The sequence below is a fragment of the Paenibacillus sp. GCM10012306 genome (assembly GCF_042649265.1).
GTDB lineage: Bacteria > Bacillota > Bacilli > Paenibacillales > Paenibacillaceae > Paenibacillus_AQ.
Map to the genome: position 1 here is coordinate 316239 of NZ_JBHRYW010000005.1, position 57671 is coordinate 373909.

The window sequence follows — 57671 nt, forward strand, 5'->3', positions numbered from 1 at the left end:
TGGCCCGGCCGAGGTAAAGGTCGATATCGACCGACTGGTGGAGCGTTATCCTTTCATCGTACAGGAAACGATCGGTAACAGTGTGCTGGGCAAGCCGTTACAGCTGCTCCGGTTGGGAGAAGGGCCGCGCCAGTTGCATGTTAATGCGGCACTGCATGCCAATGAATGGCTGACCACACCCTGCCTGATGGCGTTTCTGGAGGAATATGCGGCCGCTTATGCGGAAGGTAGGCAGTGGAATGGCCACTCTCCCGCCCAGTGGTTCAAAGATTGGACGATATGGGTGGTTCCTCTGGCAAATCCGGATGGGGTAGAATTGGTTCAAGAGGGAGTCATGCCAGGTCATCCCTATTATGATCAGCTGATGGAATGGAATGGCGGACGGCGCAGCTTCCGCCACTGGAAGGCCAACATCCGGGGAGTGGACCTGGGCGACCAGTTCCCGGCTCACTGGGAAGAGGAGGCGCAGCGTCGGGGCACCGTGGGCCCGGCGCCACGTGACTATGGTGGGAGCGCCCCGCTCAGTGAGCCTGAAGCTGCGGCGCTGGCAGCAGTGGCAGAGGAGGTGCCGGGACATGCGGCGGTATCACTGCACAGCCAGGGGGCGGAGATCTACTGGAACTACCGGGGCTATGAGCCACCGGAAAGTAAGGCCCTGGCAGCTAAGCTGGCTGCAGCCAGCGGCTATCGGGCCGTGCATCTGACAGGCAGCGATGCTGGCTACAAGGACTGGTTCATCCAGCGATTCCGCCGGCCGGGCTTTACGGTGGAACTGGGCATCGGCAAGAATCCGCTGCCGCTCGGCGATTTTGAGGATATGGCCCTGGAGACCGGGCTGATTCTGGGCAGCATTTTATCAGATGTGAAGTCATTCTGAAACATTTTCAGCAATATTGAGTAATATATGCTATAGGGTATGGCCGCTGTTCAAACTACCTGCGGCTGTATCCTTTTTATATGGGATTTGGATAACGGGAGGGCATCTGATGAAATGGAGAAGATGGTTTTCGCTTAAGATATGGTACCAGATTTTCCGTGCTTCCTGGCGATACATTGTATCATCTCAGGTCACCTTGGGGGACAAGCTGTTATTTACGATTCCGGTCCTGTTGTATTGGGTGCTACCAGATGTTATGCCATTTGTGCCTATCGATGATATCGGGGTAACGATGTTGCTGGCAGGCTGGTTCGTATCTAGAATGGATCGCAAATATCCTGAGCTACGCAACAGAAGATGAGTGTTCAGATGATTTCAGCATCCGGAAGACGTGTCTATTTTGTCAATATGGTTGCTTTTAGCAGCTTAGTTCCTTTAAAATAGATTATTGAGTATTTAAACTATAGATGCTGGGAGATGGATTGCAGATGAACGTCAAAATTACCCGCAATGCGGCTAAAGTCATAAAGAAGCAGATGGAACTTGAAGGCAACAGCGAACTGAAGCTGCGCGTTGCGATTACGCATGCCCATGGCGACCATGCACACTACGGTCTGGATTTGGACACGCCTAAAGAGAATGATGTTGTAGTTTCTACAGACAAGGAAATCGACGTAGTTCTGGAAGCGGGCCAGCCGCTGCTTGACGGCGTTAAGATTGACTATCTGTACTTCCCGGAAGAAGGCTTTGTCATCACTAATCCGTCTAAAGGAAATCATGGCGATCACTAAGAATTCGCCCCGGATTTTCGGACATAAAGAAGGGTTGCTCCATGGCTAACGATATACGAGTATGCGATAAATGCAATTTCACCAGTCTCAAGAGCATTGTGCCGAAGCTGCAGAAAATGGCACCAGACGCCGAGATAAAGATTGGCTGCAAGTCCTACTGTGGACCTTGTGGCAAACGGGCATTTGTCTTTATTAACGGACGCTATATTAGCGCTCCCACAGAGGATGAAGTGCTGAAGAAAGTAGAATCTTTCGTCAAGCGGCCCGTTGCCCAGCAATAATAATATGCCGCACATCTGGCCGCCGCTGCATTTTGCAGGGGCGGTTTTTGTGAAAATATAACAGTGAGGTGAAGATCGGCATGAAGCATATTACCGATACAACGATATTGAACAATGGGATAGCGATGCCCTGGTTTGGACTGGGCACTTACAAAGCTGAGGGAGATGCGGTTGCCAAGTCGGTGGCGGCAGCGCTGGAGCTAGGCTATCGAAGCATTGATACTGCAGCGATCTATGGGAATGAGGAAGAAGTCGGAGGAGCCATTGCGTCAAGCGGCGTATCGCGCGACAGCCTATTCGTTACGACAAAGGTATGGAACACCGATCAGGGATATGATACTACACTGAAAGCTTTTGATTTGAGCAGTCGTAAGCTGGGACTGGAAGTCATTGATCTCTATCTCGTCCACTGGCCTGGTCAGGATAAATACAAGGATACATGGCGGGCGCTGGAACGGCTCTACGAGGAAGGCCGGGTACGGGCTATCGGAGTGAGCAATTTTCAGATTCACCATCTGCAGGAATTGATGAAAGAGAGCTCTATTGTGCCTGCTGTTAACCAGGTGGAACTGCATCCTCGTTTCTTACAAAAGGAACTGCATGATTTCTGCAAGCTACATGGGATACAGATCGAAGCCTGGGCGCCACTCATGAAAGGCAGACTTCAGGACAATGAGCTGCTTGCAGAGATTGCAGCAAGACATGGGAAAACAGTGCCACAGGTAATTTTGCGCTGGGGCCTACAGAATGAAATCATCATTATTCCCAAGTCGGTCACGGTTTCCAGAATAAAGGAAAATAGTGAGATCTTCGATTTTGAATTATCTCGGGAAGATTTGAACGCGATTAGCGGGTTGGATGCCGGCGAGCGGATCGGTACGAACCCAGATAAGCTTTTTTTCTAGATTCAAGATAAACCAGCATAAACAAACAGCCTTAATACGTGTGATGCACACGCCTTTAAGGCTGTTTTGTTGCAGTGCGGAGAATGCAAAGCAATGAGCAGTACAATTAAAAAGGACACCCTCCCTGGCGGGAGAATGTCCGTAGCTGCTTAATTACTGCGGCTTGCGCGGCGGCAGTGGACCTAGATATTGATAATATTGACACTCGATGCGGCCGTTATAGAGCTTGCGGCGTTTATCGGCTTTGCGGCCGTAATACTGCTCGAATTCTTTGTAAGGGCTGATGGCGAAGAAGGACCAGGTTGGCAGATAGATCATCATCTCGCCGAATTGGCGGGTCAGCTTCTCTACTTCCTTGTCGCTGCTGATACGTTCCCCGTACGGCGGATTGGTGATAATACAGCCGTATTCACCCTCTGGTCTGACCTTGGCGGCAGCCTGAACGGTAAAGGTAATCTCACCGGACAGTCCGGCGCTCTTGGCAGCAGCTTCGGCAATTTCAATGGCTTCAGGATCAATATCGCTGCCGAATAGCTGTAGTGGGTAGTCATCACGCACAGCGTCGAAGGCTTCCTCGCGTGCTTCCTCCCAGAGTGCCTTCGGAATGACTGGCCAATGCTCGGAAGGGAAGGAGCGGCGTAGACCAGGGGCGATGTTCCAGGCGATCATCGCGGCTTCAATCAGAATGGTACCGGAACCGCAGCATGGATCGTATAGCGGACGGCTGCCGTTCCAGCGACTGAGCTGTAGCAGAGCCGCCGCCATCGTTTCCTTGATCGGGGCTTCGGTAGAATGTTTACGATAGCCGCGCTTATGTAGCGCCGGTCCTGTCGTATCCAGCGTGATTAAGGCGATATCATTCAACAGAATCACTTCAATGACATAACGAGGTCCGTTCTCCGGGAACCAGTCAGTCTCGTAAGACAGCTTCATCTTCTCGACAATCGCCTTCTTGACGATACCTTGGCAAGCAGGGACACTCGTCAGCTGTGATTTATGGGAACGGCCTTCCACAGGGAATTCACCGTGCTCGGGAATCCAGTCGGCCCAAGGCAGTGCCTTGACGCCTTCGAATAGCTCATCGAAGGTGGACGCCGGGAACTGACCCATTTTGACCAGAACACGGTCGGAGGTACGAAGCCACAAATTGCAGCGGCAGATGTCGATGTAATCCCCGCTGAACAGAACTCGTCCATTCTCGATGGTGGTCTCATAGCCCAGTTGGTTCAGTTCGCGCGCCACAACGGCCTCCAGGCCCATTGGTGCCGTAGCGATTAATTGTAATTTACTCAAAAAGGTCTCAACTCCATTTAACTTGTAGATAAATACATAAAGCCAGTACAATCAAGTATAGGGGAATGCGCGGCAGTTCACAATGACCGTCATTCCGTAAAAAATAATTAATGCACCTACCGCGCTCTTTTATGGAGATCGGCAGGTCGATCAAAGGAGATTATACATGCTTAATCAGGAAGAATACAGTGAACAGCTATATACAGAAGATCAATTGCTGCTAGATGTCAAAACAGCTATCGTTGCCGCCGGAATGCCGGAGGTTTCCATTGCTCCGGGTTATGGACGGCTGCTCGGCATGCTCGTCAGCCTCTCCCGGTCGTCGCGGATTCTCGAGATCGGCGCACTTGGCGGTTACAGCGGCATTTGCCTGTCCCGCGGGCTGGCGCCCGGCGGCAAGCTGACCTCGCTAGAATTGAAGCCCGAATACGCGGAACTGGCGCGTGGTCATCTGGAGCAGGCCGGCTTTGGGGCCGAGACTGTAGAGTACAGAGTAGGCCCGGCACTTGACAGCCTTAAGCAGTTGGAAGCAGAGGGCGCCAGCTTCGATTTCTTTTTCATTGATGCCGACAAGGAGAACTATCCGAACTATCTGGAATACGCCATCCGGCTGGCGAAGCCGGGAGCGATTATTGCCGGAGATAATATTTTTCTGCGCGGACGCACTTTGAATACGGAGAAGAATGGACCGGCTGTGCTAGCCATGCGTCGCTTCAATGAAATGATCGCCAGCGATGAGCGTCTGACCAGCACCTTGCTGCCAGCATACGACGGGCTGGCCTTGGCAGTCGTCAAGTAGTTAAGCAACCCAACGAGGTGCTAGCGGAACAGCCGAGGTGGAGTAGTCTTGAACAGTCTTAGACGTACCCACAACATATTAACCAGCAGCAGGCTGCCGGAAATAATGAATAGCCCTTCGATGCCGATATAACCAGCGAGGAAGCCGCCAATCATGGCGCCGAGCATATTGCCGAGAGCCAGGGTACTGCTGTTGAAGCCAAACGCCCGGCTTTCCTTGCCGTCCGGTGTATAGGCACGGATCAGAGCATTGACGCTGGGCAGCAAGCCACCCATGAACACACCCATCAGGAAGCGGACGATGATCAGCTGCCAGACAGAGGTTACAAAAGCTTGCGGAATCAGGAATACAGCTGCTCCGATTAGTGCGTAGGTCAGGATGCGGTGCGCCCCGACTTTGTCGCTTAGCTTGCCGAGAACGGGTGATGCCAGCATATTGGATACACCTGTGACGGCACTGACCATCCCGGCCCAGAAGGCGATATTCACAGCAGAGCCATGGAGCTTCTCTACATACAACGGCAACAGTGTCATGGGACTGATCATGGCAAATTGCAGCAGGAAGGTAATACCGAACAAAGCTGGTAATTGTGGGACCTTTGTAAGCTCCTTCAAGCCGGCCAGCACCGAAATCTGCGGTACATGCGCAGCTTCCTGTCGGTCGAACTTTTCTTTAACAAGAAAGAGCGCGAGCAAGGAAGCAATAAAGAGCAATGCGCCTACGACATAGAAAATCGGGCGGAATCCAATCCAGTCGGCGAGCAATCCGCCGATCAGCGGCCCCAGAATAGTACCTGCCACCGAACCAGACTGCATGAGGCCCATAGCAAAGCCCATGCGGTTCTTTGGCGTTGTGCCAGAGACGAGCGCGATGGAGGCGGGATTGAAGCCGGAAATCGTACCGTTCAACAGTCGCAGCAACAGAAGCTGCATTGGGGTCTGGGCAAAACCCATCAGCACGATGACAATCGCCATCCCGAAGCTGGAGCGCAGCAGCATGATTTTGCGCCCGTATTTGTCGGCCAGCTTACCCCACAGGGGCTGGAACAGAAACGAGGTCAGGAAATTGGCCGCAAAGATAAGGCCGGCCCAGATTCCGATATCATGCTCGCCCCGCACGCCAAGATCCTTGGCAAGGTACAGTGTAAGAAATGGAGTAATCATTGTCATCCCGGCGTTAACCAGGAATTGTCCAAACCAAAGCACCATGAGATTGACTTTCCAAGTCTCCCAATTCTTCAAAGTGCTTCACTTCCTTTCAGGGAAATCATAGATATAAAGTTCACGAAAAATTGACATTCTATCAGTATATCACATAATTCGACATCTTCGGTGCAACACTTGTCATAGTAATGTCATAGGATTGTCATTCTGCAGCGGGTGCGGCGGTTGTTACAACTCTGCAAAAAGGGCATAATAGTTAATATGTGAATTTTAGATTTTATTAAATCTTATGGAGATCTTATCATGACCTACAATGATACTTTTATCCGTGCCTGCAGGAAGCAGGAGACGGAACACGTTCCCGTTTGGTACATGCGGCAGGCCGGTCGGTATGATCCTGACTACCGTAAAATCAAGGAGAAATACTCCCTCTTGGAAATCTGCAGACAGCCGGAGCTGGCGGCAGAAGTGACTATGATGCCTGTGCAGAAGCTGGGCGTAGACGCGGCGATTTTATATTCGGATATTATGAATCCTGTGGCTTCTATCGGGGTGAACTTCGACATTGTCAAAAACATCGGGCCAGTGATCGAGAATCCGATCCGCAGCGCAGCGGATGTGGACAAGCTTAAGCCGATTGACATTGAGGGCGACTTGAGCCACATTTTGGAAACGATCTCTATTTTGGAGAAGGAACTGGATGTGCCGCTGATCACGTTTGCTGGTGCTCCCTTCACAATTGCTAGTTATCTAATTGAAGGCAGACCGTCCAAGAATTACATCCGTACAAAAGAACTGATGTACAGTGAGCCACTAGTATGGGAAAAGCTGATGAACAAGCTGGGCGATATGGTGATCGCTTATTTGCGCAGTCATGTCCGCAGCGGGGGCAAGGCGTTCCAATTGTTTGACAGTTGGGTGGGCTCCTTGGCGCCTCGGGATTTCGAGATCTATGTACTGCCGACGATCCAGCGCATTTTTGCCGAGCTGTCCGATCTGGATGTACCGAAAATTTATTTTCCAGGCGTGAGCTCAGGCGAATTGCTGCCGAGCCTTCAGGGACTTCAAGCCGATGTCATCGGCCTGGATTGGCGCGTAAGTCTGACCGAAGGACGACGCCGACTAGGCGGGAAGTTCGCGGTACAGGGTAACCTTGACCCTTACCTACTAACGGCGCCAATGGAACTGCTGAAGGAGCGGGCTAAAAACCTAATTGATGAAGGCGTGCTGGAGCCAGGATATGTATTCAACCTGGGCCACGGCTTATTCCCTGAGGCTTCACTGGACAAGCTAAGGGAATTAACGGAATACATTCACGAGTATTCGGCGGGTGTATTGGCGGAAGCTGGGAAGTAGCATTCCTGAGCAACTGGACCTAAAATTTACTAAAGGGGATGGAATCCGTGACAACAAAAATTGGTGTTCTGGTCATGTCGTACGGCACTCCTGAAAGCCTAGATAATGTTGAAGCCTACTATACGCATATTCGGCGCGGCAATGTGCCGTCAGCAGAGCAGCTCAAGGAGCTGAAGGATCGCTACGAAGCGATTGTAGGGGGTGTTTTTCCGCTGCGGGAGAACACAGATCGTCAGGTTGAGGCGCTTCAAGCGAAGTTGAATGCGGACAAGGGTGAACAGGACTATGAATTCGTCTGCTATCAAGGATTGAAGCATGCCCGCCCGTATATTGAAGATGGTGTGGAAGCAATGACGAAGGATGGGATTACACAAGCTGTGGGCATTGTGCTGGCACCCCATTACTCGGTGATGAGTGTAGGCACGTATATCAAACGGGCAGAGGCCAAAGCGAAGGAAAGTGGTATCAACATGTCCTTCGTGGAGAGCTACCATATGCATCCCGAACTGATTGATGTATTGAGCCGGAGAGTAACAGCCAAGCTGGATCAGTACGTGGAAGCAGGTGCGGCACGTGACGAAATTCGTGTCCTGTTCAGCGCTCATAGCTTGCCGGAACGCATACTGTCCATGGGGGATCCGTACCGTGACCAGTTGATGGAGACATCGAAGGCTATCGCGGACAAAGCAGGTGTAACTTCATGGCAATTCACATGGCAGAGTGCAGGGCGCACGGCCGAGCCTTGGCTGGGGCCGGATATCCTTGACACATTGCGTGATCTCAGCAAGGAACAGGTGGAATATGTGCTGTCCGCACCGATCGGCTTCGTCTCCGATCATCTGGAGGTGCTGTACGATCTTGATATCGAAGCCACGGCAATTGCCGCTGAGCTGGATATGCGCCTGATGCGTATTGAATCTCTGAACAGCGATCCGGCTTATATGTCTGTGCTAAGCGATGTTGTGCGAAGCCAGGTGGATCAAATGAAGGTGAGTCAGCCATGACCGGCTCCCCCAGGAAGATCGTAATTGTCGGCGGAGGCCTGAGCGGCCTCAGCGCCGCTTTTTACGTGCGGAAATACTATAAAGAAGCTGGTATTACCCCGGACATTACTGTGATAGAGAAAGACAAGACACTTGGTGGCAAGATCGAAACGCTGCACCGCGACGGCTTCGTAATTGAGAAAGGCCCGGATTCCTTCCTGGCCCGCAAGACGGCGATGAGCGACCTGGCGAAGGAGCTGGAGCTTGACCATGAACTGGTCACCACCAATCCCAATGCCAAGAAGACCTACATCTTGCAACGTGGTAAGCTTCATCCAATGCCGGCGGGTCTGGTGCTCGGTATTCCTACAGAGATTGGACCGTTTCTGAAAAGCGGGCTCGTATCTTTCGGCGGCAAGGCTCGGGCGATGCTGGACTTTATGCTCCCGCCGCGGCGTAGCAAGGAAGATGAATCGCTTGGTTCACTGATTGAGCGCCGTCTTGGCACAGAGGTGCTGGAGAATATGACCGAGCCTTTGCTGGCAGGAATCTATGCCGGAGATATGCGGAAAATCAGTCTCCAGGCGACGTTCCCGCAGTTCGGTGAGGTGGAACGTCAGTACGGCAGTCTGATCCGTGGGATGATTACCGGGCGCAAACCAGCCGAGACACATACAGGAACCAAGAAGAGTGCGTTCCTGACCTTCACCAAAGGGCTGCAAAGCCTGGTACATGGCCTGATTCATGAGTTGCATGATGTGGAGCAGCGCACGGAAGTTTCAGCGGCCTCCATTAAAGTTCATAAGGGGTCTGATCGGGCTCACCGTTATGAAATCGTACTGGATAACGGTGAGAGCCTGCAGGCGGATGATATATATGTGACGACACAAAATTTCGCTGCGGCAGAATTACTGCGTCCGCATGTCGATGTATCAGCACTGGATGCCGTAAACTATGTATCTGTTGCAAATGTGGTCATGGCATTCAATAAGGAAGATACCGTCGGCGAGTATGATGGCTCAGGCTTTCTTGTCCCTCGCAAGGAAGGTCGTAACATTACGGCTTGCACCTGGACCTCTTCAAAATGGCTGCATACCAGCCCTGATGACAAGGTTCTGCTGCGGTGCTACGTAGGACGTTCCGGAGATGAACAGAATGTGGAGCTTCCCGATGATGCTTTGGAAGGACTGGTGCGCAAGGATCTGCGCGAGATCATGGGCATTACCGCGAAACCTCTGTTTACGGAAATCACCCGTCTACGGCATTCCATGCCACAGTACCCGGTAGGCCATCCGGCTGCGATCGCCCGGCTCCGCAGTGATATGGCCGAGACGTTACCCGGGATTTACGCGTTCGGCGCAGGATATGATGGTATTGGCATGCCGGACTGTATCAAGCAGGCTAAGCTTATAGCCGAAGCCGCTGCGGGTGCTTTGAAGAAATGATTGGTTTGCCTGCCCAAGTAACAGCATTTTTGTATCTTATTTTCAAAAAAACGCTTAGTGGGTTATTGTGGAATATTCAAGGTACATTATTGTTCTAAATTTCCATCAACCCCTAGTAGCAGGGTGTTTAAGGTACAAAAATGTCGTTAATCAAACTTCGTAAATTGTTGGTATAACCTATATAGAATTTGGGAACGGTGAGGCGTACTTCTAACGCCTCACCGTTTTTTTGAACATTAATTAAGGCCCTATCTAAAAATCAGAGGTGAACATTAACGGGCGTTTAATTGGAGGAGCAATTCTACCATTTGCGGGGACAAGCCCGTGATATGATATAATAGAAACAATTTTAATCACAAAGGAGAACCATTGTACCCATGTATTCGCCGCGATCAAGCGCCAGACGCAAGGATAAACCGAACAGACGTCGTCGCAGAACCGTTTGGGCTTGGATTAATGTAAGTTTACTATTGATGATCACCGCCGCATTGACTTATGGTTTTACCAGCGAAAATGGTTATAGATCTTCCTATCCGCCTCCAGTGGCGCAGGCTACCGACTTGCCCTCCCCGGACCAGGCGGAGCAGGAGAGTGACCCACCCACCTCGGCGACCAACGAAGACGAAGTGGCAGTCACACCTGAAATAACGCCAACCCCCGAAGTAACGCCGACACCTGAAGCGACGGCAACACCTAAGGTAACGGCAACAGTGGCACCAACGGAGACCCCGATACCAAGCAACATCCCGGGAGACGGTGGAGGTGCTAAGAATAACCCAGGTACGAATGGAGAGCAGAATTCCGCAGGGAACAGTTCGGATAATACCTCTCCCACTGACACCGGAGGAAAGAACGGGACGGGTAGTAAGAGCCCCTCTGACAGCAAGACTGGAGATGTGCAGGGTAAAGACGGTAATTTTATCGCAGGACTGCCTGAAGGTCTGGCAGGGGAACGCACGGTTAAGCTGAGCTTTGCCGGAGATGTTATCTTCTCTGGAAAAGCGGGTGAACTGCTCAAGCAGAAAGGCTATGATTATTCGTATTCCGCGCTTGGCGGCATGTTCAAAAAAGATGATCTAACTGTGGTGAACCTTGAGACGCCGATCACGACCCGGGGAGTTGGCGCGCAGAATAAACAATTTGTGTTCAAGGGTGCGCCCGAGGCACTGGATGCTTTGAAGGCAGCTGGCATTGATGCTGTGAATCTGGCTAATAACCATACCTTGGATCAGGGACAGGAGGGCCTTAAAGACACACTGGCTCACCTGGATAAGAGAGGTATTCCACATGTCGGTGCAGGCCTCAATAGTAACGAAGCTTATAGCGCGCAATATTTTGAACGAAATGGAATCAAGATCGCGCTGCTCGGATTCACCCGAGTGATGCCAGTCATGAATTGGAAGGCGGGGCCGAGCACTCCGGGTGTCGCCTCCGTTTATGATAGTGCTGAGGGACTTCAAGCGATTGCCGCAGCCAAGAAGAAGGCAGATCTGGTGATTGTAGTTGTGCACTGGGGCAAGGAACGGGTGGATCAATACGACAGTGTTCAGCAGACGCTGGGCCGGAGCTTTATAGATGCAGGGGCGGATCTCGTCATTGGCGGGCATCCCCATGTGCTGCAGGGTATAGAGCCCTACAAAGGCAAATGGATCGCCTATAGTACGGGGAATTTCATTTTTACCAAAGGCTCCATTCCCACGACGTGGGAGACAGCGGTTTTTCAAGCCGAGTGTAATATCAAAGGGCAATGCTCGATGAAACTCAAACCGATGGACGCCGAGCTGGCCCGCCCTGTTCCAATGAATGATGTGGCTGGGGGAATTCTCTTGAAGCGGGTCGAGTCTTTGTCTTCCGGTCTTGTGCGGATTGATGCTAACGGTAATGTGACTCAGAAGAGAAAATAAATATTAAGCGTATAACTGAATAGATGCATAGAGAGCAGCCATGGGCAGGCTGTGAGCGGGCTAGGAGGGACCTTATACCTTATGATGAAGAACCCTTGTGTGGCGCACCGGGGATTTTCCGGCAAGGCACCGGAGAATACGCTGGCCGCCGTTCGTATGGCGCTTGAGCTTCCCTTTGTGCGCTGGATGGAGATCGATGTCCAGCTTTCACGGGACGGCGTGCCAGTGGTCATTCATGATTATACCCTGGACCGGACCACCAACGGTCACGGCAAGGTGAGGGAGATGACCTGGGAGAGTATTCGGCGGCTGGATGCTGGCGGCTGGAAAGGAAGGGCTTTTCGTGGTGAGAAGGTCCCTTCGCTCGATGAAGTGCTGACGCTGGTATCAGGCAAGATACACCTCAATATTGAGCTTAAAACCGTCAACGATTTGTACCCCGGTCTTGAGCAGGCGGTCATCGATCTGGTCAACGCCCGCAATATGCGGGATAAAGTTGTCCTGACTTCATTTGATCATGGGTCACTGCAGAGGATCAAGGCGCTGGACCCCCGTTTCAGCACAGGGCTGATCTATGATTCCAGGTCGGGTGACCCGGCTGCAAGGACGCAGGAGCTGCAATGTTCTTTCCTTTCGATCCGCTTTTCACGACTGAATCCACATATGGCCGGTCTGCTGGCAGAGCAAGGCATCAAGGTGATGGCCTGGACAGTGAATAAAGCACGGGACATGCGTCGCTTGGCGGCCATGCATTCTGATATAATGATTTGTACGAACCGTCCTGATCTATGGGGCGATACGTTTCTTGAAAGACAATAACTTTTATAATCGACGAGAAAGAGAGCTGACTATCTATGTGCGCGGCTATAAATAATCTGTATTGTGTTGGACGTAATTACCTGCTGCATGCAGAGGAACTGGGCAACAAGGTCCCGGCTGAGCCGCTGATCTTCCTGAAGCCCTCTCATGCGGCAGTTCCTCTTGATAGAGCTGTCATCGAACTTCCGAAGGATGCCGGACAGGTACATTTTGAAGGTGAGCTTGTCCTGCGCATCGCGCGTGACTATGTACCGGGAATGAGTGTGGAGGAACTGGTGGATGTGATGGCATTGGGACTGGACTTCACGCTACGTGATGTGCAGAGTGACCTGAAGCAGAAAGGTCTGCCTTGGACCGCAGCCAAGGGGTTCAAGAATTCGGCTCCGTTGACCCCGTATATTGCTTTTCCCGAGAAGGAGGAGCTGGAGAACACGGATTTTGTGATTTTGAAAAATAGTGTGGAAGTACAGCGCGGCAACGTGAAGGACATGATCTTCTCCCTTCAGAGAATCGTTGACTTTATTGCCGCCCGTTATGGGTTAGGTAAAAATGATCTTATCTTCACCGGAACTCCTGCGGGTGTAGGACCCGCGGTTACTGGTGATTCCTTCGAATTATACTGGGGGGAAAGGCTGCTCGGTACTTGCCTGATCGGCTAGTACGAGAAGCAACCCTATCGTGGCAGGAGTTGAAATCATGCAGCTTATAATCGGTGCCTGTGGCGCTCTGCTTGTCGCCGGAGCCGCTTATTGGAGACAGTCGCTGAGCCTCTCGGGTATGCTGGCGGCAGTGCTGATGGGTACGATTTATTTTGGAGCGGGCAACGCCTTCTGGTTTGGTATTCTGCTGTTGTTTTTCATTACCTCAAGCCTGCTGTCCAAGCTTAAGCATGACAACAAGGCCGAACTGGAAGAGACCTACGCCAAGACGGGACGCCGCGATGCCGGGCAGGTATTCGCCAATGGCGGGATCGGCATGCTGGTTGTGCTGCTAAACGCCTTGTACCCGCTGGAGCTGTGGAGCTTCCTGTTCATCGGCGTCATGGCTACCGTGACATCGGATACTTGGGCTACAGAGATCGGTACACTCAGCAAAAAGCAGCCACGTTCCGTGCTTACGGGCAAAGTGCTGCCTGCGGGTGCCTCTGGCGGAGTGTCGCTTCTGGGAACACTGGCGGCTGCTGCCGGGGGTGTCCTGATCGGCGTCGGCTCATGGCTGCTTCAGAAGAGTGCCGGAATGGCGGATCAAGCCTTCTGGACGCTGGTGCTAGCCGGGCTGCTGGGTGGACTCGCAGGTGCTTTTGCCGACTCGTTGCTCGGTGCAACCGTACAGCAGATGAATCGCTGCACAGTCTGTGGTCGTGAGGTAGAGAGTCCGCAGCACTGCGGTACTCCTGCTGTGCACGCTCGTGGCTGGCGCTGGATGACCAATGACGCTGTCAATGCCATCAGCTCGGCGGTCGGCGGGCTCGTGGCACTGCTGGTTGGACTAGCCTGGTGAAATACACAGTAGGGGGTGGACTGCATGGGCAGCGCATCCAATGATAAACATACGTCCATTCTCGATGCTGCTTACGAACTTTTCGGCTCAGCCGGTTTCTACGAAACGAAGATGTCGCAGATAGCGGAGCAGGCGGGGATTGCCAAAGGGACGATATATCTGTATTTCAAGAACAAGGAAGAGCTCTTCATGGCCGTTACGCAGCGTGACTGCGCAGGCTTTCTGGAGCAACTGGAAGAGAAGCTGGACGCCGAGAACAGCCTGACCGGCAAGCTGGCGGTTATAGCGGATCATCACTTGTTCTATTATTACGATCGCAAGCAGCACACGAAGTTATTCTTTTTGGCGCCTAATAATAACCCGGAGCTCGTAACGTACATGGCTCAATTTATGGAGCAGTACATGCAGGCAGTAATGAAGGTGCTGCTAGAAGGCGGGGCCATAGAGCCGGAGTTAATGGCGCAGTCCTATATCGGCATGCTGGACAGGCTGAAGATGGACATCCTGTTTCAACCGGATTTCACAGCTGACGATGCCCGCAAGCGGGCGCATTTTGCCGCGGGTTTGTTCATTAACGGGGCGATGGACACCCTACATATGCCGGAAGCGGAACGGCCGCCAGGCTGAGATACGTTAAGGACTGTAACGGCTGGAAAACATCGAGGTATCAGAAGATAAGGCCGTCCGGTCACCGGGCGGTTTTCTCCAGATTTCAATCAGCTTCAAATATAAACTAAGGCAAGCGAGGATAAAGCATGAATATTATGACCGTGGAGCATCTCTCCAAAAGCTATGGCGAAAAAACTCTGTTCAAAGACGCCTCATTCGGGATGGATGACAGAGATAAGATCGGTATTGTCGGCGTGAACGGTACGGGAAAATCGACCTTTCTGCGTATCATCGCCGGTCTGGATACACCGGATGAAGGACAAATTGCTATCGGTAACGATGTGCGGGTACAGTATTTGGCTCAAAATCCCCCTTATGAGCCAGGCAATACAGTTCTCCAGCAGGTCTTTGCCGGAGAGGACCCGGCGCTCCTTGCGACCCGCGAGTATATGGATGTAGTGGCGCAATTGGAGGTCAATCCTGGCAATACCGCGCTAGAGAGCAAGTTAGCCAAATTGGGCCAAGCTATTGACGCTGCGGATGCTTGGCATCTTGAAAGTGAAGCTAAGAGTGTCCTGACAAAACTTGGCATCACCCGCTTCGATGCGCTTATGGAGAATCTGTCCGGCGGACAGCGCAAGCGTGTGGCCCTTGCTGCGGCGCTAATCACGCCGTCAGAGCTGCTCATTCTGGATGAGCCGACCAACCATATCGATACGGACTCTGTGGCCTGGCTGGAGCAGTATCTGCAGAAACGGCGCGGAGCACTGCTCATGATTACGCATGACCGGTACTTCCTGGACCGGGTAGCCAGCGTCATGCTGGAGCTGGATGGTGGACGACTATTCCGCTATGAAGCGAATTACTCCCGCTTCCTGGAGCTGAAGGCTGATCGTGAAGAGCGTGAGGCGTCGGAGGAGCAGAAACGTAAAAATCTACTGCGTACAGAGCTGGCCTGGATTCGCCGCGGAGCGAAGGCGCGTACTACGAAGCAGAAGGCCAGAATTGACCGCTTCGAGAAGCTCAAGGAAGCTACTGGAAATGCATCAAGTAGTACACTTGACCTGTCCGTAGCTTCGACCCGACTGGGGCGTAAAATCATTGAAATTCAAGAGCTGTCCAAATCACTGGACGGACGGCAGCTGATTAGCGATTTGACTTATATCGCTGTACCACAGGATCGGGTGGGGATTGTCGGGCCGAACGGCAGCGGCAAGTCCACGCTGCTGAACCTGATCGCCGGGAAATTACAGCCGGACAGCGGTGAAGTTCAATTGGGCGCTACAGTGAAGCTCGGCTATTTCACCCAAGAGCATCAGGATATGGATCCCAGCCTACGAGCTATCGAGTATGTGAAGGAAGAGGCCGAAGTGGTCCGCACAGCAGACGGCAGCGTCATTACAGCCTCGCAGATGATGGAACGCTTCCTGTTCCCTCCGGCAGCGCAGTGGACGCCGATCTCCAAGCTGTCCGGTGGAGAGAAGAGACGCCTATATCTTCTCCGCGTCTTGATGGGAGCTCCGAATGTGCTGCTGCTAGACGAGCCGACCAATGATCTCGATATTGGTACACTGGCGGTTCTGGAAGATTATCTGGATGAATTCCCAGGTGTTGTCTTCACAGTATCCCATGACCGTTACTTCCTGGACCGGACTATCGACAAACTGATCGCTTTTGAGAATGGCAAGATCCGAATTCATGTCGGTGACTATAGTGAGTATGAAGAGTGGCTGGCCAAGAATATTGCTCCGGGCAGTGGGACAGGGAGCAAAGGCGATACTGCTGCCGGTGGTGCCAAACGCAGTGCACCGCAAGCATCCGCAGCAGATACCCCAGCACCGCCTCAAGCCAAGGAGAAACTTAAATTCACCTTCAAGGAGCAACGTGAGTTTGAAGGTATTGACGAGCAGATTGAGCTGGCAGAGCAGCACTTGGCTGACATCAGTGTGAAGATGGAAGCGGCGTTTGCTGACTCCGTGCTTCTGCAAGAGTTGGTGGAAAAGCAACGCCAGGGTGAAGCCGAATTGGAGCGTCTAATGGAACGCTGGACTTACCTCAACGAGCTGGCAGAGAAGATTGCCGGCAAAGCTTAACGTTGCAAGCAAAGCTTAATATGTAAGCTTCATCCTATAACAGGCCATGTAATTTGAAAGGATGAGGGCTAGTGGTAGAGGGGATCATAGAAGCCGCTGTGGCCCTCAGGGGTTCCGGGCAGGCAGAGCAGGCTAGGACGCTGCTGTTAGAGCAGCTTGAAGGCCACCCGCAGCATGCCAGGCTGCATTATCAGCTGGCCTGGACACACGATGTGCTGGGCCTGGAACGGGCGGCAGTGCCTTATTACGAGACAAGCCTGGCGCTTGGCCTCCCGCCAGAGGATCAGGCGGGTGCGCTGCTTGGGCTGGGAAGCACCTACAGAACGCTCGGCGAATACGAGCGTGCCAAGGCCATTTTGGCCCAAGGTATGGCCGAATTCCCGGATCGTCGGGAGTTCCCGGTATTCTACGCGATGGCGCTGCATAATCTGGGGGCACATAGCGATGCGATGCGTATTCTGCTGGAACAGCTCGCGGCCACCTCGGTTGACGAAGGAATCCGCAGCTACAGTAAGGCTATTGCCTTTTATGCCGATAAGCTGGAACAAACCTGGGATTGAGAATTCGAAGACTAGTGAATTTGAATACAAGTGAATTCGAGACTCTAGTTTCCGTAGACTAGAGAATCCGAGGATAAAATTAGTACACAGCATAAAGAAGCTGACGCCGGTGACGGACGTCAGCTTCTTTGGTTTACTTGAAGGTTCTCATTCAGTGAGGAGGCTCCGCGGTGCTTTTTTTAACTTTTTAATCGAATGATGTGAAAGGTGGATTCACACAGAAAAGCAGGCGTTATTCTTCGAAGTCAGGGTTTTAGGACGCAAACCTCCCATTCCCTTCACCAGTCGTTTTAACAGTGAAAAAGAGGGTCGGTCTCCCCAAGTAACGGCATTTTTGCACCTTATTTTTATAAAAAAGAGGAAAATTAGGAAAATAAGAGCATTATCGTAGCTTATTTTCCGAAAAAGCACGCTGAACGGGGTGTTCTGGAAGATTTAAGGTACCATATTGCACTTAATTCTCGCTAACCCCTAGTTGCAGAGTATTTAGGGTACAAAAATGCTGTTAATTTCACTTCGGGAATCCTTATGACGTGTGTGTATCCATATGGAGAGTGGCGTTGTCTTGTTGAATCCTTATTAGAGACTCTTCTTTTCTCGGCCATGTTTGTTCTTTAAATGTGTTCTTTAAAATGTGCTCTTTAAAATGTGCTCTTTAGATACGTTCTTCAGATACGCTCATAAAATCTACTCTTGAAATACACCCGTTAAACCTATTCTACATAGATTCCCTATTCTCGTGATACGGCGATCATTTGCACGACCTGACGTTGATCACCAGTCAAGACGGCCTCGTCGGCATTCATCTGTGATGAGCCGTCCCCGTCGAGAAAGATGCCTTCCCGGCCTTCGCCCGGTACGCTCTCCAGGATAGCTACCCGGAACTCCTCGGCCGTACAGAGAGTCGGGGTAACGATCAGCCACAACCCTCCGGCTTTGTTATAGACCATGCCCGAGCGCATCCGCTGTTCATCGGCATACGGCAAATGTTCGTTTTCCGCCGTCACCGCCCAAAGGTCGTCATGCTCCAGATTCATACTGATGCCGCCCTGGGCAAAATAATGATTGCGGTCGCTGACCACCAGTTCATCGCCAGTGGATACCACCTGGACTGAGAACTGGCGCTTCGCGCCGTCCCAGACCAAGGTACCACGGGCATACTTGGCATTGAACCAGCCCGAGCCGTAAGCATGTCTGGCACCGCTGACTGGATTATCATTCATAATGGCAATCGATAACAGATCTTTGCCATAGAAGAACCCGCCGTTGATTCCATAGGCGGCAATCTGCCGCAGTGGCACGCCAGCGGTACGGAGAATTACACGATCAGGGGAGAGGGACATCATGTGCAAAGCTACCTTGCCTGAACTTTCGGTCTCCCGGTACGAGTAGGAGTGCGGGAGGCCGTTAAAGACCTCTCGTTTCTCCTCTTTGACTAGGAAGATCCAGGTGATAGCTATCAGAGCAAGCGTTAATGTAAGGACGGTAATAAACAGCCGGGGTCGACGTTTCCATAACCGTTCCTCACGGACGACAAGGTTCTCAGTTGGCTCCGACATAAGCAGCAAGAAGCTTCGTCGTATTCAAGACAGCCTGCTTATGTGTACGTTCCATGGAGTGAGAAGCATGTACGCCCGGACCGATCAGGGCTGCACGGATATTGTTGCCGCCTCTCAATGCGGCGGAGGCGTCAGAGCCATACATCGGGTAGATGTCTACGGCATAAGGGATCTCCAGCGCTTGTGACAGCTCGATCAAGCGCCCGGTCATAGCATAATCGTAAGGGCCGGACGAATCCTTGGCACAGATGGAGACATCCGTCTCCTTGCAGCTCAGGTCATCGCCCATGGCGCCCATATCTACAGCGATCATCTCGTTGATCTCGCCAGGGATCCATGAGGCACCGTGACCGACCTCTTCATAATTGGAGATCAAGAGGGAGAGATTATGCAGGGGCTTCCAGCCCTCGCGTTTGATGCTTTCCAGCAGGCCAAACAGCGCGGCTACGCTGGCTTTGTCATCGAGGTGACGGGACTTGATATAACCGCTAGGCGTAATCACCGCACGGGCATCAAAGGAAATAAAATCCCCCACGGAGATGCCGAGCTTAAGCACATCGTCCTTGGAAGAGACCAGTTCGTCAATCCGGACCTCCATGTTCTCTTCCTGGCGTTTGAAGTCGCGCGCATCGGCATAGACGTGGACGGAAGGGTGGCTCGTCAAGATCGTGCCCGTATAGGTCTTGCCGCTGCGGGTGTGAATAATACAGTATTCATTCTCGATACTACTCATGGTAAAGCCGCCTACGGAAGTCAGGCGCAGGGTACCGTTGGCTTTAATGGAACGGACCATCGCGCCAAGGGTGTCCACATGGGCGCTGATGCCTACCGTACGGGAAGGATCGAGGCCCGGGACGGTCAACACCACGCCGCCTTTCTCGTTCCAGGACAACGGGATATCCAGCGCAGCTGCCTCTTCGGCTACAAGGTTCATAACCTCAGCGGTGAAACCGCTAGGGCTGGGAGTGTCGAGTAATTTTTTCAGAAAGGATAGAATGTATTCTTCATTAGGTTGAATTGTAAGCATGGATTAAAGCCTCCTGTTCATGGAAAATAGGGCCCCGGCTGAAGCCGATACCCCTATGTATGTATTACAACTTAGTAGCACTGTCTGTTGACAGGCTCTCATCGTTTAGCGAAAAGCCGTCCAGTGATGTGCTACTCTCACGCAGCTTGGCCAATTCGGCGGTCAACTGTTTGATCTGCTTCTGCAGTTTGTACTGGCGGAAAATGCCGTAGGACCCGACGATAATCCCGCCGATCAGGGCGCAGCCCAGAATGACAAGGATCAGTGGCATGCTGACAACAGTGAAGAAGAAATTGACCTGTACCGGATCGACATTAATCACCGCAAAAACTGCGGTAAGCAGCGCGAAGATCAGACCCGCGATCAGTGACCATTGTAATTTCATGAGGGTGTTCCTCCTTAAAGGGTTACAGTATAAATCCCCTGCCCGCGACCGGACAAGGGATTAACTTTATACTAAACGTTCTTTTTTACTTGGTCAACTGTTCCATCTGCTCGATCACGCTTTCGAATACGCTCATAGCTTCACGGATCGGTGCAGGGGAGGACATGTCAACTCCGGCTTTGGACAGAATGTTGATAGAGTAATCGCTGCCCCCGCTCTTCAGGAAGCCGAGGTAACGATCCACCGCCGGTTTGCCCTCTTCGAGGATCTGCTTTGCAAAGCTGGTGGCTGCCGAGAAGCCTGTGGCATATTTGTACACATAGAAGCTGTTGTAGAAATGGGGAATACGGGCCCATTCCATCTCGATATCCTTGTCAACAACCATGTCCTTGCCATAGTATTTCACGTTCAGGTCATAGTAGATGGCGGACAGATCCTGCGGAGTCAGGGACTCGCCGGCCTCAGCACGCTCATGCACAATCTTCTCGAATTCGGCGAACATCGTCTGTCGGAATACGGTCGTACGGAACTGGTCGGCATAATAGGTGAGCAGGTACATTTTTTCCTTCGGATCGGTGGACTTATGAAGCAAATAATCCATCAGCAGCGCTTCGTTGGTAGTGGAAGCAACCTCCGCCAGGAAAATCGTGTACTGTGCATCACGATACTTCAGCGCATTGTCCGAATAGTAGGAATGAAGGGCGTGACCCATCTCATGCGCCAGCGTGAACATACTGTTCAGGTTGTCGTTATGGTTCAGCAGCACGTAAGGGTGAGTGCCGTAAGCTCCCCAGCTGTATGCACCTGTACGTTTGTTCTCATTCTCATAGACATCGATCCAGCCATTGTCATAGCCTTCCTGCAGCACCTTCAGATAGTCCTCGCCGAGCGGCTTAAGGCCTTCCTTAGTGATCTTCTTAGCTTCATCGAAGGTGATGTCCAGCTTGTATTCGTCCACGAGCGGAGCGAACAGATCATACATATGTAGCTCGTCAACCCCAAGCAGCTTCTGGCGCAGCTTCATATAGCGGTGCATCAGCGGCAGGCTCTCATGGATTGTATCGATCAGGTTGGTGTATACCTCTTTTTGGATATTATCTCCGTAGAGCGACATTTCCAGTACTGAAGGATATTTGCGCACGCGGGAGTAGAACACATTCTTGTTCACATTGGCACTCAGCGTGGCTGCAATTGTATTCTTCTGTTTGGCGTAAGTCTCATACACGGCTTTAAAAGCATTTTTGCGAACCTCACGGTCCGGGCTTTCCAAGAACTTAATGTAGCTGCCATGCGTTAGTTCTACTTCCTTGCCGGTCTCGTCCTTAATCTTCGGGAACTTAAGATCGGCGTTGTTCAGCATACCAAAAATGTTCTGCGGTGCCTGGGACAGGTTCCCCACTTGGGCCAGCAGTGCCTCCTCGGCTTTGCTGAGAATATGCGCTTTCTGGCGCTTCATCTCCGTGAGTGTGAAGGTGTAATCAGACAACTCGGAATCAGCGATGAACTGATCGAGCTTCTCGACTGGCAAGGCTAGAATTTCCGGTGTGATAAAAGAAAGTGCCTCTCCGGCTTCTACGCTAAGCTTCTTTGCTTTTTGGGAAAGGGCTTGATAGACCGGATCTGCTGTGTCTTCATCCTGACGCATATGTGCATAGACATAGAGCCGTTCAGTGAGTAAGGAGACCTTGTCATCCAGTTCGAAGCAGTCCTTCAGTGCTCCGGCAGTGCCCAGCTTGCCCTGAAAGTCGGCAGCCTTTTTAAGGAGATCTTTGGTTTCAGTGTAAGCGTCATCCCAATCTTTCTGCGAAGCAAACATATCTTCAAGCTTCCAGCGGTTCTCCGCAGGCACTTCACTTCTTTTTGGTAATTGTTCCATGGAAATCCTCCTCGAATGATGGGATGATGCAGGTGTTGATTCCTGCGGCAGCATGGCGGATGATAGATCACCCGGCACAATAGAGAGCGCAAGCAGTAACGAGAGCGTATGGGGCCATACAGGCAAGGGCGGAAGCCTCCTTATAATAAAAGGTGTTCCTAATATGCCCTGCCGGACCATGATTATGTAATCTCCGCGTCGCTTATGCGCAGGTTATGCTAGAAAGCTGTAAACAATGAAGACAAAAGCTAGAAGAATCATAATGGCGGCTGTCAGGGCCATCCCCCGCTTCAATCGTTGCGGGATCCGGTCCCTGGACATAATCAGCACGGCACCGAGACATAGAACAACGATTGTATAAATCGTGAGATTCTCTGTGTTCATCCGCGTTATACCTGCTTGAAAGCTTCCATAATTTTCTTATACTCTTCTTCGTTGTCTTTGTAGGATTCTTTGTTGAAGCGGTTGTTCACCCATTGCATCATGGCCGGACGGCTCATAAAGGTATGGGTTTCCTCACCCCATTGATCGGAAATTTCCCGAAGAATAATATAGCGGCCTTGTACCTCGACCGTCATCATGTTCCATTTGTCTGTTTTGTATATTTCGTGTTTTTTGATCATATTCATTACCACCCTGGCGATTTTTGGCTTTTGGGTCAATGATAACGCAATGGGGAAGGGAAAAGCAAATTAATTCAGGGATCCGGGGGAAAGACGGATTGCACTGGACAATAAAATGGAGTATAATGTAAGCATACGCCATATATGGCGCTATTTTTAGGAGGTTGTTCATTTGAAAGGTACAGTAAAATGGTTTAACGCAGAAAAAGGTTACGGTTTTCTTCAAGTAGAAGGCGGCGAAGATGTATTCGTTCACTTCTCAGCAATCCAAGGCGACGGTTTCAAGACTTTGGATGAAGGTCAAGCTGTTGAGTTTGACATCACTGATGGCAACCGTGGTCCACAAGCAGCTAACGTAGTAAAACTATAAGAATCGGATCTGACAGCCCGGCTGTCTGCTGAGAAATATATATCTATTTGGCTAGCTCTTGTAAAAGTGGTAACCAACGAATTACACAACACACAGTTCTTTCGGGAACTGTGTTTTTTTGTTATATCTCATGACAAGTAGAAACGGCATTGCCGTCTGCTAAGCGTCGGTATCCGTTTCAGCGAGAAATATAAGGATAATTTATAGCGTAGAACATATAAATTTTTATATTTTGACAAAAACCCTGAGCCTCTCCATGGAAAGACACAGGGTATAATTGTTATCGTAATATGTTCCTTATAAGGAATGCACATTTACAGCGTAGAATTCTCAGCAGGAGTGGTTGCTGTTGGCTGGGATTCCTGTGCTTGCACAGCCTGCTTCTTGTGGGAAGCACGCGATGCGAACCTCGGGGTGAAGGCCAGCAGGTATTTTACCAAAAACCCTCCAAATGCAAGGATCGAGAAGAGTGCTGCTACCATATAGAAGGTGGAGCGCCCGGCATTTTCATAGATGATCCCACCGAAGGTTCCACTCAGCAGTCCGGAAGCACTCGACCAAACGATGGTGAAGAGCGCCATGCCTGTGGCACGCAGATGATCGGGGATCATCCGTGTAATGTAACGAACCGAGGTGACATAAAAAACACCAAAAGTCACACTGTGCATGGCCTGTACGAACACCATCGCCCATGGAGTATGGACGTAGGACATGAGCAGGAAGCGCAGGGCGTACATGAGGCTGGCAAAGACGAGCAGAGGTAGCTCCTTGAAGCGCTCTCCATATTTGCTAAGAAGAAAGAACACCGGAATTTCACTTAACGCGGAAGCGAGCAGCGCCCAACCGATAATCTCTTCGCCAGCCCCGAGCTGTTTTAGGCTAATCGTCAGAAAAGCTTCGTTCATTCGATGTCCCAGGGCAAGTATAAAGACGATGCCGAAGAATGATAACACTTCTTTTTGCAGCAAAATTTCCTTCAATCCACTGCCTTTGCTACTCTTCTGGCTCTTCTCAGGCTTGTTCTTCAGCGTCGCCGGGTCCCTTTTAGCATCCTTTAAGGGTATGGTGATCAACAGGGCAGCAATTACTATTGCGATACAGACAGCCATGCTCCAGGAGGAGCCTATCGCTCGGAGTACGTAGCCTACTGTCAATGCGAAAAAGGCATAGCCGAGAGAACCGAATACCCGAATCGTAATGAAATTTCGTCCATAACGGGCAGCGGTTTTGATAGCCATCGTATCTGCGAGTGGAAAAACAGGGTAATAGAAGAAATAGAAAAGGGATAAAATAATCATAACCGATGAAAATTCAGTTGCCCTCGCCAAAAGAAGTGCCAGAACGAGCTGACCTGCCAGCAGGATGACCATTATCTTCTTGATGGTGCCCAGCCGGTCGCTGATCATGCTCCAGAACAGATTGGAGAGAATTGAAATAAGCGGTCCGAGAGAGTACAGGTATCCTACCTGCGAACTGCTAAAGCCCAGATGGGTATAGAATAATGGGAAATAAGATACAACCAGTACACTGGTGCCAAAAACCGTAAACATAAAGGATCGCAGCCAGTTCTGATCGCTGGAACTGCTGCCGGTCCGTTCTGGGAACATGATGTTTTGCACTCCTCCGAATATCAAATACGCATAGTATAGCACAAAGGAAGGAAGCCATGTTTACGAAAATGGTAGTATTTCTGAATCTTGCAAGGATTTGCGAAAGTGATTTTGTTGTTTGTACAAATACGGTGATCATATTATAATAATGATGATTTGGATAAGGAGACAACAATGTGGAGGCACTGTCATTGAATGAATTTGAGCAAGGCCGTTACCTAAGCCCCAAAGGTCCTATAGGACTTATGAAGAGGGTCTACAAGTACGTGCTGCCGGAAGTGAGGTCATGCCTCGGCTTTTGGCGTCAAGATGCGGAAGGGATTCCCGATCCCGAGCTCCGGAAGCAAGCGCTAGCCAGCATTGAAACCAAACAGTTTCACTGCGAGGGCGGCGGTATTTATGCTGCCGGTAATTTATCGATGAGACATATACTTATTCCGCTTATTGTTGCTTATCAAACGATCAGCGATTATCTGGACAACTTATGTGACCGTAGCACCTCGCTGGATCCTGCCGATTTCAGGCTGCTGCATCAGTCGATGCTGGATGCCATCAATCCTGAGGCGGAGCTTGTCAATTATTATGCGCTTCGTACCGAGCAGAATGATGGCGGTTATCTGCACAGACTGGTCCGCAAATGCCAGGAGATGATTTCCCAACTGCCGGGCTATGCGGCTGCGGCGGATGAGATTGCCGACTTGGCTAAATTGTATACGGACCTGCAGGTGTACAAGCACATCCGCCCAGAACTCAGGGAAGCTGCCCTGAAGGAATGGTGGGAGGAACATGGAAGCCGCGCCCCTCATTTGTATTGGAATGAGTTTGCTGCTGCTACAGGATCTACCCTGGGAGTGTTTATGCTTTTTCTGTCCTCATGTGATCCCAAGCTGAGCAAGGCACAGTCGGCGTCCATTCGTGCCGCGTATTTCCCGAATGTGTGCGGTCTGCACATTATGCTGGATTACCTCATCGATCAGGATGAAGACAGGGCCGGCGGTGATCTCAATTTCTGCAATTATTATGACGACACTGATACCATGTTGAATCGGATCGCTTCCATTGTGGAGTGGGCCCGCAAGGATGTCCGGAATCTTCCCGAGACCTCGATGCATCGCATGGTCATCGAAGGTTTGCTGGCATTGTATTTATCCGATCCGAAAGTTAGCGAACAGCGGGAAGTTCGCTCAGTATCGAAACGGCTGATGAAGGGAAGCCCGCTGACGAGGATTTTCTTCTTCGTGAACAGCCGCTGGATACGCAAGCACATGTATTAGCACTGTTGTGGAGCAGTTTTCTAGGGCGAGGCGGCTCCGCACAATTTTAAGGAGGAACATCAGAATGTCAACAGTTAAAAAAATCGCAGTCTTGACCAGTGGCGGGGATTCCCAAGGAATGAACGCTGCGGTCCGCGCAGTTGTGCGCAGCGCACTTTATTTCGGTATTGAAGTGTTCGGTATTCAACGTGGATACCAAGGACTTCTGAACCGGGACATCTTCCCAATGGATCTGCGCAGCGTCGGCGATATCATCCAGCGTGGAGGTACCATCCTGCAGTCGGCCAGATGTCTGGAGTTTGTGAAGCCGGAAGGCCAGCAGAAGGGTGCGGACATCCTTAACGAGATGGGGATTGACGGTTTGGTGGTTATTGGTGGCGATGGTTCATATCATGGCGCCAACAAGCTGAGCAAGCTTGGGATCAAGACAATGGCTCTGCCAGGAACCATCGACAATGATATTTCTTACACAGACTACACCATTGGTTTTGACACTGCAGTAGGTGTAGTTGTGGATGCCATCAATAAGCTCCGCGATACAATGTCCTCGCACGAGCGTTCTTCTGTCGTTGAAGTTATGGGTCGTCACTGCGGCGATATCGCGCTGCATGCGGGTCTTGCTTCCGGTGCGGAGACCATTCTTGTTCCTGAAATGCCTTATGATCTTAATGAAGTCGCTGATCGTATGCGCGATAACTTTGTTAATGGTAAGAGACACAGTATTGTGATCGTAGCTGAAGGCGTTGGCAAGGGCGAAGATGTTGCTCAGGCACTGAAGGACCGTCACTCTTCCTTGGATGCACGTGTTACTGTGCTTGGACATATTCAACGCGGCGGAACACCGACACCGGCAGACCGCAACCTGGCCAGCCGTCTCGGTGACTTCGCTGTGCGCAAGCTGATGGAAGGCGAATCCGGTAAAGCATGCGGTATCATTAAAGGTGAACTTGTTCTGACTGACATTGACACCGTGGTTAATAGCAAGAAGGACTTCAACGTTGAGTTGTACGAACTGGCTTCCCGTCTTTCCCAGTAAGAACGGCAATGATTGTGTACTGGAATTATGTAGTTTATGAGCCCTGCGGCGGACCGCAGGGCTTTTTATGTTGGAAGGTGACGGCACGGGGCTCTGACCAGTCCACCATGCCGTGCGCTATGCTGGAAGGTGCGGGCACCAGGCTCTGACCAGTCCACCACGCCATGCGCTATGTTGGAAGGTAGGTGCGGGCACCGGCTCTAAGCAGTCTACCATGCTGTGCGATATGCTGGAAGGTGCAGGCACCAGGCTCTGACCAGTCCACCATGCCGTGCGATATGTGCACAGTTATGTGCACAGCGGTTCAGCGCAACGTGTACTAGGGGATTGCGGGCGTTGCGAGCGATCTACGGTGTGGACGCTTGAAGGTGATTGGATTTCTATAGTTGACAATATACCCCCGCCCGTATAATATATACCCCATAGGGTATATTGAGGAGGGTGAAATATGAGTAGAAAGATTATAATCATTGGCGGCGTGGCTGGAGGGGCTTCCGCAGCGGCAAGGCTGCGGCGTTTGAATGAGGAAGATGAAATTATTATGTTCGAGCGGGGAGAGCATGTTTCTTTTGCCAACTGTGGACTGCCTTATTACATTGGGGGCAGCATCAATTCCCGGGAGAAATTATTCCTGCAGACTCCCAAGGGGATTAAAGACCGTTTCAACATTGATGTACGCGTGCTGACAGAGGTGACGGCAATAGATCGTGATCAGAAGCTTATTCGCTTCCGCAACACACTCACGGGTGAAGAAGGAACGCAGACCTATGATCTCGTGGTGCTATCGCCGGGTGCAAGGCCAATAATGCCAGAGATTCCGGGGATCGAAAGTGCAGCCAACGTGTTCACGCTAAGAAATGTTCCGGATACAGATAGGATTAAAGGCTTTGTTGATGAGCGTCACCCTAAACATGCGACCGTTATCGGCGGCGGATTTATAGGACTGGAAATGGCCGAGAATCTGCGCGAACGTGGACTGGAGGTCACAATTCTTGACCTAGGGGAGCAACTTCTGAATCCGCTCGATCCTGAAATGGCGATCCTTGTGGAGCAGCACATGACTCTTAATGGGGTGGACATTCGGCTGAAGGAAGGCGTGAAGGAATTCAAGTCCGCGGGCCGTGAGCTGCTCTTGACCTCCGGAGAATCGATACACACGGACATGGTAATTATGGCGATCGGAGTGAGTCCAGAGAATGATTTGGCCCAGTCCTGCGGGCTTGAGCTTGGCTTCCGTGGGGCGGTCAAGGTGAATGCCCAGCTTCAAACCAGCGATCCTGCCATCTATGCAGTGGGCGATGCCATAGAGGTCAAAGACCGGAATCATGGATTCGCCACGATGGTGTCACTCGCTTGGGGGGCGAATCGCCAAGGAAGACTGGTGGCTGATCATATCAATGGTAGGCCCATTGCCTATGAGGGGGCGCTTGGAACGGCAATCATCAAAACCTTTGCACTGACAGCAGCTTCGACTGGTAACAACGAGAAAACGCTGCGCCGGCTTAACGTTCCTTATAAGGCGGTTCATCTTCACCCGAACTCCCATGCAGGATATTACCCTGGAGGCTCGCCGATCTCAATGAAGCTGTTGTTCAATCCTGAGACGGGTGAAATCTATGGCGCACAAGCAGTCGGAGCGGATGGAGTGGATAAAAGAATTGACGTCATCGCCACAGCCATTCGCGGCAAGCTGGATGTGCAGGAGCTGGCCGATATAGAGCTGGCGTATGCGCCGCCTTACTCTTCGGCTAAAGACCCTGTCAATATGGCTGGTTATATCGCCTCCAATCTGATGGATGGGCTGGTAGATACGCTGCAATGGTATGAGGTGGATGCTTTTCACCATGACGGCGGGTTGATCATTGATGTCAGAGATGGTGCTGAACTGCTCGCAGGGACTATTCCAGGTTCCATGCATATTCCTCTTGGTGAGCTACGAGGCCGGTTGGCTGAGATTCCGCGCGAACAGGAAATTGCGGTTTCTTGTCAGGTTGGACTGCGCGGATATATCGCGGCACGGCTGTTAAGTCAACATGGCTATCGCATTCGTAATGTGGATGGGGGCTATAAAACTTATGCTTCCATGCTGCGAGCTCAGCGGTTGCCCCAATCCCCAGGGGGAGGCGGTGGCTCATCTCTCAGAGGTTCGGCTCAAGGAAAGAGTGAACAGCCAGAGTCCGAACATCCCAGACCTGAAGCCCCCTCAGAGGTTCCAGTAACCCATAATTCAATAGGAACGAATGCGCAGTTGACCTTGTTGGATACTTGCGGATTGCAATGTCCGGGGCCTATACTCAAGGTATACGAGACGGTACAGTCACTGGAAGAAGGCGGACAGCTAGAGGTTACCTCAACAGACTTTGGCTTTGCAGCAGATATTGAGCAGTGGTGCCACAAAACGGGCAATACACTGGAAGCGCTGGATGTGTCTCAGGGTAAGGTAACTGCGGTACTGCGCAAAGGTCAGGATAAACCACAGTGTTCAGCGATCCCGGGGGGACAGCCTGCAGATAAGCAGGGTTCGACCATGGTCGTGTTCAGCGGTGATTTGGACAAAGCTATCGCCTCTTTCATTATTGCAACCGGAGCCGTGGCGATGGGTAAGCAAGTGACGATGTTCTTTACCTTCTGGGGCTTAAACATTTTGCGGAAAATACAAGCACCCGCGGTTGAGAAGAACGGCATGGAGCGAATGTTCGGACTTATGATGCCACAGGGCAGTAAATCCCTGCCGCTGTCCAAGATGAATATGGGCGGGCTGGGACCGAAGATGATCCGCCATGCGATGGAACAGAAGAATGTAGACTCCTTAGAACAGCTGATGCAGGGAGCCATGAACGCAGGAGTGCGGATGATTGCTTGCACGATGAGCATGGATATTATGGGGATCAAGAAAGAAGAGCTGCTGGACGGTGTGGATTTTGGAGGTGTAGCCAGTTATCTCGGTGCTGCCGACGATGCAGGCGTTAACTTGTTTATTTAAAGGACGTGTGAAGCAATGGAGTATGATAAGGCGATCAAAAACAGACTGAAGCGGATCGAGGGTCAGGTTCGCGGTGTACTGGGGATGCTGGAGGAAGGCAAGGACTGCCGTGAGATCGTTACCCAACTGACGGCCATTCGTACAGCGGTAGACCGCACTGTAGGAACGGTAATTGGTTCCAATCTGGAGCACTGTATTCAGGAAGAACTGGAGCAGGGCCATTCCCCGGACAAGGTGATAAAGGAAGCTGTGGAGCTGCTCGTTAAGAGTAGATAAGGGATCAGAGTATTAAGTAGTTAGGTGGCGAAGAAGTAAGGGCTTAGCAGCTAAGCAACTAGCTAGCGGAGAAGTTAAGGGCTTAGAAGCCAGTAACCAGTTAACGAAGAGTTAAGGGCTTAAAAGCTAAGTAACCAGTTAGCGGAGAAGTTAAGGGATTAGAAGCTAAGTAACTAGTTAGCGAAGAAGTTGAGGGATTAGAAGTTAAGTAACTAGTTAGCAAAGACGATAAGGCTTTAAGCAAAGTGGACGGCAGCGATGCTGTCCTTTTTTCAATATTTAAGAATTTGCATGTTTTTGGGGTGAGCGAAGCTTGCCCCTTATTTGTTGATTAAGGAAACTATAAACATTATTAAAATGTGGATCATTCCGTTGGAAAAGACAAGGCGATGTCTGGAGAGCCGAAAGGAGGGTGGCGGCTGGATGATAGGTAGCTGGTATTTGATGACTAGAGTTGGTGACGTGTGGCTGGTAGCTGAGTCATGCTCTAGATTATGTGCCCTAACTTTAAGGTGGCTGATTGATATTCCAAGAACATTATCCTAAATCAAAGGTGCTGAGGTAAGACGGAAGATGCTTGTAGTTTGTGGCCGAATAGCTGTCGATTGGCGGTAGGATGCAGATAGCTGACTGGTGCACGGGTGCATCGAAATAACGGCAATTCTGTACCTTAATTTCATACGAAATCATATAATTTTGCAAATAAGAGCAATATTGTATGTTAATTTCCCAGGTTTAGCCTCTTTTCAGACAAAAGTGTAGAATTAGCATACATTTTTGCCCTTATTTCTCGTTTGGCGTGTTTACATCAAAAATTAAGATACATTTTCGCCCCTATTTTTTGTGTACCCTGCGAGATGAGCTTATCTACTATACCCCGATGGGGAGGTGTGCGGCCGAAGTTGAGTGTTTGGAGATGAATTGGACTACGTTTATCAGCAATTTCTCCTCCCCTTAGCAAACTATTAATTTCAAAGGGGGGAGTGCTTCAGCTGTTCTAGCTTGTTTGCTAACTCGTTTTCGAACGTGCCATCGAACATGCCTTCTGCCTCGCTCTCTACCTCGCTCTCTATCTCACTTTTGAACCACGCGTATTCCTGCACTTAGCAACCAACCACGTTATAAAACATACCTATCATCGTATGCAAAAAAAGCAGCGATCACGCTATCAACGTGTTTCGCTGCTTTTTCAGTCAATCAATTCTAACAGCCTTATACTTCGCCTGTTTGCACCTTGGCAGCAAAACGGCGCTGCACAATAACGAGTCTTGACAGAAGCAGTATTGCTCCGATCGCCAAACCGGTGATTAGTCCGATCCAGTAGCCGTAAGCACCCAAATCTGTATAGGTCGCCAGTACATAGCCTACTGGAAGTCCGATCACCCAGTAAGCGATAAAGCAGATGACAAAGGCAGGATTCACGTCTTTATAGCCACGCAGCACACCTTGGGTTGGTGTAGCAATCGCATCCGAGATCTGGAAGAAGATCGCATAAATCAGGAAATGCTGGATTAACGAGATAACCGCAGGCTCATCAGAGTAGAGCCCAGCGACATGATTACCGGCGAATAGCAGCACCAGTGCGGTTGCGAATGAAAGTACCGCCGCTGTACCGATGCCGAGAATGCCGTACTGACGAGCATCCTTGAGGCGCCCGGAGCCAGTCTCGAAGCCAACAAGGATTGTAAGGCTCATGCAGATGCTGAGCGGGATCATATACAGGGTCGAAGCAAAGTTAATCGCTGCCTGGTGGGCGGCGATGGTCATTGTATCGAACCGGCTCATCAGCAGGGTCACTGCTGAGAAGACCGCAGTCTCGAAGAAAATCGAGAAGCCAATAGGGACACCGATTTTGAGCAGTTCCTTGAAGGTGGACAGCGACATGAAGTGGAACTTGCGGAACAATCTGAGCCCGACAAACGGCTCGGCCCGGTAGATAAAGACGAGTGCAACGAGGAATATCACCCAGTATGTAATCGCGGATGCAACACCTGCGCCGACACCGCCCATTTGCGGAAAGCCGAATTTTCCGAAGATCAGAAGATAGTTAAGCCCCACATTAACTGGCAGCGCAATCAGTGTGATGAACATGGAGACACGTGTCTGACCAAGCGCATCAATACAGCTTCGCAGGACGGTGTAACCGAAGAGCGGAATCACGCCAAAAGAAATGGCGCCCAGGAAACGGGCTGCGATATCTCTAACTGCAGGCTCCAGATTCATGAAGTTCAGAATCGGTGACAGGGATATGAAGCCGAGCAGCAGGACAAGCAGAGAGACAATCAAGGATAGCCAAATACCTTGGGTAACCTTAAAGGCGACTTCGTTGTTTCTTTTGCTGCCGACAAGATGTGAAACGATGGGAGTAATCCCCATCAGAATACCGTTCAATCCGGTCTGGATTGGAATCCAGAGACTTGTGCCAATAGCAACGCCTGCCAGGTCAGCTGTGCCGAACTTACCCGACATGTTTGTGTCAAAAAAGGTGATGGCGGACAACGCAATCTGAGTTACCAGAATCGGAAACAGAATGTGCAGGAATTGTCCCATTTTTTGCTTAATAGAATTCGTTTGGATCATTGTGTTTGCCTCGGGTTCTGTAATTTTTTCGGTTACTTTTGTCGGTATGCCCGGCAAAAGACCCGGCGGATGCCGGGTCCCTAATAAGAATATACTATCAGATTGAGTCAATTTCATAAATCAATAAGTGACTGGATATTATACCTATTCGGATTGAAATCCGCATTATGAGATTGATTCAGATTCCGTATAAATTAATAATGGCTTTAAGCTTATTTTCCGTAATTTACATCAGCGGTGTAGCGGTTGTTGGCATTCCAGAGCAGGAATTCATTAATATTCTGTTCATTTAGGGCGCGAATCTGATCCTCTACTTGCTGCTTGCCGTACTTCACATAGTGGCCGCTTCCAAGCCAGCTGGCTGTGAAATCCTGAATCCACGGCCGGATCACAGGTTTGTAGCTACCCAGCGGGTCCAGTTTCTTGTGCGTGTCCACCATAGAACCCTTGATGGTAGCATAAGGGTCTTTGTCCGGGTCCTTGACACTAAACCAGCCGGTTGTGTAGTGGCTCGGGTAGACCATTGGACTGATAACATCGACATTCTTGGAGATCTTCACAAAGTCCTGTCCGATGCCTTCCGCAGCAGGGACGGAAGCGGCATAGCCGAAGATATCCACAGAGACGCGAACACCGAGCGGGTTAAGTTCTGCCTTGGCATATTTAACGAAATCCGCAATGATATCAATGCGGGCTTTATCGCTCTTGGTGTATTTCAGCGTTTCGGCACGCTTCTCAAAGCCCTCAGGGAAACGGACATAATCGAACTGAATTTCCTTGAAGCCTAGCTTAACTGCTTCCTTTGCAATATCCACATTGTATTTCCACACGTTTTCATTGTAAGGGTTAACGAAGCTGTCGCCGCCCTTGTTCTTCCAAATCGTGCCGTCCGGATTCACAAAAGAGAGTTCCGGATGTTTCTTGGCGAGCACTGTATCCTTGAAGACAACGATCCGCGCAATGGGGTAGACCTGGTGCTGCTTCAAGCGCTCCATGAGTTTGTTGATATCTCCGATGAATGGCTTGGGCTCGCCCATTTGCTGTAATTCCGGATTGTCTGTCTTGTAAGTGATATACCCGGCATCATCCTTGATATCAATTACCATGGAGTTAAGCTCTGTCGAGTCAATCAGGTTAAGCAACTGCTCCATGCGGGCGCCGCCTGCACTGTAGGCGGTGACATAAATACCCTTCACCTTAGCTGCATCCGGTTGGGGGTCAGCAAGTGGGGCACCGTTCACGTCTCCGGTCTGTAGTACTGGTGCAGCCGATGCTGACGGGGCTATGCCTTCTCCACCTGAGGTGTTCTGGATCGGATTGCTGTTTTGTGCAATGATGGCAGGATTGTTAGCTGCGGCCTGCAGAATGGCGGTGACATTGGCTGAATGTTGGTCCTGCTGCACGCCCACGCTTCCCAGAGTCATCATCAGTAAAGCCCAGGTGATGTTCATTCTTCATTCTCTCCCTTTATGTACGTTCCTTAGAATTATACAGGAACAACTGCTCCTAAAAAGAACAGACTTGTCATAAACTTGCTGACAATGTGTTCCTGATGCAGCGCCCTTTTTTGTTTATAAACGGGATATACTGCTTTTAAACGGAAGAGTAAAAAGTAAATGCCGCCCTGGTTCAGCGCATGGCCGAACCCAGAGCGGCAACAATCAAGAAAATGTTCTTGCGACTTGCTTAGTGAAGATACGCAGAATTCTGATGCTCACAGATGCTGTAATGGATGATGTCCATAGCATCAGCCGGTTCCAAAATACTTAGTCCGTCGCGCAGCACGATCACCGAATTCAGTTCGTCCTGCTTGAGAAACGGCATCATATCGGGATACCATCTCATGACGATTGCTGACAATTTTACCGTTTCCATTTCCACAACAATCACCCTTCCTTTTTCGAATGGTACTGAACTTGAATTCAGGGTTCACCCAGAAAAACGAGATGCTTGGAATAAGAAGGTAAAGCACAATCTTCATGAAATTATAAAGGGTCCTGCGTGACTATAATATACCACAGATTTGAAGCATGTGCATTGTTTCTCATTACCTCTTGCGGAATGAACCCATGACGCCTACAGTCTCCACGATATTAACAAAAGCTTGCGGGTCCGTTGTTTTGATGATGCGTTTCAGCTCTGCAAGCTCATACCGGGTAGTTACTGTCATTAGCATGTCCTTTTCTACGTGAGAATAAGCACCTTCGGTTCTGATCTTCGTAACTCCACGCTGTAGAACGAGCAGCTGCTTCAGCAGCTCTTCCGTGCGATTGGTTACAATATATACCGTTACCTTGATATGGCTGATGTGAATCATATCGACAACCTTACCGGTGACGTAGATTGAAACCATGGATGCCAAAGCGAGATTCCAGTTATTATCAAAATAAGCTGCTGCCAGAATGACCAGGCCGTTCATCCCTGCAATGATGGTGCCGACCGGAAAATCGCGGTAACGGGTAATGATGGAACCCAAAATATCGAATCCCCCCGACGATCCGCCAGCACGGAAGGAGATACCACTGCCAACGCCGACCATCACGCCGCCGAATACAGAGGCAAGCAGCATATCCGAGGGCACAACTCTTACGGGGATCAGCGTCATCAGCCAGGTGGTGGAGGCGACGGAAAGGATGCTGAGAACGATGAACCGTCGTCCCAGTTGGAACCATCCTGCCACAAGGAGTGGAATGTTGAACAAAAGATACAGCAGACTGATATTGAAGGGTGTAAAATAACCCACAAGCATCGACAGACCCGATACGCCGCCACTGAGCAAACGGTGCGGAATCAAAAAAAGATTAAAGCCGCTGGCGATCAATGCAGATCCAAATATTACTGTTGCATAACTCCCAATACGTTTTAACAAGCAAATTCACCTCTGGTGTGTATTGTAAACCATGAAAGAAAGGAATACACTGGTATTCCCCTTTATGTTTGTGATATAATGTATAGGATATTCTTGAGTAGGACGTTACAATGGTACTTTTGCATTGCTTCGGATGTGAAGCTACAATTGCTCAGGTGATTTTGAAGCGCCTGATGATAGGACGGCTTTTCGTCCCAGGTACGCGTTAACCATGCAGAGATTCTGGCATGATTGGACAGCCTATAAATGTGTTTACCGCTACTTAAGAATACAGACAAGCATGTGGAATGTCCACTGTATAGAAGGAGCATGAATAATTTGAAAACATTCGCAGAATTCGGCCTGGAGCCAAAAGTTCTCCAGGCAATCACAGAGCTAGGATTTGAGGAAGCAACACCTATTCAAGCACAGTCGATTCCCCTGGCATTGACCGGATCGGACCTAATTGGTCAAGCACAAACAGGTACAGGTAAAACTGCTGCTTTTGGTATTCCCCTCATTTCCAAAATCAACCGTGAAGATGAGAAGATTCTCGCACTCGTTATGACCCCGACACGGGAACTTGCCATCCAAGTAGCTGAAGAAATCGGCAAACTGACTCGCTTCAAAGGACTTCGTTCCCTGGCGATCTATGGCGGACAGGATATCGGTCGTCAAATCCGCGGATTGAAGAAGAAACCTCAAATCATTATCGGTACCCCAGGACGTCTCCTGGACCACATTAACCGCAAAACCATCCGTCTGGACGATGTACAGACTGTTGTCCTTGACGAAGCAGATGAAATGCTGGACATGGGCTTCATGGAGGACATTCAGTCCATCCTCAAGCTTGTTCCAGAAGAACGTCAAACCCTGTTGTTCTCTGCTACTATGCCCCCTAACATTCAACGTCTGGCACAGCAATTCCTGAAAAATCCGCAGCACGTATCGGTTATTCCGAAACAAATCAGCGCTCCGCTGATCGACCAAGCTTATATTGAAGTTCCTGAACGTCAAAAGTTCGAAGCGCTTAGCCGTTTGATCGATATGGAATCTCCTGAGCTTGCCATCATTTTCGGACGCACGAAGCGTCGGGTTGATGAGTTAGCCGAAGCCCTCCAAAAACGTGGATATTCCGCTGATGGACTTCACGGTGACCTTTCCCAGAATCAACGTGATGCCGTTATGCGTAAATTCCGTGACGGAAGCATTGATGTACTGGTAGCTACAGACGTAGCAGCACGCGGTCTCGACGTGTCCGGTGTAACCCATGTAATCAACTTTGACCTTCCACAAGATCCTGAGAGCTATGTACACCGTATCGGCCGTACTGGTCGCGCAGGTAAGGAAGGTACGGCATGGTCCTTCGTGACACCACGCGAAATGGATCACCTGCACCTGATTGAGCGTGTTACCCGTCACCGCATTACTCGCAAGCCGTTGCCAACAATGGCTGAGGCGATCGAAGGTAAGCAACGCATTACTGCAGAGCGTCTACTGCACATGGTGGAGAATGGTGAACTGAATGAATATAAAGGCATTGCTATTCAATTGTTGGAACAATACGATTCCGTACAATTGTTGTCTGCGGCAATGAAGCTTCTGACTGGCGAGAAGAAGGATTCCGAAATCGAACTGACTCCGGAAGATCCGATTCGCGTGAAACGTCGCGGTGGCAAGAATGACATCCGCAGCGGACGCAAGCCTAACGGTGGCTATGGCAACCGTGGTGGCTACGGTGGTGGTTCCGGCGGCGGATACCGTGGCAACCGTGACAACAATGGCGGCGGAAGCAGCCGTGGCGGATACAGCAACAACTACGGTGGTGGAAATGGCGGCTACGGCGGTGGCTATAAAGGCAACCGTGACAACGCAGGAGGCCGTGATTACTCGGCATCCCGTAGTGGTGAGCGTAGACCTTCTACTCGCCCGAGCGGCAGCACTACCAGCACACGTCCAGCGGTAAAACGTGAGGATTCCTCCGACGTTTAAGCTGATCAGGTCATCGGCGGTTGCTGATGATTGAACATATGAAGAAGACGGGACACCGCAGCGCGGGTCCCGTCTTTTTTTGTATAAGCAAGAATTTTTAAGTAATACTTTGCTTATCGTTGTTAGGAGAACGCCTAATCGTTCATTGGACGATATAGACGCTCCAAGGCACAAATTAGATGAATGTGCGAGTGATGATGACGAGCAGGATGAACAGAACCAGAATTGTGCCGGTGGAAGTGAAGCCGCCGTAGCCAACAGGTGAGGACATAGGAATACCTCCTTTGAATTGTTGATTGAATTGGTTACGTCTCTAATATATGGACTTATTTCTCTGACGGTATAGACCATAACCTATTAATCAAAAACTTGGGCGCTGGAAAAGAACGGGGCAAATAGGGTATTGAAGTTACACATGCAGCACTGAAACCAAAAGTATATCATGGGTATTCAGAGCTTCGTTTATTGATGAAAATCACTTATATATTAGAAAGTTGAAATACTTGGTGGTTTTAGTACGCTGCTGAAAGGTGTTTTTCGTCTGTTCATAATTTTTTGTAGCATAAGTTTGGTCGCGTGAATGTAATTGTAAAAAAATGAAGTGAAATAAACTATTAACGTAAAGAAAGTGAGTGTAAAGCTCTATCTCTATACGAATCATAGCCCGTATGCGAGAGATGGTCTGGTTGAAGCGAATTAACGGGGGATTTTTCGTGTTGTGAAAAATATTTTTACCATAAGCGCGTGTTTTGGAAAACCTTGCTGGATGGTGTCATATGGGTTATAATATGTTGTCAAATCATATAATTTCCAGTATAAGGGGTACAGTTATGATTTTTAGCACCAGCATATTTCTTTTTAGTTTTCTACCCATGTTTTTGTTGATTTATTATTTTATTGAAATTATTAGCTATAAAAGCAAGAGATTAGTCAGCAATTTGTATATTTTGTTAGCCAGTCTTTATTTTTATTTATGGGGTTCAGGTGAAGCAGTGTATATTCTTATTGCATCAATAGTCGTTAACTATTACATTGGCATATTGATGAACGCTCAATTAATGAAAAAAAAGAGTGGGATAAGAAAAGTATTACTCATAGTGGGAGTATCATGTAATCTAGCAGTTTTGATTTATTACAAATATTCCAACTTTTTCTATGAACAACTTTCTTTATTTTTTGAAAATATAGGGATATATACAGGAAGTCTGGAAAAAATTATCTTACCTGCTGCAATTTCGTTTTATACATTCATGGCTATTTCTTACTTGGTTGAAGTCTATAGGAGACAAACTGCAGCGCGAAACATCATTGATTTCGCTACCTATCTTTCTTTGTTCCCGCACCTAGTTGCAGGGCCAATCGTTCGTTACTCAGAGATAGAGAGAGAATTGGAAGAACGTGAAATCAAGTTGGAAATGATGTTTGAAGGAATCTGGAGATTTGCTATCGGACTTAGTAAGAAGGTGTTGATTGCTAATAATATCGGTGTGGTGGCAGACAAAGTCTTTGATCTCCCTCAAAACGAATTGACTACTGGCATTGCATGGATAGGTATCATCTGCTATACACTTCAAATCTATTTTGATTTCTCCGGCTATACTGATATGGCTATAGGTTTAGCGAAGTTTATGGGATTTAATTTCCCAGAGAACTTCAACCAGCCGTATCGTTCTCAAAGTGTTACAGAATTTTGGAGACGGTGGCATATGTCGTTATCTAGATGGTTTCGGGATTTTCTGTACATTCCGCTTGGGGGAAGCCGAAAAGGGCCAGTAAGAACCTACGTAAATCTGTTTATCGTATTCTTTTTATGTGGTCTTTGGCATGGTGCTTCCTGGTCGTTTGTTGTATGGGGAATGTATCAGGGTGTTATTCTAATCATAGAAAGATTACTGAAACAAAAATACAATTTTGAACCTAAAGGATTTTTAGGTTGGTTGGTTACGTTCAACTTAATAATGATCGGATGGGTATTCTTCCGTTCTTCATCATTAGAAGGAGCGTTTACTTACATTAAGTCCATGTTTAGTTTTGGTTATGCCTCCAAGATTACATACTTTGAACCAATGTATTTCTTGCAAAATAATATTATAGTCTTTGCTGTAATCGGTTTTGTGATAGCTTTTGTTCCACATGAGAAGATTAAGGTAATAAGAAATGATTCTACTCTTTCCACGATAGTTAAAGGAATAATATCTTTGTTAGTGTTCATCCTTTCAGCTGCTTCAATCGCGAAGAGTGGATTTCAGCCTTTCATTTATTTTCAATTCTAAAAAGGATGGGACTAGATGGTTTCCGATAACGTAAAGAAAAGTTTCGTGATTATTTTTATGATAGCTATTCTTTTACCTGGGATTCAAAAAGAACTAATGTTATTTAAGATTACGCCTCTTTCGGAAAACAGGGTAAAGGCAGAACTGCCGGATGGCGGATTTATACCGAACCTTCTTGAGGGCAAAGAGTCGTTTACTCATAAGTACGAACAGTACTATAATGACAATTTTGGATATAGAGACTTTTTAATTAAGCTAAAGAACCAAATTGATTACTCATTGTTTAATGTCTCGGATAAAGTGTTTATAGGCAAGGATGGATTCTTGTTTTATAAGCCTGCTGATGAAGTGGAATTACCACAGTTGGATAGAAAGACAGATGAGCAAATGTCTACACTATTTGGACGATTTGCTAAATTTGATGAAGAGCTTAAATCGAAAGGAATTCAGTTGCTTTTAGTTCCTATTCCCAGTAAAAGCTCGATTTATCCAAATGAGTTTATGGCGAAGATAAAGCGCCCTGAGGTTAACGGATTTGATAAATTTATGAACCATCTACGTAACTCTGATATTCAATATGTAGATACAAAAAAAGTCTTACTTGATTTAAAAAAGAATTATCAAACTTATTACAAAACTGATTTTCACTACAATGCTATCTCTGAGTACGTGGTTTCGAATGAAATAGCTCGCAAATTAAATTCTTTAACTGAAAATAATTTAACTATTAATAACGATTTTAAATTCTTAACAGAAAAAAATTGGGCCGGCGGCGAAAATATACAGATGGGATTATTTAAAAAACTTACTGAAGATATTCCGGTCATTCAAAACAACTGGACTGATTGTGGGAAGACATTGATTCCGAATAGTGTTTACAGATTCAGTCATTTGTCTGATAATTCATGCAAAAACGTACTTCCAAAAACTTTGTTAATTGGAAATTCATTTACAGGCCATTTCTCGGATTATAGCTTTCCACACTATTTTAGTGAAATCAATTCTATTCACTCGGATATATTCAAAAGAACACCTTCCTTTTTGGATAAAGACACGAAGTTCGTTGTTCTCCAACTGCTGGAAAATGATTTGGGTACTATTTATTCAGATGCTGCTTTCTGGCCAAATAATGGAACGATATCAACCGGTCCATTAGTAGATGGAACTATGAGTGATATTGAAATAATGGAATACCCTTCTGAACTGCCTGTGGGAGTTACCGGCACACTTAAAGTAAAGGTAACTAATCGTAGCCAAATAACATGGCCCGCAATTGGGCAAGTCGACGGTGGATTTTTAATAAATCTTGGGTACTATTATCAAACCTATAATGAAGAAAGACGTGAAGGAAGATCTGGGTTACTCCCTCAGGACGTTCAACCTGGATCATCTGTGATAATCGAGGGTAAATTAGGACCGTTTCTTGAAAAAGGGAAATTTGAAATTAACATTGACCTAGTTCAGGAGGGTTTTAAATGGTTTTCAGACGGTAAAGATATGAAAAAAATTAAAGTAAGGGTTTTTTAGTTGATCTAGAGCCCTGAAAAGGAGCTCTGTGTTTAGTTCCTGATATTTATATTCTCATAAGGGGCTTTAATCGCTCAACAAAAGTTCGAAGTAGGACGGGGACTTCACAGCATCCACACTCAAGAGAATTGCACTCCATTTCTTAGACAGCATCTAACAATGGAGTGCAGTTTACTATTCCGGCGGGGCTTCTTCATCTTCTATGTATTCCAGCCATTCTCCGGTACTGACCTTTAAGTGCTTAAGAAACCTCTCCGGCGTTCCTAAACCTTTACGCTTGCACGTTTTTCGTGATTCAGCTCCGATACCGTGTTAATGGAAAGCCTCGCTTCTCTAGCTATTCCCCTGATGAACTTTACCTCGCTGATTCATTAACTTCCTGACGTGACTAATGATCACGGACAGGTCTTATTTAAACAAAATTATACATAAATAAAAATGTATTAACTACTTAATGCGCATATCAATTTTCTGTTACACACATGATACAATGCATCAGACTGAACTGTGGCGAAAGTTGAGGAGCTGAGGTTGACAGGAGGGGACCGGATATAAAAGAATGCGCTTCCTAGTAAACTCTTTCTAAAAATTAGAAAAAGACGCTATGCTCAGAATACGAAATCACTCAGAACTCACATGTTTTATTGAACTATATTTTCCTTTATTAACAATTTATTACTTTTTCTATCCATGAGGGAAGAAAACAAATTTTTAATTAGCTTTGATTATTGTATAATATATATTGAGGTATAGTTAAGATACGCAGTATGCGCGAGACAGACAGGAGGAAGGGAAATTGGAGTTTAAAGGAGCAATGGGTGGTTTATACCGCATCACAGAATGGATTTCACGGATTGCGTTCAGTAATATTTTATGGGCGCTCTGTTCAATTCCGTTTCTGTTCGCAGCTGTTATGAAAATTATTATGTTGGGTACTGGCACAGGTGGCCCCAACGAACAGCTGACCTTGAATTGGGCAATGGGCATTTTCGCACCATTTACTGTGTTTCCGGCTACGGCCGCATTATTCACGGTTGTGCGCAAATGGGTAATGGGAAATACGGATGTCGGCACCTTCCGTACGTTCTTCCAGGGGTATAAAGAGAATTATGTAAAAAGTATGCTCGGTGGCCTGATTTACACGCTGCTGATCGTCATTATGTACGTTGATGTGACCGTATACATGACGCAAATGGCCAACTTCAAAATTGTGGGCATTCTGATGCTGGTGCTGATGATTATTTTATTCGTGTCCATGTTTAATTTCTTCTCGATCGTGGTTCATTACCAAATGACCTTCAAACAAGTTGTCATCAACTCGTTTTTGCTGACCGTTGCTCGACCGATTCGTGTGTTCATGACTTTGATCGGAGCTGGGGTACTGGCTTATATAGGTCTGAAGTATCCTGCATTGTACTTTATTGCCATTCCTACGCTGATAGCCATGCTTGCTTTCTTTAACTTCTATGCAACTTACAATAAGCTGCAAATGCAAGTCGAGCAGAGTAAGCTGAAGGAGCAGGAAGCAGAAGAAGCCCGGAAGCTTGAAGAAGAGGGCGAATCTGAGGGTGACAATACTGATGACGAGTCCGAGACGGACAAAGCTGATAACGAAGGCGATAAAGATAACAAACGAGTTTAAATCAATATCGTATAACGCTGCGGAAAACTGGCGAAATTTCTAATCCGTTATAATTTAAAGCGCATACAGGTTTACATTTTCGTCAAAACGCAATATAATAGTTCTAAATCCTGCGATGTACGTTATGGCTGCTCGTTGTTTTGAACCAATGACAATGTCTCGGGAGATCAAAATCGAAACGTGGCTGAAAGGCCCCGCCTATATGGCCTGGGGAATTCAAAAACGAGTTCTGCGATCACCCACCTGCTCTAGCAGGTTCAGAAGACACTGTGGCCGGACGGCATAGGCGGGTTTTCCAATGGTTATGACAGGCGCCCTATTTTCCGTATTATACGGAGAGGGCGCCTTCTTGTCTTGTGAGAACATTCAGAAAGTGAGTATTGCTCTTTTGTTCCTGAGGCAAGAGTGTTACACTTATACTAATGAACATGGGACTTGAAGAGGGGGAAGTATTTTGTCGTTAAAAAGAACCTTGGTCGGCTTGTTCCGCAGCCATGATGGAACGAGTGACCGCGCAAAAGATCCGGCACTGAAGACACGTTACTACAATCTGCAGAAGGACAAGGCTTGGGAAGAAGTATCCGCAACACTTAAAAAAATTCCGGGTTATAAAGTGCTGCATGAGGTGGAGTCAGTCGGAGAGATTATTTTAGAGAAAAAAACAGCCTTAGGCCGTACGCTCGATATCACCGTCTCGGTACTTAATACGACGCCGGTGCGCTGTGCAGTTGATATATATTCCGCTTCCAGAGGTTCCCTGGGTGACCTGGGTGGCAATTACCGCGTAATTCAGCGCCTCTATGGCTCGCTGGACAAGAAGCTTGGCAAATATAAAGTGGATTGAGAACAGCGGCATAGCCGAATAACAATTCCATTAGGGGATTGTATGCGTTTTCGAGAGATATTCGCATAAGAAAAGCGGAAGAAGGGAGGCCTTCTGCCGCTTTTTTCACAAATAATGAAGTGCATACGTGCGTTTGTCTTGCGTTTGTCTTGCGTTAAGCTTGCAGAAGCTCTTTTACAGCGGAGATTGCGGCTTCGTAGTTTGGATGCTCGCCCATTTCGCTCAAGTATTCTACATAAGTTAACTTGTTATCCTTGTCGATCACGAAGATGGAACGCATGTCCAAACGGAGTTCCTTGATCAGAACGCCATAAGCTTCACCGAATGAAGCCGTCTTGTGGTCGGAAAGCGTGATTACACGGTCAATGCCGGCAGCGCCGCACCAACGGGCTTGAGCGAATGGCAGATCTACGCTGACAGTGAGAATGACGACATCATCGCCAAGTTCAGCGGCTTCAGTATTGAACCGACGAGTCTGTGCATCGCACACACCAGTGTCCAGAGAAGGCACAACACTGATTAGCTTGATTTTGCCGGCATAATCACTGAGGGATACCTCTTCTAGAAGATTCTTGCTGAGTACAAAGTCCGGTGCTTGGTCGCCGACTTTCAGTTCGGGTCCGATAAGTGTGATGGGGCTGCCCTTTAAAGTGGCCACGCCTGTTCTTTCTTGCGTCATATCCTTGTTTCCTCCTCGAATGGGCATATTGGAATGTTAGTACCATTATAAATTATAATCTTTTTAAAGGGAGTATGTCCAACAGGATAACTTGTATAAAAGGATGGGTGTTTATGATATTCATACGATATGAGAATTGGCGAAGCTATATCCGGTATTATCCGGTGACCACGCTCTTGCTTTTGGCGAATGTGGTCATGTTTATAATTTTAACAGCTAATGGGGGATCAACCAATCTGGATACCCTGGTCCATTACGGAGCAATCGTGGATAATGGACCTCTCAGGGGAGAGTGGTGGAGATACGGAGCAGCCATCTTTCTACACAATGGTTTTTCACATTTGTTCTTTAACAGCTTTGCGCTGCTGGTCTTTGCACCTCCATTGGAGCGGCTTCTTGGATGGTGGCGGTATGCGCTGCTTTACTTAGGTGGCGGTGTGCTGGCCAATGTGATGTCGATCGTGCTAAGCACTCCCAATGACAACGTGTGGCGGGTCTCGGTAGGGGCCTCAGGCGCAATTTACGCTGTATATGGGGCGTTTCTCTACATTGCCCTACTGCAGAGAACAATGATGGATGAAGGGTCGCGCAAGACGCTCTATGGGCTTCTGCTGACGGGGGTTATTATGACGTTTGCGGTTCGTAATATAGACTGGGTAGCGCATATCGGCGGTTTAGTCGCTGGCTTTTTCCTCTATGGACTGATAATTCGCTTATTTAAAAGAAGCCGAAGACAGGAGAGATGACAAGCGTGGAGCTTAGACAGCTGCAATATTTTCTCAAGGTTGCTCAAAAGGAGCATGTCACCCGCGCGGCGGAAGAACTGCATGTGGCTCAATCTGCGGTCAGCCGCCAGATTCATCAGCTGGAGCAGGAACTGGGAGTGGACTTGTTCATGCAGAAAGGCCGAAACCTGCAGTTAACGCCGGTCGGTCAGCTATTCTGCAAGAGGGTAGAGGCCGTACTCAAAGAGCTTGAGCGTTCGGTGGCGGAGGTGCATGAGTTTCTGGATCCAGAGTCGGGAGAGATTCGTGTCGGATTTCCGCATAGCCTGGGCACGCATCTTATCCCGAGTATTGTAGCGGAGTTCCGCAAACATTTTCCCCATGTCAAATTCCGTTTCAAGCAGGGGACGTATCCGTCGCTAATCAAGGATGTGTTGATGGGTGAAGTAGATCTGGCTTTCATCTCGCCTTTCCCGGAGAGTAATGATCATTTGGCGGGAGATATTGTGATGACAGAGGAGTTGTTCGCGATTCTTCCGCAGAATCATCCGCTCGCCGGGGAATCAGTTATTCGGCTGGATCAGCTGAAGGATGATAAGTTCGTTCTGTTCAGTCAGGGATACTCGCTGCGTCCTATTGTCTGGCAGGCGTGCCTCCAGGCGGGCTTCAAGCCGCAGATTGCCTTTGAGGGCGGGGAGACAGACACTATCCGTGGTCTTGTCGCAGCCGGAATGGGAGTGAGCCTGTTGCCGGAGATGGCGCTATTCCAGACGAACCCACTTCAGCCGGCGCAGGTGAAGGTGGTTGAACCCGTTGTTACCAGAACGGTGGGCCTGATTCACCGCACTGACGGCAAGCTGCCGCTCGTAGCTCGCTCCTTCCGTGCCTTCCTGTTATCCTACTTCAGGCTGAAGCATTCGGGTGCTCCGGTAGGCTAGTTGTACATCTTAATTATATAGAAGACCTAAAGAAACCTCTCTTTGGAAAATGGTAGATCGCGCACCATTTTAACAGGAGAGGTTTTTTGTGTCTTTATTAACACGAATAAGGGGTGTCCCATACCACAACGTGGTATGGAGACACCCCTTAAAAAGATGGCAGATCAGATATTAGTCACGATTGCCGAGGAAGGAAGTTATTAATCTTAGCAGTTCAAGTAGAGATACTAGTGCTGCAGCCACGTAAGTCAAAGCGGCGGCATTCAGAACCTTTGCAACTCCGTGTTCCTCATCATTACGGATGTAGCCTTGCTCCACCATGACTTGACGGGCGCGGTTGCTGGCGTTGAACTCTACCGGCAAAGTAACCAACTGGAAAGCCACGGAAGCCGAGAAGAAAATGATGCCAAGACCGATCAGGTTGAAGGAGCTGAAGAGGAATCCAGCGATCAGCATGAAGGGGGCAATGCCGGAAGCGAAGTTAACTACCGGGAACATCCGGTGACGCAAGGTCAGCATCGGATAATGCACTTTATGCTGGATTGCATGGCCTACCTCGTGACAAGCTACGGATACGGCAGAAATAGAGCTTTCATAATATACAGGCTCCGACAGACGTACAACACGGTTGATTGGGTCATAGTGGTCAGATAGAGCGCCTCTTACAGGTTCGATAGGAACATCGCTGAGTCCATTGACGTCCAGCATGTGACGAGCGGCATCATATCCGGTCATTCCATTGGAGGTTGCTACCTTGGACCATTTGTTAAACGTGCCTTTGACCCTGAACTGGGCCCATAACGAGAAAATAAAAGCGATAATTACTAATAAGTACATCATATGTCATTCCTCCAGAGTGTTGTGTGAACAAGCTGCTTACATTGACGGTCCGTGGGTCAGTAAAAGGCGTATGGCTTCAATACAGGCCAAGCCTTGAGGGAGAAGTGCGGACATCGCTCTGTTCGCTTGCCCGGGCTTCAGCCCACTGATCATTGGTTCAAGAGCTTTGACTTCGCGTTCTAACTGCTGCATGTGAAGCTCTAGCTCTACAAGCTTATCGGATACATCCGCTTCAGGAGCGGCCGTTTTCCATTTGCTCATCATGACCTTGATCTCTTCCAATGTATACTTGTCATGCTTCAATTGAGTAATACGTTCCAAAGCGGCCAAGGTTTCATGACTGTATAAACGATAATTTTTCATGCTCCGCGACTCCGGAGAAATAAGACCTAACTTGGTGTAATAATCAATCGTACGTTCACTGATGCCGGCAAACTTGGCCAACTCTCCAATTCGATACAGGGTCATATCCCCATGTTAACTCACCTCGCTGCTGGGAATCAGACAACCGGGTTGTGGCAGTCATTCCTTATATTTGGCAATCTTAAACCTGTCTCTACAATGATAACAAACTGTAAACCGTACAGTCAAACGTGATACTTACCTAAAGTATATGCTTGCTATGAGGCGAAAATACCTGACATGAACAATGAGATGTCCTGATCGACCCTTCTTATGTCAGCTTTGAAAATAGAGGAGGGATACATCGTTCACATCTATAGAATGGTATGAAATAGTAAAAACATAACACGTGATGTTAAGTGATTCGCGTTTTAGACGGTACTATGAAAACACGAACAATAAGGTTGTGTTATTCGTGAATCTTATTGAAAATACATAAAATGATGATCAGACACAGCAATTCGATGGATGCGGTTACAATAAAAGCGAACGGATTTCTCATGCTATCCTTGGTCGGGGATCTCCAGAGCTTAAGTTAACGCATTAGATGCCGGCTATAAAATAAATAATGAAAAGTTTATAAAAACCCTTGTCAATTTACCTCACTCCTGATTATAATGACATTAAGAGTTTCACAACTTGTTAGAAAATATAACATTAGGGGAGTGGGGAACAATGAGAAAGAAATGGTTGGTTTTGGTGTTAGCGATGATAACACTGATGATCTATCCGGTAAGTGCGTTTGCAGCGGATGGTCCGAGTACTCCGGAACTGCAAATCGGGCTCGACACAGCATTTACCTTCCTGGCCTTTATTCTGGTATTCTTTATGCAAGCCGGTTTTGCACTGCTGGAGGCTGGTTCGGTAAGAATGAAGAACGCGGGTCACGTCGCTGGTAAAACAGTGTTGACGCTAGCGATCGCAAGCCTTTGCTTTTGGGCTGTTGGCTTCGGACTTGGCTTTGGTAACGGCAACGGATTCTTCGGTACAACGGGCTTCCTCTATGGTGGGGATAGCACCGCAGCTTCCTTCGATTCCCTGGCTGGCTCTGATGTAACGCTGAATATTAAATTCCTGTTCCAAATGGCTTTTGCAGCGGTATCGCTGGCCATCGTATCCGGTGGTATGGCGGAACGTGCTAAACTTAGCGTATATATTATCTTCGGGATTATTTTCTCGGTAGTCATCTATCCGGTAGTTGCTCACTGGGTATGGGGCGGTGGCTGGTTGTCTTCTCTGGGTATGCAAGATTATGCCGGTTCCACTGTAGTCCATCTGACGGGCGCAACCGCAGCATTAGTGGCCACAATATTGCTGAAGCCACGACTTGGCAAATTCAATAAAGAAGGCAAACCGGTCATTATTCCGGGTCATAACCAAGTCTTCACTGTCCTCGGTGTTATCATTCTCTGGTTCGGCTGGTTCGGATTTAACCCTGGTAGTGCGCTGTCACCAATGGGTGGTTTCTTCGGACACGTAGCAGTAACTACAAACATTGCGGCTGCAGCAGGCGGCTTGGCAGCACTGATCGCTTCCTGGCTGTATTTCGGCAAATCGGATATCCCTGCTATGCTGAATGGTGTGTTGGCAGCATTGGTAGCTATCACAGGAGCATGTGCCTTCGTTGAGCCTTGGGCTGCAATCCTGATCGGTTTTGTAGCAGGAGCATTCACTTTCATGACAGCACAATGGCTGGAGCGTGCGGGTCTGGATGATCCGATCTATGCGTTCTCTGTTCACGGTCTTGCCGGAATGTGGGGTGCGGTATCCACTGGTTTGTTCGCAACACCTGAATTGGCTGAAACTACGGGTGTAGGTCAAGCGGGCTTGTTCTACGGTGGGGGCTTCCATCAGTTAGGTGTTCAAATCCTTGGCGTAGCCGGAACATTCGTCTTCGTAGCCGCACTGTCCTTTATCATCTTGTATGTTATGAAACTGGTGAATGGCATCCGGGTAACGGAAGAGGAAGAATTGATGGGACTGGATATCAGCGAGCATGGTACCTATGGCTACCCTGAGCAAATGAAGTTGATTACTGATTCGGAATCCAAAGCTGTCAATCGTTAATATAACTTCACTTATAAGGGAGGCGAACCGCTTGGCTTCGATGGAGTCTGCAGGATGGATCAATGAGGACTACTATACTTCCATCGCAACGGCTGGTTCGCCACATGAACTTAAGCAAAGGCGCATCACCTGTCAAAATGTGCTTCTACAGCAGTTGAATGTGATTTCGATTGGTGAATGGCTGTCACGCGTGAATGCCATGCATGATCTCATTGCCAAGGCCGCAGTGCAAATATGCGAGGCGCAGATGAGAGAGGCGGGCTACGGCCCGCCTCCCTGCGCTTATTCCTTTATTGTATTCGGCAGTGCGGGCCGACAAGAAGCTACATTATGGAGTGACCAGGACAATGGTTTAATTGTGGATGGAGAACCGGATGGAGCTAAGAATCGGTATTTCGAAGCCTTTGGTGCACTGCTCTCTGATGTATTAGAGGAAGCAGGGTATGAGAAATGCGAAGGCAAGGTCATGTGTTCCGAGCCTATGTGGCGCAAGACGCTCCAGGAATGGAAGGAACAGCTCGAAGGATGGAGAGAGCAGCTGGAATGGGAGCCAGTTCGCTATCTCATTATTGCTTCAGATATGCGTCATGTTGCCGGAGATGCTGGACTGTCGGCGCAATGGCTGAAGGCTTATCATGAAGGATTCATTGGCAATGAGAAGCTTAGCGCAGCCGTGTTGCGCAACACAGTCCGTCATAAGGCGACGCTTAACCTGCTTGGTCAAGTGCTTACTGAACGATTCGGGGACTACGCCGGAGGCTTCGATATCAAATACGGCATGTATATCCCGCTGGTTAACAGTGTAAGGCACTTGTCTCTGTTACATGGAATTCAGCAGAGTGCTACTTTGAAACGGCTTGCGGAACTGGAGCAACTTGGGCAGTATGATCATCTTGGTGATATCCATACAGCGTTTCTGACAGCACTACGAATGCGATCTAATACACCTTATATCACTCGGGATGGATTGTTGCTCAGCAGTGATTATGTGTCGGAGCAGGACCTTAAGAGCAAGCAGCTGATGTCGGAGCTGCGTGGAAGTCTGCTATTGGTCAGGCGTATTCACCGTGCCTTGCAAAGACAGCTTAGAGCAGCGGAGAGGAGGCAGTCATGAAGGAGCCGAACAAGGGCGGCGGATTCTGGAGCAACTTGAGACAAGGAGGAATGCCGTCGGCGATTGCTTCCATGCGGGGTGGTGAGACGGCGCAGCAGAGCGCTCAGCAGATGGCTTTTATTCGCTCGTTGATGCGGGAGAAGCGGCGGCCCGAAGTGCTGCATACTCCGCTGTCACAGCTGGAAACAGTAATCTTTGACCTGGAGACAACAGGCTTTTCCCACCAGCACGGAGACGAAATTATGTCCTTCGGGGCGATACGGGTGGTAGGAGAGGAGATCAAGGAGGAAGAATGCTTTTATACCTTGGTTAACTGCCAGACGACAATTCCGGCTAACATTACAGAGCTAACTGGAATCTCTGAAGACATGACCAAGACAGCGCCACCTCTGATGGAGGGGCTTCATAACTTTATGTCCTTTGTGGGGCAGCGGGTACTGGTGGCTCATGCAAGTGCACATGACAAAGCTTTTCTAAATGCGGCCCTATGGAAAACCTCTAAGGTTCAGTTAACCCATCGTGTGCTAGACACAATGATGCTGGCTAGATGGCTGGAGCCGCAGCGGAGCAATTACACTCTGGATGAACTGCTGGCCGTGCATAGTATACCGATTAAAGGACGGCATCATGCTCTGGAGGATGCTAAAATGACGGCGCAGCTCTGGGTGGCTTACCTCCGTGAGATTGCCAATCGGCGTCAGGTAGAGACGCTGGGTGATCTGTACGCTTATTTAAGTAGAGCCTAGAGCGGCTAATTCACACAAGCCATTGTGTGTATCCGTGGGCATCCGCGCTGGGCTCTGACCAGTCCACCGTTCCGCGCAAACTTCACAAGACATCATGTGTGTATCCATGATCCATGGGCAGGTGTACAGATGCAGCGGGTAAGGCGCTACGCCCGCGCTTGGCACAAGCTGTTGATGCGCATGCCCCCCGCTGCGGCAGCTACCGGCAGAACTCCGCATGTATGACGTGGACAACTGGACAGCGGGTGGCCTCCCCAGCCCTTGCTGTAAGTAAGAATCCATCCGAGTGGACTGGATCCTTCTCCGGCGTGCTGTCAATTGTTCACCCCTCTCTTCATTTGGATTTCGTCCTCAGCGGCGGAGTCCTTTTTTTATGTGCGACAAATTTATGGGTGGTTTGAAACTTTACCGAATGGGGGTACAATAGTTAAGAAACTATCCCATTTCGCAAAGGAACAGACGCCAATGAAAGCTGTTAATAAACGGAATTTAGCGGTAGTAGCCTTGATTGTTATTCTGGGTGTGCTTGTAATGTGGCGTGAACGGGGATCGGAAGCGGTAGCTGTATTCAATTCGCAGGAGCTGCCCACCGAATCTGGACCTCGTGCCGGATTGCTGGCGCCAGCGTTGAGCCTTCAAGGAAGTGATGGCAGCACATATCAAGTAGGCGGCAAAAGAGAAAAAGCCGTCATGCTCAATTTCTGGGCTTCTTGGTGCGATCCCTGCCAACAGGAGGCTCCAGAGCTGAATGTTATTGCCCAAAAGTATAAAGACAAGCTGGATATTTACGGCATCAATGTGACCAGCCATGATTATAAGCCGAATGCTGAGCGTTTCGTGAAGAAGTTCAAGCTGACTTTTCCGGTGATGTACGATCTGAAGGGCGAAGCCTTTGCCAAATTTAATGGCGCGGTCTTTCCGACCAATGTGCTTATTGACAAGAACGGTGTCATCTCCGAGATTATACTGGGTATCCTGACGCCGGAGGAATTGGAAGCGAAGATCGTTACACTTACTGGTTCTTAGAAAAGGAGAATCATTAGCACCTGAAAAATCCCACTATCAGCAATGACGCTGCTGATAGTGGGATTTCCTGTGTTCGCGGCTTCGTTAATGGTTAACGAGACCTCTTGGCTCATGTTCTTCCAGCTGCTCATGCACCTGGGAAATCTGACCAAGCAAAGCATAACGCATACTGTCGACTAGTGCTTCCCAACTGGCTTCAATCACGTTGCTGGATACACCAACAGTACTCCAGGTTTGATGGTAGTCTTTCGACTCGATCAATACGCGTACCTTGGCCGCTGTTTGATCCTGTTCATCCAGAACCCGCACCTTATAATCGGAGAGGTGCATTTCTTTGAGTTGCGGGAAGTAGGTTAGCAGAGCCTTACGCAGCGCGTTGTCGAGCGCATTGACCGGACCATTGCCTTCCGCGGCGGTGTAGAGGCTCTCTTGCCCGACCCGGATTTTGACAAAGGCTTCGGAGACAACAGGGCTGCCGGCATTTTTCTCCACCAGCATTTTGAAGGATTCGAAGACAAACAACTCATTCACTTCACCTGTTGCTTCACGAAGCAGCAGCTCTAGTGAGGCGTCTGCACCTTCGAACTGATAGCCTTGATGCTCCAGTGTCTTGATCTTGTCGATAACTTTGCGAGCCTGTTCGCTGCTTGGATCGAGTTGAAGTCCCATGTCCTGGGCTTTCGACAACACATTGCTCTGTCCTGCGAGTTCTGAGACGAGAACGCGTTGCTTGTTGCCGACAAGCTCGGGCGCGATATGCTCATAGGTACGCGAATCGCGCAGGATGGCGGAGACGTGAATACCGCCTTTGTGAGCAAAAGCCGCATTCCCTACATAGGGTTGATTCACAGGCATGTTCACATTGGCCACTTCGCTAATAAAGCGGGCGGTGTTGGTGAGCTGTGACAGATTATCGCCCGGAATACAGTGGTAACCCATCTTAAGCTGCAGCGTAGGGATGATGGAACACAGGTTGGCGTTGCCACAGCGTTCGCCGTAACCGTTGATGGTTCCCTGAACCTGGCGGACACCTGCACCGATGGCGCTAAGCGTATTGGCCACTGCCAGTTCGCAGTCATTGTGGGTGTGGATCCCGAGCTTAGCGTCTGGCAGCCGTACCGTCAATGATGTTACGATCTCCTGTATTTCATGGGGAAGTGTTCCACCATTCGTGTCGCACATGACCAGCCAGTCTGCGCCGGCTTCTTTGGCTTTGGCCAAGACTGCAGCGGCGTATTCGGGGTTATTTTTATAACCGTCAAAGAAATGCTCGGCATCAAAAATAACTTCAAGGCCCTTGTGCTTCAGAAAAGAAATGGAATCCCCAATCATGGCGAGATTCTCCTCCAGAGTAGTCTGGAGTGCGGTATGCACATGGAAGTCCCATGACTTACCTACGAGTGTGGCTGCAGGCACGCCTGCGTCAAGCATTCGCTGCAGATTGTCGTCATGCTCAGCCAGAGAGTTCTTGCGGCGGGTGCTGCCGAAGGCGGTGATTTTGGCGTTCAGGTGAAGCTCCTTGACTCTTTTGAAAAATTCGATGTCTTTATTGTTGCTTCCCGGGATGCCACCTTCAATATAGTGCACACCCAGATCATCGAGTTTCTTGGCGATCTTCAGTTTGTCGTCGGCCGACAGACTGATACCTTCACCTTGGGTGCCGTCGCGCAACGTTGTATCGAAGATGGAGATGGACTTTGACATGATAGTCCTCCTTAAGGGAAATGAATTCATATATTATAGCATTTTTACGCGGGAATGTAACAGAGAACTTTTTTGCACGGCAACGTGGTAGAGAACGTATGTGCTAAAAAAGAAGGTGCGGCAAGTTGACCTTCGCTCAGGGTAGCGGTATTCTAATTCTGACAATAGAAACCATAAGAGGATAGAGGGTAGATATTGTGCAGAATGTTGACCAATATTATCCTGCAAGCGGCCGTGTGATCCTGCATGTGGATATGAACGCTTTTTACTGCTCTGTTCATGAGGCGGAGGACCCGGCTCAATATAAGGACAAGCCGACGGCCGTGGCCGGAAGTGTGGAGATGCGTAAGGGAATCATTGTGACCTGCTCCTATGCTGCACGCCGACTGGGAATCTCTACGGGAATGCAGGTGCAGAAGGCGCTGCGGATCTGTCCATCGCTAACTGTTATTAAGCCAAACTTTCATCTATACCGCAAATATTCCAATGCGTTCATGCAGATTGCCTATAGTTATACTCCTTTACTCGAAGCAGTCTCCATTGACGAATGTTATCTGGATATTACCGGCTCTCGCCAGTTTGGGACACCGCTGGAGATTGCGGAGAAGATCCAGCGCCGCATTATGGAGGAGCTGGGCCTTCCGTGCTCCATTGGAATTGCTCCGAATAAACTCTTGGCTAAGATGGCCTCCGATCTGAAAAAGCCGAACGGTATTTCCGTACTGCGGCTGCGCGATGTTCCGAATATTCTGTGGCATAAGCCCTGCAACGAAATGTTCGGGATTGGCGGGAAGACGGCGGAGAAATTAAGGAAGCTTGGGATTTACAGCATTGGACAGCTGGCTGCCGCCGACGAGGTGATGCTGACTGAGCATTTTGGTGTAATGGGTTCCTGGCTGAAGCGGGCAGGTAATGGGATCGATCATGGTGTCGTCAACCCGGAGCGGGAACAGAGCAAGTCGATCGGTCATACGACTACTCTGCCGCAGGATGTTATAGGCATCGCGGAGGCCCGGCCTATCCTGCTCAACCTGAGTGACCAGGTAGCAAGGCGGCTGCGGAAGCAGGGTCTCGTGGCTGCCGGTATCCAGTTGACCATCCGTACGCCTGATATGAAGACGATCACCCGTTCGCGGCAATTGGATGCACCTACAGAGACGGCAGAGGATATCTACAAGGCGGCCTGTGACTTGTTTGTGCGCCATTGGCGGGGAGATAAGCCCGTGCGATTGCTTGGCGTGACCTCTCAAGGGCTGTCTCTCAAAGAAGAGGCGGCGATCCAACTGGATCTGTTCGATTACGAGCGTCAGCCCAAGAAGGAATCGCTCAATAAGACAATGGACATGCTGCGCAATAAGTTTGGCGAGAATGCGGTGCTGACGGCAGGAATGCTGAGCGACACGCATTCTTCGTTGCTACGTAACCACAAGGATCGAGGCACCTCGCTGCAGAAAGATAATCTCGGGCATTTGGAGCGGGATCAGGACTGAAATAAAGGCATGGCTGTCACCTTAGGTCAGCTACCATATTTTGAGGCAGAAATGCAAACGTCTTGAAATATCATTGAAATTGCATTCCTTTTATATTAATATGAGACAAATAACAGACCGTTCATACGGCGCTGCATTGTTTAACAGGAGGCAAAGATAAATATGGCTAAGTACACTTGGGTCGAGAAGGATACTTGCATTGCATGCGGTGCATGTGGCGCAACGGCCCCTGATATTTATGATTACGATGATGAAGGTTTGGCGGAAGTTATTTATGAGAATGACGGAAACCACGGCGTAACAGCAATTCCAGATGATCTGTTCGACGATCTGCAAGATGCTTGCGACGGATGCCCGACAGATTCCATCAAGATTGCGGACGAGCCGTTTAATAAAGAAGGTTAATTCACCCGCGATATTATTGTCATACGACATAAAAGACATCCTTTGGCACATTTTCGGTGCTGGGGATGTCTTTTTTTTCTTGTCTGACCGATAGTAATAATGAAGGAATCTTTTAATAGCGGAGGTCCCGATGAAAAATATACAGCATCTCAAAGCTTACGTGCAGATGCATCCTGACAACAAGATGGCATGGTACTTGCTTGGGAAAGAATATTATAAGAACGGACAGCAGGGCAAAGCCAATTATTGCTTCAACCAGTCCGGGGAGGTCTATGAGGCTTTCGAGCATAGCAAGGTGCCAGCTGAGATGCTGCGCGAGTATGAGGAAGGTCTGCTTCAGGCTGGGCGTGAGCGAGACCGAAAACACAAGAAGATTCGCCGCGCGCTGCTGGCACTAATTCTCTTGTTGCTGGTAGCCATCCCTTCGGCAGCTGCACCTGGGCTTGTCCGGCCATGGGAAGCCGATGGGGCTTCTGCTCCGGCTCTGGCTTCGGAGGATTCAGACACGGCTGATCTTGCCGAGACTCCTGCGATGGCTAAACCGGAAAATAGCCAGGCTCCGAACAAGAGTCAGCTATCCTTCACTGCGGTAGAAAGTGGAGACGCTTCCTCAGCCGGCAAGGTGCTGGTCGCGCTGCTCGGTAGCAAGCAGCCGGTCTCCAAGACAACGGTACTCGGCATGAAGCGTCAAGGACAATGGCTGATCTGGAAGAAGCGGCTGCCACTGATTTCTACGCTTGAAAAGACGGGTAACGGAGCCATCGAGTATCAGTCCTATGAGCCTGCTGTCTGCAACTGTAAGCCGCCAGAGCATGGCGAGCTGGCCAAGCGGGCTGGAGAGTGGCAAGACGCACAGGAAGAGCAGGCTGTGTTGTGGAGTGCAATGAAGGCCTACCAAGCCGCTAAGGGAAAGCTGCCGGATGCAATGAAGGATCTCGCTGGACCGTTTCCCGGGAATTGGCTGGGGGGCGTCACACCGGCTATGAAGCAGGCATTTAAGCCGCTCAGGGCGGCGGCGATCCCGGGAGCCAAGGGAGATCAACCGGAACAGCAGGATACGGCCCAAGCGCCCCAAGGAGCTGCTGGAAGTGGGTCAGGGGCCGGCGGCGGGGCTCCGGGCCAGCCCTATTTTGCCAGCCCGCTTACTATTATTATAGATAAAAAAACACACCGTCTGGCAGTCGTCAGCGGCTCGGTGATGCTGCGTAACTATGAAGTGGGTCTTGGTGGTGACCGTACTCCCGAGGGGCATTTTGTAATTTCAGATAAGGTCGTTAACCCGAATGGGCATGACAACGGAGAGTTCGGTAGTCGCGGTATGCAGCTTTCCGATACGAATTATGCCATTCATGGCACGAATGATGTGAACAGCATCGGCAAGGATGAGTCGTTGGGATGTATCCGGATGAGGCGTGGGGATGTAGAGGAATTA

54 protein-coding genes and 1 other RNA gene (2 of these 55 cut by a window edge) are annotated in these 57671 nt (G+C 49.2%); 37 read left to right on the plus strand and 18 right to left on the minus strand.

All coding sequences use genetic code 11. The features are described 5' to 3' along the window. The 5 genes from ACFORK_RS14110 to ACFORK_RS14130 form a co-directional block, all read left to right on the plus strand. Nucleotides 1-877, plus strand: partial view of a M14 family zinc carboxypeptidase gene (locus tag ACFORK_RS14110; protein ID WP_379200002.1) — the 3' portion only. 338 nt of this gene lie to the left of the window's left edge; 877 of the gene's 1215 nt are visible here — the last part of the coding sequence; its start codon lies beyond the left edge, outside the window; the stop codon is at nt 875-877. A 109-nt stretch (nt 878-986) separates the two neighbouring features. Next, entirely contained in the window at nt 987-1238 is a 252-nt protein-coding gene (locus tag ACFORK_RS14115) for a hypothetical protein (protein WP_379199874.1), read from the plus strand. A gap of 127 nt (nt 1239-1365) precedes the next feature. After that, complete coding sequence (locus ACFORK_RS14120; RefSeq protein WP_379199876.1) at nt 1366-1668, plus strand: HesB/IscA family protein; 303 nt, start codon at nt 1366-1368, stop codon at nt 1666-1668. Nucleotides 1669-1709: 41 nt separating this feature from the next. Continuing rightward, nucleotides 1710-1949: a YuzB family protein gene (locus ACFORK_RS14125; protein ID WP_066371926.1), complete on the plus strand. Its 240-nt coding sequence runs from the start codon at nt 1710-1712 to the stop codon at nt 1947-1949. Nucleotides 1950-2029: 80 nt separating this feature from the next. After that, nucleotides 2030-2854 (plus strand): aldo/keto reductase, encoded by an 825-nt coding sequence (locus ACFORK_RS14130; RefSeq protein ID WP_379199878.1) that lies wholly within the window; start codon nt 2030-2032, stop codon nt 2852-2854. Between the two features lie 153 nt (nt 2855-3007). Here ACFORK_RS14130 and ACFORK_RS14135 read toward each other — a convergent pair whose 3' ends face one another. Continuing rightward, complete coding sequence (locus ACFORK_RS14135) at nt 3008-4147, minus strand: THUMP domain-containing class I SAM-dependent RNA methyltransferase (RefSeq protein WP_379199880.1); 1140 nt, start codon at nt 4145-4147, stop codon at nt 3008-3010. Between the two features lie 166 nt (nt 4148-4313). Between ACFORK_RS14135 and ACFORK_RS14140 the strand changes: the two genes are divergently transcribed. Then, nucleotides 4314-4946: an O-methyltransferase gene (locus ACFORK_RS14140; protein ID WP_379199882.1), complete on the plus strand. Its 633-nt coding sequence runs from the start codon at nt 4314-4316 to the stop codon at nt 4944-4946. Between the two features lie 20 nt (nt 4947-4966). On the opposite strand, the gene ACFORK_RS14145 is transcribed toward ACFORK_RS14140, so the two are convergent. After that, nucleotides 4967-6187, minus strand: a complete 1221-nt coding sequence (locus ACFORK_RS14145) for an MFS transporter (RefSeq protein ID WP_379199884.1) — start codon at nt 6185-6187, stop codon at nt 4967-4969. 225 nt (nt 6188-6412) lie between these two features. Between ACFORK_RS14145 and hemE the strand changes: the two genes are divergently transcribed. The 10 genes from hemE to ACFORK_RS14195 all read left to right on the plus strand — a co-directional run bounded on the left by hemE (nt 6413) and on the right by ACFORK_RS14195 (nt 17378). Next, nucleotides 6413-7465, plus strand: coding sequence for a uroporphyrinogen decarboxylase (hemE, locus tag ACFORK_RS14150; RefSeq protein ID WP_379199886.1), 1053 nt, complete (start codon nt 6413-6415; stop codon nt 7463-7465). A gap of 47 nt (nt 7466-7512) precedes the next feature. Next, nucleotides 7513-8469 carry a ferrochelatase gene (gene hemH / locus ACFORK_RS14155; protein WP_379199888.1) on the plus strand — a complete coding sequence of 319 codons (957 nt, stop codon included), beginning with the start codon at nt 7513-7515 and terminating at the stop codon, nt 8467-8469. After that, nucleotides 8466-9893, plus strand: coding sequence for a protoporphyrinogen oxidase (gene hemG, locus ACFORK_RS14160; RefSeq protein WP_379199890.1), 1428 nt, complete (start codon nt 8466-8468; stop codon nt 9891-9893). The genes hemH and hemG overlap by 4 nt, the downstream gene beginning before the upstream one ends. Nucleotides 9894-10270: 377 nt before the next feature. Next, entirely contained in the window at nt 10271-11797 is a 1527-nt protein-coding gene (locus ACFORK_RS14165) for a CapA family protein (protein ID WP_379199893.1), read from the plus strand. A gap of 84 nt (nt 11798-11881) precedes the next feature. Next, nucleotides 11882-12616: a glycerophosphodiester phosphodiesterase gene (locus tag ACFORK_RS14170; protein ID WP_379200004.1), complete on the plus strand. Its 735-nt coding sequence runs from the start codon at nt 11882-11884 to the stop codon at nt 12614-12616. A 35-nt stretch (nt 12617-12651) separates the two neighbouring features. Then, on the plus strand, nt 12652-13275 hold the full coding sequence (locus tag ACFORK_RS14175) for a fumarylacetoacetate hydrolase family protein (protein WP_379199895.1): 624 nt from the start codon (nt 12652-12654) through the stop codon (nt 13273-13275). 37 nt (nt 13276-13312) lie between these two features. Further along, a complete protein-coding gene (locus ACFORK_RS14180; protein ID WP_379199897.1) occupies nt 13313-14116 on the plus strand; it encodes a DUF92 domain-containing protein in 804 nt (267 codons plus the stop codon). A gap of 24 nt (nt 14117-14140) precedes the next feature. Then, nucleotides 14141-14743: a TetR/AcrR family transcriptional regulator gene (locus ACFORK_RS14185; RefSeq protein WP_379199899.1), complete on the plus strand. Its 603-nt coding sequence runs from the start codon at nt 14141-14143 to the stop codon at nt 14741-14743. A gap of 128 nt (nt 14744-14871) precedes the next feature. Then, the gene (locus tag ACFORK_RS14190) at nt 14872-16818 is read left to right on the plus strand and encodes an ABC-F family ATP-binding cassette domain-containing protein (RefSeq protein ID WP_379199901.1); all 1947 of its coding nucleotides are present in this window, start codon (nt 14872-14874) and stop codon (nt 16816-16818) included. Nucleotides 16819-16889: 71 nt separating this feature from the next. Further along, complete coding sequence (locus ACFORK_RS14195; protein WP_379199903.1) at nt 16890-17378, plus strand: tetratricopeptide repeat protein; 489 nt, start codon at nt 16890-16892, stop codon at nt 17376-17378. Between the two features lie 731 nt (nt 17379-18109). Here the strand turns inward: ACFORK_RS14195 and ACFORK_RS14200 are convergent. The 6 genes from ACFORK_RS14200 to ACFORK_RS14225 form a co-directional block, all read right to left on the minus strand. Next, a complete protein-coding gene (locus ACFORK_RS14200) occupies nt 18110-18937 on the minus strand; it encodes a hypothetical protein (RefSeq protein WP_379199905.1) in 828 nt (275 codons plus the stop codon). Further along, complete coding sequence (locus ACFORK_RS14205) at nt 18921-19964, minus strand: M42 family metallopeptidase (RefSeq protein ID WP_379199907.1); 1044 nt, start codon at nt 19962-19964, stop codon at nt 18921-18923. The genes ACFORK_RS14200 and ACFORK_RS14205 overlap by 17 nt, the downstream gene beginning before the upstream one ends. A 64-nt stretch (nt 19965-20028) precedes the next feature. Continuing rightward, nucleotides 20029-20349, minus strand: a complete 321-nt coding sequence (locus ACFORK_RS14210; RefSeq protein ID WP_379199909.1) for a LapA family protein — start codon at nt 20347-20349, stop codon at nt 20029-20031. 85 nt (nt 20350-20434) lie between these two features. Further along, nucleotides 20435-22225 (minus strand): oligoendopeptidase F, encoded by a 1791-nt coding sequence (pepF, locus tag ACFORK_RS14215; protein ID WP_379200006.1) that lies wholly within the window; start codon nt 22223-22225, stop codon nt 20435-20437. 213 nt (nt 22226-22438) lie between these two features. Then, nucleotides 22439-22609, minus strand: coding sequence for a hypothetical protein (locus tag ACFORK_RS14220; protein WP_379199911.1), 171 nt, complete (start codon nt 22607-22609; stop codon nt 22439-22441). A 5-nt stretch (nt 22610-22614) separates the two neighbouring features. Then, entirely contained in the window at nt 22615-22848 is a 234-nt protein-coding gene (locus tag ACFORK_RS14225; protein ID WP_379199913.1) for a hypothetical protein, read from the minus strand. A 172-nt stretch (nt 22849-23020) separates the two neighbouring features. Here ACFORK_RS14225 and ACFORK_RS14230 point away from each other — a divergent pair, with 172 nt between their 5' ends. Next, nucleotides 23021-23218: a cold shock domain-containing protein gene (locus ACFORK_RS14230; protein WP_019911834.1), complete on the plus strand. Its 198-nt coding sequence runs from the start codon at nt 23021-23023 to the stop codon at nt 23216-23218. 314 nt (nt 23219-23532) lie between these two features. Here ACFORK_RS14230 and ACFORK_RS14235 read toward each other — a convergent pair whose 3' ends face one another. Continuing rightward, a complete protein-coding gene (locus ACFORK_RS14235; RefSeq protein WP_379199915.1) occupies nt 23533-24825 on the minus strand; it encodes an MFS transporter in 1293 nt (430 codons plus the stop codon). Nucleotides 24826-25019: 194 nt separating this feature from the next. On the opposite strand from ACFORK_RS14235, the gene ACFORK_RS14240 reads away from it, so the two are divergent. From ACFORK_RS14240 to ACFORK_RS14255, 4 genes are all read left to right on the plus strand, one after another. Beyond that, on the plus strand, nt 25020-26102 hold the full coding sequence (locus ACFORK_RS14240) for a tetraprenyl-beta-curcumene synthase family protein (protein ID WP_379199917.1): 1083 nt from the start codon (nt 25020-25022) through the stop codon (nt 26100-26102). 64 nt (nt 26103-26166) lie between these two features. Further along, on the plus strand, nt 26167-27138 hold the full coding sequence (gene pfkA / locus ACFORK_RS14245; RefSeq protein WP_379199919.1) for a 6-phosphofructokinase: 972 nt from the start codon (nt 26167-26169) through the stop codon (nt 27136-27138). Nucleotides 27139-27586: 448 nt separating this feature from the next. Next, a complete protein-coding gene (locus ACFORK_RS14250) occupies nt 27587-30121 on the plus strand; it encodes a CoA-disulfide reductase (protein ID WP_379199921.1) in 2535 nt (844 codons plus the stop codon). Between the two features lie 15 nt (nt 30122-30136). After that, the gene (locus tag ACFORK_RS14255) at nt 30137-30397 is read left to right on the plus strand and encodes a metal-sensitive transcriptional regulator (RefSeq protein WP_379199924.1); all 261 of its coding nucleotides are present in this window, start codon (nt 30137-30139) and stop codon (nt 30395-30397) included. A gap of 1212 nt (nt 30398-31609) precedes the next feature. Here the strand turns inward: ACFORK_RS14255 and ACFORK_RS14260 are convergent. From ACFORK_RS14260 to ACFORK_RS14275, 4 genes are all read right to left on the minus strand, one after another. Beyond that, nucleotides 31610-32977: an MATE family efflux transporter gene (locus ACFORK_RS14260; RefSeq protein ID WP_379199926.1), complete on the minus strand. Its 1368-nt coding sequence runs from the start codon at nt 32975-32977 to the stop codon at nt 31610-31612. Between the two features lie 212 nt (nt 32978-33189). Then, nucleotides 33190-34428, minus strand: coding sequence for a putative glycoside hydrolase (locus ACFORK_RS14265; protein ID WP_379199928.1), 1239 nt, complete (start codon nt 34426-34428; stop codon nt 33190-33192). Between the two features lie 235 nt (nt 34429-34663). Beyond that, nucleotides 34664-34852, minus strand: coding sequence for a hypothetical protein (locus ACFORK_RS14270; protein WP_175374354.1), 189 nt, complete (start codon nt 34850-34852; stop codon nt 34664-34666). Between the two features lie 172 nt (nt 34853-35024). After that, entirely contained in the window at nt 35025-35846 is an 822-nt protein-coding gene (locus ACFORK_RS14275) for a YitT family protein (RefSeq protein WP_379199931.1), read from the minus strand. Nucleotides 35847-36164: 318 nt separating this feature from the next. On the opposite strand from ACFORK_RS14275, the gene cshA reads away from it, so the two are divergent. Continuing rightward, nucleotides 36165-37817, plus strand: a complete 1653-nt coding sequence (gene cshA, locus ACFORK_RS14280; protein WP_379200008.1) for a degradosome RNA helicase CshA — start codon at nt 36165-36167, stop codon at nt 37815-37817. Nucleotides 37818-37992: 175 nt separating this feature from the next. Here the strand turns inward: cshA and ACFORK_RS14285 are convergent, their stop codons facing one another. Beyond that, nucleotides 37993-38088 carry a YjcZ family sporulation protein gene (locus ACFORK_RS14285; protein WP_379199933.1) on the minus strand — a complete coding sequence of 32 codons (96 nt, stop codon included), beginning with the start codon at nt 38086-38088 and terminating at the stop codon, nt 37993-37995. A gap of 676 nt (nt 38089-38764) precedes the next feature. Between ACFORK_RS14285 and ACFORK_RS14290 the strand changes: the two genes are divergently transcribed. The 5 genes from ACFORK_RS14290 (at nt 38765) to ACFORK_RS14310 (ending at nt 44103) form a co-directional block, all read left to right on the plus strand. Beyond that, a complete protein-coding gene (locus ACFORK_RS14290) occupies nt 38765-40090 on the plus strand; it encodes an MBOAT family O-acyltransferase (RefSeq protein WP_379199935.1) in 1326 nt (441 codons plus the stop codon). 15 nt (nt 40091-40105) lie between these two features. Beyond that, a complete protein-coding gene (locus tag ACFORK_RS14295; RefSeq protein ID WP_379199937.1) occupies nt 40106-41617 on the plus strand; it encodes an alginate O-acetyltransferase AlgX-related protein in 1512 nt (503 codons plus the stop codon). Nucleotides 41618-42413: 796 nt separating this feature from the next. Then, nucleotides 42414-43259, plus strand: a complete 846-nt coding sequence (locus ACFORK_RS14300; RefSeq protein ID WP_379199939.1) for a YesL family protein — start codon at nt 42414-42416, stop codon at nt 43257-43259. A 104-nt stretch (nt 43260-43363) separates the two neighbouring features. Then, a non-coding RNA gene (gene ssrS, locus ACFORK_RS14305) (6S RNA) lies at nt 43364-43556 on the plus strand. 157 nt (nt 43557-43713) lie between these two features. Then, a complete protein-coding gene (locus ACFORK_RS14310; RefSeq protein WP_066371822.1) occupies nt 43714-44103 on the plus strand; it encodes a DUF1499 domain-containing protein in 390 nt (129 codons plus the stop codon). A gap of 154 nt (nt 44104-44257) precedes the next feature. On the opposite strand, the gene tpx is transcribed toward ACFORK_RS14310, so the two are convergent. Next, a complete protein-coding gene (gene tpx, locus ACFORK_RS14315; protein ID WP_379199941.1) occupies nt 44258-44782 on the minus strand; it encodes a thiol peroxidase in 525 nt (174 codons plus the stop codon). 113 nt (nt 44783-44895) lie between these two features. On the opposite strand from tpx, the gene ACFORK_RS14320 reads away from it, so the two are divergent. Beyond that, complete coding sequence (locus ACFORK_RS14320; protein WP_379199943.1) at nt 44896-45528, plus strand: rhomboid family intramembrane serine protease; 633 nt, start codon at nt 44896-44898, stop codon at nt 45526-45528. Nucleotides 45529-45533: 5 nt separating this feature from the next. Next, complete coding sequence (gene gltC / locus ACFORK_RS14325) at nt 45534-46445, plus strand: glutamate biosynthesis transcriptional regulator GltC (RefSeq protein ID WP_379199945.1); 912 nt, start codon at nt 45534-45536, stop codon at nt 46443-46445. A 171-nt stretch (nt 46446-46616) separates the two neighbouring features. Here gltC and ACFORK_RS14330 read toward each other — a convergent pair whose 3' ends face one another. Further along, nucleotides 46617-47285 carry a zinc metallopeptidase gene (locus ACFORK_RS14330; RefSeq protein WP_379199947.1) on the minus strand — a complete coding sequence of 223 codons (669 nt, stop codon included), beginning with the start codon at nt 47283-47285 and terminating at the stop codon, nt 46617-46619. A gap of 36 nt (nt 47286-47321) precedes the next feature. Then, nucleotides 47322-47753: a MerR family transcriptional regulator gene (locus ACFORK_RS14335; RefSeq protein WP_379199949.1), complete on the minus strand. Its 432-nt coding sequence runs from the start codon at nt 47751-47753 to the stop codon at nt 47322-47324. Between the two features lie 609 nt (nt 47754-48362). Here ACFORK_RS14335 and ACFORK_RS14340 point away from each other — a divergent pair. The 5 genes from ACFORK_RS14340 to ACFORK_RS14360 all read left to right on the plus strand — a co-directional run bounded on the left by ACFORK_RS14340 (nt 48363) and on the right by ACFORK_RS14360 (nt 52640). Further along, a complete protein-coding gene (locus tag ACFORK_RS14340) occupies nt 48363-49754 on the plus strand; it encodes an ammonium transporter (RefSeq protein ID WP_379199951.1) in 1392 nt (463 codons plus the stop codon). A gap of 31 nt (nt 49755-49785) precedes the next feature. Further along, the gene (locus tag ACFORK_RS14345; RefSeq protein ID WP_379199953.1) at nt 49786-50868 is read left to right on the plus strand and encodes a DUF294 nucleotidyltransferase-like domain-containing protein; all 1083 of its coding nucleotides are present in this window, start codon (nt 49786-49788) and stop codon (nt 50866-50868) included. Further along, the gene (locus ACFORK_RS14350; protein ID WP_379199955.1) at nt 50865-51614 is read left to right on the plus strand and encodes an exonuclease domain-containing protein; all 750 of its coding nucleotides are present in this window, start codon (nt 50865-50867) and stop codon (nt 51612-51614) included. The genes ACFORK_RS14345 and ACFORK_RS14350 overlap by 4 nt, the downstream gene beginning before the upstream one ends. Before the next feature lie 113 nt (nt 51615-51727). Next, nucleotides 51728-52015: a hypothetical protein gene (locus ACFORK_RS14355; protein ID WP_379199957.1), complete on the plus strand. Its 288-nt coding sequence runs from the start codon at nt 51728-51730 to the stop codon at nt 52013-52015. 64 nt (nt 52016-52079) lie between these two features. Further along, complete coding sequence (locus ACFORK_RS14360) at nt 52080-52640, plus strand: TlpA family protein disulfide reductase (RefSeq protein WP_379199959.1); 561 nt, start codon at nt 52080-52082, stop codon at nt 52638-52640. An 84-nt stretch (nt 52641-52724) separates the two neighbouring features. On the opposite strand, the gene cimA is transcribed toward ACFORK_RS14360, so the two are convergent. After that, nucleotides 52725-54344 carry a citramalate synthase gene (gene cimA / locus ACFORK_RS14365; protein WP_379199961.1) on the minus strand — a complete coding sequence of 540 codons (1620 nt, stop codon included), beginning with the start codon at nt 54342-54344 and terminating at the stop codon, nt 52725-52727. A gap of 197 nt (nt 54345-54541) precedes the next feature. Between cimA and ACFORK_RS14370 the strand changes: the two genes are divergently transcribed. The 3 genes from ACFORK_RS14370 to ACFORK_RS14380 all read left to right on the plus strand — a co-directional run. Beyond that, nucleotides 54542-55834: a DNA polymerase IV gene (locus ACFORK_RS14370; RefSeq protein WP_379199963.1), complete on the plus strand. Its 1293-nt coding sequence runs from the start codon at nt 54542-54544 to the stop codon at nt 55832-55834. Between the two features lie 162 nt (nt 55835-55996). After that, entirely contained in the window at nt 55997-56239 is a 243-nt protein-coding gene (locus tag ACFORK_RS14375; RefSeq protein ID WP_379199965.1) for a ferredoxin, read from the plus strand. 130 nt (nt 56240-56369) lie between these two features. Further along, on the plus strand, nt 56370-57671 hold the 5' portion of the coding sequence (locus ACFORK_RS14380; protein WP_379199967.1) for a L,D-transpeptidase. It continues 144 nt past the right edge of the window; 1302 of the gene's 1446 nt are visible here — the first part of the coding sequence; the start codon lies at nt 56370-56372; the stop codon falls past the right edge of the window.

What these genes read in the sequence shown, in the direction of transcription:
- ACFORK_RS14115 (WP_379199874.1), top strand. Translation starts at nt 987, where the DNA reads ATGAAATGGAGAAGATGGTTTTCGCTTAAGATATGGTACCAGATTTTC.
- tpx (WP_379199941.1), bottom strand. Translation starts at nt 44,782, where the DNA reads ATGACGCAAGAAAGAACAGGCGTGGCCACTTTAAAGGGCAGCCCCATC.
- ACFORK_RS14285 (WP_379199933.1), bottom strand. Translation starts at nt 38,088, where the DNA reads ATGTCCTCACCTGTTGGCTACGGCGGCTTCACTTCCACCGGCACAATT.
- ACFORK_RS14130 (WP_379199878.1), top strand. Translation starts at nt 2,030, where the DNA reads ATGAAGCATATTACCGATACAACGATATTGAACAATGGGATAGCGATG.
- ACFORK_RS14265 (WP_379199928.1), bottom strand. Translation starts at nt 34,428, where the DNA reads ATGAACATCACCTGGGCTTTACTGATGATGACTCTGGGAAGCGTGGGC.
- ACFORK_RS14355 (WP_379199957.1), top strand. Translation starts at nt 51,728, where the DNA reads ATGGGCAGGTGTACAGATGCAGCGGGTAAGGCGCTACGCCCGCGCTTG.
- ACFORK_RS14295 (WP_379199937.1), top strand. Translation starts at nt 40,106, where the DNA reads ATGGTTTCCGATAACGTAAAGAAAAGTTTCGTGATTATTTTTATGATA.
- pepF (WP_379200006.1), bottom strand. Translation starts at nt 22,225, where the DNA reads ATGGAACAATTACCAAAAAGAAGTGAAGTGCCTGCGGAGAACCGCTGG.
- ACFORK_RS14340 (WP_379199951.1), top strand. Translation starts at nt 48,363, where the DNA reads ATGAGAAAGAAATGGTTGGTTTTGGTGTTAGCGATGATAACACTGATG.
- ACFORK_RS14360 (WP_379199959.1), top strand. Translation starts at nt 52,080, where the DNA reads ATGAAAGCTGTTAATAAACGGAATTTAGCGGTAGTAGCCTTGATTGTT.
- ACFORK_RS14235 (WP_379199915.1), bottom strand. Translation starts at nt 24,825, where the DNA reads ATGTTCCCAGAACGGACCGGCAGCAGTTCCAGCGATCAGAACTGGCTG.
- ACFORK_RS14165 (WP_379199893.1), top strand. Translation starts at nt 10,271, where the DNA reads ATGTATTCGCCGCGATCAAGCGCCAGACGCAAGGATAAACCGAACAGA.
- cimA (WP_379199961.1), bottom strand. Translation starts at nt 54,344, where the DNA reads ATGTCAAAGTCCATCTCCATCTTCGATACAACGTTGCGCGACGGCACC.
- ACFORK_RS14200 (WP_379199905.1), bottom strand. Translation starts at nt 18,937, where the DNA reads ATGTCGGAGCCAACTGAGAACCTTGTCGTCCGTGAGGAACGGTTATGG.
- ACFORK_RS14320 (WP_379199943.1), top strand. Translation starts at nt 44,896, where the DNA reads ATGATATTCATACGATATGAGAATTGGCGAAGCTATATCCGGTATTAT.
- ACFORK_RS14255 (WP_379199924.1), top strand. Translation starts at nt 30,137, where the DNA reads ATGGAGTATGATAAGGCGATCAAAAACAGACTGAAGCGGATCGAGGGT.
- ACFORK_RS14170 (WP_379200004.1), top strand. Translation starts at nt 11,882, where the DNA reads ATGAAGAACCCTTGTGTGGCGCACCGGGGATTTTCCGGCAAGGCACCG.
- ACFORK_RS14210 (WP_379199909.1), bottom strand. Translation starts at nt 20,349, where the DNA reads ATGAAATTACAATGGTCACTGATCGCGGGTCTGATCTTCGCGCTGCTT.
- ACFORK_RS14350 (WP_379199955.1), top strand. Translation starts at nt 50,865, where the DNA reads ATGAAGGAGCCGAACAAGGGCGGCGGATTCTGGAGCAACTTGAGACAA.
- hemG (WP_379199890.1), top strand. Translation starts at nt 8,466, where the DNA reads ATGACCGGCTCCCCCAGGAAGATCGTAATTGTCGGCGGAGGCCTGAGC.
- ACFORK_RS14140 (WP_379199882.1), top strand. Translation starts at nt 4,314, where the DNA reads ATGCTTAATCAGGAAGAATACAGTGAACAGCTATATACAGAAGATCAA.
- ACFORK_RS14125 (WP_066371926.1), top strand. Translation starts at nt 1,710, where the DNA reads ATGGCTAACGATATACGAGTATGCGATAAATGCAATTTCACCAGTCTC.
- ACFORK_RS14175 (WP_379199895.1), top strand. Translation starts at nt 12,652, where the DNA reads ATGTGCGCGGCTATAAATAATCTGTATTGTGTTGGACGTAATTACCTG.
- ACFORK_RS14120 (WP_379199876.1), top strand. Translation starts at nt 1,366, where the DNA reads ATGAACGTCAAAATTACCCGCAATGCGGCTAAAGTCATAAAGAAGCAG.
- ACFORK_RS14335 (WP_379199949.1), bottom strand. Translation starts at nt 47,753, where the DNA reads ATGACCCTGTATCGAATTGGAGAGTTGGCCAAGTTTGCCGGCATCAGT.
- ACFORK_RS14190 (WP_379199901.1), top strand. Translation starts at nt 14,872, where the DNA reads ATGAATATTATGACCGTGGAGCATCTCTCCAAAAGCTATGGCGAAAAA.
- ACFORK_RS14205 (WP_379199907.1), bottom strand. Translation starts at nt 19,964, where the DNA reads ATGCTTACAATTCAACCTAATGAAGAATACATTCTATCCTTTCTGAAA.
- ACFORK_RS14250 (WP_379199921.1), top strand. Translation starts at nt 27,587, where the DNA reads ATGAGTAGAAAGATTATAATCATTGGCGGCGTGGCTGGAGGGGCTTCC.
- ACFORK_RS14180 (WP_379199897.1), top strand. Translation starts at nt 13,313, where the DNA reads ATGCAGCTTATAATCGGTGCCTGTGGCGCTCTGCTTGTCGCCGGAGCC.
- ACFORK_RS14185 (WP_379199899.1), top strand. Translation starts at nt 14,141, where the DNA reads ATGGGCAGCGCATCCAATGATAAACATACGTCCATTCTCGATGCTGCT.
- ACFORK_RS14225 (WP_379199913.1), bottom strand. Translation starts at nt 22,848, where the DNA reads ATGATCAAAAAACACGAAATATACAAAACAGACAAATGGAACATGATG.
- ACFORK_RS14375 (WP_379199965.1), top strand. Translation starts at nt 55,997, where the DNA reads ATGGCTAAGTACACTTGGGTCGAGAAGGATACTTGCATTGCATGCGGT.
- ACFORK_RS14220 (WP_379199911.1), bottom strand. Translation starts at nt 22,609, where the DNA reads ATGAACACAGAGAATCTCACGATTTATACAATCGTTGTTCTATGTCTC.
- hemE (WP_379199886.1), top strand. Translation starts at nt 6,413, where the DNA reads ATGACCTACAATGATACTTTTATCCGTGCCTGCAGGAAGCAGGAGACG.
- ACFORK_RS14270 (WP_175374354.1), bottom strand. Translation starts at nt 34,852, where the DNA reads ATGGAAACGGTAAAATTGTCAGCAATCGTCATGAGATGGTATCCCGAT.
- ACFORK_RS14260 (WP_379199926.1), bottom strand. Translation starts at nt 32,977, where the DNA reads ATGATCCAAACGAATTCTATTAAGCAAAAAATGGGACAATTCCTGCAC.
- pfkA (WP_379199919.1), top strand. Translation starts at nt 26,167, where the DNA reads ATGTCAACAGTTAAAAAAATCGCAGTCTTGACCAGTGGCGGGGATTCC.
- ACFORK_RS14330 (WP_379199947.1), bottom strand. Translation starts at nt 47,285, where the DNA reads ATGATGTACTTATTAGTAATTATCGCTTTTATTTTCTCGTTATGGGCC.